Source organism: uncultured Turicimonas sp., assembly GCF_902477955.1.
Taxonomy (GTDB): domain Bacteria; phylum Pseudomonadota; class Gammaproteobacteria; order Burkholderiales; family Burkholderiaceae_F; genus Turicimonas.
The window spans coordinates 1-47,579 of sequence record NZ_CABSJB010000022.1 but is presented as its reverse complement, the minus strand read 5'-3'; the positions used below and the strand labels follow the sequence as shown (position 1 = coordinate 47,579).

Sequence of the window (47,579 nt, the reverse complement as noted above, 5' to 3'; positions counted from 1 at the left end):
CATAGGAATTAAAGAACCTCCTAGATTTATCACCTAGGAGGTCCGGAATTCAGGCTAAAACAAAAACGCGGCCGAGGCCGCGTTTTGTGCAGAAGCTAATCAGATACTAGTCATGCTTGTGTTCGTTGCGAAGACGAATGTGAAGTTCTCTGAGCTGCTTCTCATCAACCGGAGAAGGAGCCTGTGTGAGCAAGCACTGTGCACGCTGTGTCTTCGGGAAGGCGATGACGTCGCGGATGGAGTCTGCACCGGTCATCATGGTAACGATACGGTCGAGACCGAAAGCGATACCGCCGTGCGGAGGAGCACCGAACTGGAGAGCGTCAAGCAGGAAGCCGAACTTCTGTCTGGCTTCTTCCGGACCAATCTTCAATGCATTAAAGACTTTGCTCTGGACGTCTGCTTTGTGGATACGGATAGAACCGCCGCCAATTTCCCAGCCGTTAAGAACCATATCGTATGCTTTGGCTAAGCAATGTTCAGGATCGGTAACCAATTCGTCTTCATGGCCGTCTTTCGGGCTTGTGAACGGATGGTGGCAAGCAACCCAACGATCTTCTTCTTCATCGAATTCGAACATCGGGAAGTCGATGACCCAAAGAGGTTTCCAGCCTTCTTCGAACAAACCGTGAGATTTACCGAAGTCGCTGTGACCGATCTTGAGGCGCAGTGCACCGAGAGAGTCAAAAACGATCTTCTTACGGTCAGCACCGAAGAAAATAACGTCGCCGTCTTCAGCACCGGTTCTGTTGAGAATCTCAGTAAGAACTTCATCGCTCAAGTTCTTAACGATCGGGCTCTGGAGACCGTCTCTGCCCTTGGCTTTTTCGTTGACCTTAATGTAGGCCAAGCCTTTGGCTCCGTAAATCTTGACAAAGTCTGTGTAGGAGTCGATTTCGCTGCGCGGCATCTGAGCACCTTGCGGAACTCTCAAAGCCATGACGCGGCCGTCAGACAATTCTGTAGCGGACTTGAATACCTTGAAGTCGACATTTGTCATCAAGTCTGTGAGCTCTGTGAGCTGAAGCTTGACTCTCAAGTCAGGTTTGTCGGAACCGTACTTGTTCATGGCGTCTGCATAAACCATGATTGGGAACGGATCAACTAAGTCAACATTAATGGTTTCTTTGAATACGTGACGAACCAAATTTTCCATAATGTCGCGGATTTCCTGCTCGTTAAGGAAGCTGGTTTCGATATCAACCTGTGTGAATTCAGGCTGTCTGTCGGCACGTAAGTCTTCGTCGCGGAAGCATTTGACGATTTGATAGTATCTGTCAAAGCCTGCGCACATCAGCATCTGCTTGAAGAGCTGAGGAGACTGCGGCAAAGCATAGAAGTGGCCGTCGTGAACACGAGACGGGACCAAGTAGTCGCGGGCACCTTCCGGGGTGCTCTTTGTCAGCATCGGAGTTTCGATGTCGATGAATCCGAGTTCGTCCAAATGACGGCGGAAAGCCATGGCTGCTTTGTAGCGCAGCTTCATGTTGCGCTGCATCGGAAGACGTCTCAAGTCCAAAACACGGTATGTTAAACGAGTTGTTTCGGAGAGGTTTTCGTCGTCTAAAAGGAACGGAGGTGTGGCTGAAGGATTCAAAATCTTCATTTCTTGAGCAAGCACTTCAACGCCGCCGGAAATCAGATTGTCATTACGAGTGCCTTCAGGACGCGGTCTGACAAGACCTTTCACTTCAATAACATATTCATTACGGACTTTGTCAGCCGTTTCAAACACGTCGGGACGGTCCGGATCACAAACCACCTGAACAAGACCTTCTCTGTCGCGAAGGTCGATAAAGATAACACCGCCGTGGTCGCGGCGACGATGGGCCCAACCGTACAGGGTTACGGTTTTACCGATGAACTTGTCATCAATAAGGCCTGCATATTCTGTGCGCATGAAGTACTCCGCAAAAATTAGACCCCTACTAAGGAGTCTTTATAGTGTCAATCCGATATATTCTAAATTAACTGATAGTTAAGTTCCAAATTCGGCTCAGGTTATTTTGCGAGAGCACTTCTTTGGACTAACTACTTGCTTTCAGAGGATTTGTTTTCGTTTGCGTGTGAAGCGGGAAGAGCGGCTGAAGAGCCTCCCTTGAAATCAGTCGCATACCAACCTTTGCCCTTCAGTTCGAATCCGGGAGCAGAGAGCTGCTTGACCAATGTTTCTTTCCCGCAATGCGGACAATGAGTCAGCGGAGCGTCAGACATTTTTTGCAGTGCGTCTTTTGTATATCCGCAGTTAGAACACTTGTAAGCGTAAATTGGCATTTCAAAAAAAATGATTAAGTCTCAAAGGTGAAACATTATAGTTTTTTGAAAGTACTCCTATTGAAAACCTCAGAATGTTTTGAGCAAAAAGAAAAGCCGCATCGTCTGCGGCTCTTCTTCAAAATGACAGTTAACTAATCAAAGATTAGTCGTCTTCATCCTTACGTTGGAAGTTTGCAGCCAGTTCCATCTGTTTCTGGACAGGAACCGGAGCGTATCCGGAAAGTTCCATGGAGTAGCTGCCTGCGCCTTGAGTGATGGCATTCAGACGTGCTGCATAGCCGTCGAGCTCAGCCAAAGGAACAACGCCGGAAATAATCATCATGCCGCCTGCCATATTGGCTGTGCCTGTAACCTGACCGCGTCTGCTTGCCAAGTCACCGGTGATGTCGCCGATGGCGCTGTCGGGAGCAACGATTTCAATATCGACGATTGGTTCAAGAAGAGTCGGTTTAGCTTTTGCAATGGCATCAAGCATAGCTTTGCGGCCTGCAGAAACGAAAGCAACTTCCTTGGAGTCAACCGGGTGGCTCTTACCGTCATAGACGACAACGCGGACATCGTGAACCGGGTAGCCGGCGACATAGCCGGAAGTTAAAGCTTCACGAACACCCTTTTCAACGGCTGGAATGAAGTTATAAGGAATAGCGCCGCCTTTGACTTCATCAACGAACTCAAAGCCTGTTCCTCTTTCTTTCGGTTCGATGCGCAGATAAACTTCACCGAACTGACCTGCACCGCCGGTTTGTTTCTTATGACGAGCGTGGCCTTCCGCACCTTGTGCAATAGTTTCACGGTATGGAATGCGAGGTGTGCGTGTGTTGACTTCGAGTTTGAACTGAGCGGCCATTCTTTCGAGAACGCTCTTCAAGTGCTGTGCGCTAATGCCGCGAAGAACGGTTTCATTCAAAGTAGTATCGTGCTCGAGTTCCAATGTTGGGTCTTCGGAAAGCATCTTGTTGAGAATGTCAGACAATCTGCCTTCGTCGCCGCGGCGTGCCGGGGCAATGGCCAAGCCATACATCGGTTTCGGGAAGTTTAGCGGTTTCATGCGGATGTTGTCATGATCATGGGAGGCATGAATGACGCTGTCGAAAACCAATTCATCGATCTTAGAAATAACGCCGATGTCGCCCGGAACCAGTTCACGGACTTCTGTAGTTTCTTTACCCTGAAGAATCATCGGGTGAGAAACTTTGATAGCTTTCTTGTTGTCGCCTACGAAGAGCAAATCATCGCGGCGCATTGTGCCCTGATGGATTCTGAATACGCCGACTTTGCCGATGTACGGGTCGTTAACGACTTTGAATACATGAGCAACCAACGGAAGTTCCGGATCAGGAATTAATTTGATGTCGTTGCCTTCAGCATCAGTGAACAACGGATCGTTACTTTCAGCCGGGTTCGGGAGATGGCGGACCATAACGTTAATCAGATCGTCAACGCCGGCGCCTGTCTTGCCGGAAACGAAGCAGATTGGAATGATGTGGCCTTCACGAAGTGCTTGAGTCAATGGGCCGTGAAGAGTAGAAGGATCTGCATTGCCTTCTTCCAAATATTTTTCCATGGCCTCGTCATCTACTTCAACAACCTGTTCGATGAATTGACGGTGTACTTCTTCAACACTGAGGAAATCCGCTTCGCCGTGGTCTTTAGCAAAGCAGTCGATAACGCGTGCTCCGTTGTTAGCCGGAAGGTTAATCGGCATAACTTCATTACCGAAGGCTTCCTTCAATTCTTCGATGAGTTTCGGAAGATCGACGTGTTCTGCATCAATTTTGTTGACGATAAGGATTCTGTTGAGATTGCGTTCTTTTGCCCAGTCCATCATTCTGCGTGTCATGAGCTGGATGCCGGCTGTGGCGTCAACAACAATGGCTGCTGTTTTGACGGCATCGAGAGAGCCGAGAGCCTGGCCGACGAAATCAGGGTATCCCGGGGTATCAATCATATGAACGCGGACTTCAGTCCCATCTTCTTTATCGGCTTCGAAGTGTGTGCAGGCTGCTCTCAAGGAGTGCTGAACGGCTTTTTCAAGTGGGTCAGAATCGCATACTGTCGTTCCTCTTTCGACAGAGCCGCATGTAATGATCATTCCGCTCTTGGCAAGAATGCCTTCTGCCAACGTGGTTTTGCCTGAGCCGCCATGACCAAGTAATGCAACTGTTCGAAGATTTTCGGTTGAGAAGATGGGCATAATTACTCCCTAATATTTATGAAAATGCTAAAAATTATCTTTGGATTGTGTACCATGACTCAACGTTTGTCGAGAGGTATTTTTAAAATTTTTTAAATCTCTCTCAATAGGAGTCGAGTGCAATGCAAAAAAAGACCTACTGCGGAGATTGTTCTCCCGAAGAATTCCAGAAATTTGAACCATCTTTCAGACAGCTTATTAGCCTTGCTAATAAAGAAATTCTGCCGAGATTTTTATGCGGCATCGCGGTGTTAGAGAAGAGCGACCACACACCGGTTACTGCCGCAGACCGCGGAGCAGAGAAGGTGATGAGAGAGTGGCTCGAACAGGAGTATCCGCATCATGGAATTTACGGGGAAGAATTCGGAATTAAAGAACCAGTTGGTGATTATCCTCATTACCGCTGGATTCTGGACCCTATTGACGGAACTAAGAACTTCATCACAAATGCTTTTCAGTTCGGAACTTTGATTGCACTGGAAAAAGACAACGGAGATGGTTTTAAACCTTTGATCGGCGTTATTTCTCATCCGCAAGTCGGAGCTTGGCTTATCGGAGACGGGAAAAAAACGGTTCTGCATTTGTCCGATAATCAAGAAATTCCCTGCGAAGTGAGAAACACCACGGACCTTAGCCAGGCCACATTGCTCACTAGTTCCCACTGGACCACTCCCGAGCAGCACGGAACCAAAGTGATTCAAGACCTTATTGACCAAGTAAAACTTTATCGGACCTGGGGCGATTGCTTCGGTTATTTCGCCGTAGCTACCGGCGGTGCCGATATCATGCTGGACAATGAATTGAATTATTGGGATGTATCAGCGGTTGTCCCTGTTATCGAAGGAGCTAAGGGCGTAATTTGCAGTACAAGCGGAGGAAATCCTCTTAAAGAGCTCTCTGCCGTGGCATCTAATCCGGGTTTGATTGACAAGGTCTTAGACGTTCTAAACAATAAGAACGGCTAGCCAGTTGGAGTTGACGTCAAAATTGCTCTCTGCTTCTTTTCTCAACCTGGGATAAGAAGCATTTTTTCTTTGATTTTCAATAGTAAAAATGCGTTGCATAGGAAACAACTATTTTCAATGTGAAAAACTTGGTTTCTTACTGATTCGGATTTAGTTGAGAAAATCATTTCAGGAATTAGATTAGAAGAAACCTATGATGCCCAGGATTTATCTACTTTCAGCCGCATGCTTAGCCGCTTTGTTGACAGGATGTGTGACTACTCCTGATTTCGAAATGAGCCCTGAGCAAAAATCTGTCATTCCTTCCCAATGGAATGCTCCTGCATTAAATCCGCATCTTTCTCAAGATACGGCCGATTGGTGGAGTTCTTGGGAAGAAGCAGAGCTTTCGGATTTGATTTCCCGTGCGATGTCGGCCAATACCTCCGTCAAAGAGGCTCAAGCTAATCTGAGATATGCCATGGCTGGCTTGACGGTAAGCGGATCAAATTTAGTTCCTAAAGTTAACGGGACCGGATCGGGCGGACGCAGTCACTCCAAACGTACAGGCGCTAACAGCTTTTCAATCGGAGTAAACGGAAGCTGGACTATCGATGCAGGCGGAAACTACGCAGATTATTTGGCGAGTAAAGCCGATCTAATGTCTGCGGATGCTTCTTTAGGAGATGTTCAAACAGCAATTGCCGCTCAAGTTGCCGCAGCCTATGTCAATCTTCGTCTAGCCCAAAGGCAAGTCTCCGTGGCCGAGCAGAATCTAAAAACTCAGAAAGAGGCTTTGGATATTGCCGATTGGAGATACCGCTCAGGTCTAGTAGATTCTACGGACGTTGATCAGGCTCGTACCTCTTTAGAGCAGACTCGCGCCAGTATTCCTTCTCATAAAGCCAATGTCGTAAGAAACCGAAATCTTTTGGCAAAACTGACTAGTCAAAAACCGGAAAGCATCGGAATTCTTCCCGTAAAGCAGATTCCGGTGCCGCCTAATAATCTCAGTCTAAGCATTCCGGCGGATACTTTGAGACATCGCCCGGATGTTAGAGCGGCGGAGGCAGATGTTATGGCCGCAATGGCTCGCCATACATCGGCAAGGTCCGCTTTATTCCCAAGCTTAACCATTAACGGAAGTTTGGGTTTGGCCGGCGTGACGGTTGGAATGTTGGGAGACCCCGGCACTCATAATTCTTCGATCTTGGGTTCTATCAATTTACCGATTTTTAATGCCGGCGCACTCCGGGCACAAGTTGAGCAGCGAGATGCTCAGGTCCAAGCGGCTAACGCTAGGTATGAAGCAGCTTTGCTCACGGGTATTCAGGAAATAGAAGATGCATTAAATGACATCTGGGCGGTCCAGCAGCGGATCAAGTCTCTGCAGGTAGCGGTGGAATCCGCTAAACGTGCAGCAACGAATGCAAGACAGAATTACCAGGCCGGGCTGCAGGATTTTACGGTTGTTCTTACTACACAAAGGACACTGTTGACTGTCGAGGAGCAATTGGCTCAGACGGAGGCTAACCTCTCCTTGTCTTTTATCGACCTGTATAACGCACTCGGCGGCGGATGGAAAAGTTCTTTGAACCAGAAGGAAGAAAACGATGTCAGAAAATAAAAATGATAAGACAGATATAACATCTCTTCTCGGAGATTCAGTTAAAAAACCGGTCTTTAAAAGACTGTCTACTTGGCTTATTTTGGCTGTCCTTGCGGGAGGAGCCTACGGGGGCTGGACATGGTACCAAGATTCCAAATCCTCGAAAGTCTCTTACGTAACTGCGAAAGCAGAAAAAGGGAATCTTTCGGTTGAGGTTTCGGCCAACGGGACTATTCAGCCGGTAAGAACCGTCAGTATCGGCAGTGAACTGTCAGGTATTGTTAGAAATGTAGCCGTAGACGTTAATGATCAGGTTAAGGCAGGCGATGTTTTGATTGAACTGGATGACACTAAGCTCAAAGCGTCCGTAGAACGCGCCAAAGCAAACCTGGAGTTGTCAAAAGCCGCTTTAGCCGAGGCTAAAGCGACTCTGAAAGAGGCACAGGCAAAACTTGCCCGTTTAAATGAGGTCAGAAGACTTTCCGGCGGAAAGAGCCCGAGTAAGACCGAAATTGACAGCCAGGTTGCGATAGTGGCGAGAGCTGAAGCCTCCGTTCAGAGTGCTGAGGCAAAAATTATTGACAGTGAAGAGGCCTTAAAGTCAGCACAGTCGGATCTCTCCAAAACACAGATTAAATCTCCTATCGACGGAATAGTTCTCACAAGAAAGGTTGAGAACGGTTATGCCGTTGCGGCTAGTTTGCAGGCAGTAGAACTTCTGACAATCGCAACCGACATGAAAGACTTGGAACTGCAAGTAAACGTCGATGAAGCAGACGTGGGAGTTGTTAAACCGGGGCAGAGGGCCTATTTCACGGTCAGTGCCTATCCGGACAAAAAGTTCCCGGCAGATATTACCAAGGTTGCCTTCGGATCAACTAAGACGGATAACGTTGTCACCTACGTGACCTATCTGTCCGTCAAAAATCCGGATTTGATGCTGAGACCGGGTATGACTGCAACTGCAAATATTCAAACGGTTGCTATTAAAGACGGACTGCTGGTGCCGAATACCGCCCTTAGGTTTAAACCGGTCACAAAGACAGAAAACAAAGCCCCGACAATGAGCATGTTCGGGCCTCCTATGCACAACAGAAAACAGAAAACGGCCGGAACGGTTTCCAGTTCCTCCGTCACCAGCAAGCCGGCGACAGTCTATGTGATTAAAAATGGAGAACCTACTGAACTTCCTCTTACCATCGGCGTGAGTGACGGAAAGGTCACGCAAGTTTTAGAGGGAGATTTGAAACCCGGACAGGAAATAATTATTGATCAACGCAGAGGTGCATGATGCCTCGAAACGAAACGCCTTTAGTCGAGCTTAGAGGTATAGGGAAACGCTACGGTTCGGGAGAAACTGCGTTCAATGCCCTCCAAGACGTAAATTTAAAAATATACGACGGTGAGTTCGTAGCTATCATGGGACCGAGCGGTTCGGGAAAATCAACTTGCATGAACCTCATTGGGGCTTTAGATACTCCGACTTGCGGTCAGTATCTATTCAACGGTTATCACGTAGAGCATTTCTCGCGTGACCAACGCGCCCTTTTAAGAAGAAAATACTTGGGATTTGTGTTCCAAGGATTCAATTTGCTCGCCCGCACAAGTGCCGTGGAAAATGTAGAACTTCCTCTTCTCTACCGCGGAGAACCGGCAAAAGTGCGTCATGAGCGAGCTATGGAAGCTCTCGAAAAAGTAGGATTGACGCCGTGGAAAGATCATACGCCCGCTGAATTATCCGGAGGTCAGCAGCAGCGTGTTGCAATCGCACGAGCCATTGTGACAAGGCCAAAACTACTTTTGGCCGACGAACCGACGGGAAGCTTGGATTCTCATCGAAGTGTAGAAATTATGGAACTTCTTCAGCAACTCAATGAAGAAGAGAAAATTACCGTTGCGTTGGTTACTCACGAGCCTGACATGGCCGAGTACGCTAAACGAAAAGTTCACTTTCGTGACGGACGCTTGGCTTCCGATTCTGCGGAGGAGTTCACATGATTGGCAACGCTTTATTACTAGCTTTGAGACAAATTTTCCGCAATCCTCTTCGCTCAATGCTGACGGTGTTGGGTATTGTGATTGGCGTGGCGGCCGTTATTACGATGGTCACGGTCGGTAATGGAGCAACTCAGCAGGTTCGCGATCAAATCGCATCTCTCGGCTCGGATACTTTGATGATCCGTCCGGGACAAAGAATGGGCCCGGGACAATCTATCGGAGCTCCGTCTTTTAAAGAAGCAGATGCAGAAGCTATTTCACAGCAAATTGCCGGTATTCGTGCGGTCGCTCCTTCCAGAAGTAATTCAACCGTTGTCGTTGCCAATGGGAAAAACTGGCTGACCACCGTCGTAGGGTCTACCAATTCGTACTTTGATGTGAACAATCTGACTTTGAAAGAGGGCAGATTTTTTGAACCCGCTGAGGTGCGAGCCGGAAGCGCTGTGTGCGTAATTGGTCAGACATTGCAAAAAGAACTCTTTGACAACCAATCCGTTCTTGGAAAGCTTGTTCGCATTAAAGGGTTCTCTTGCCAGGTAGTCGGGCTGTTGGATGCTAAAGGACAAAGCGGATTCGGACAGGATAAAGACGATATTGTCATCATTCCCTTAAATACTTTCCAAAGACGTTTGAGCGGAAATATCCGTGTCCCGTTGATAACAGTGGCAATTGAGCCTCAGAGCGACATCGAACGCGTGAAAGAGGGCGTAAGACTGCTTCTAAGAGAAAGACGTTCTTTGTCCGCGGGCGATGCAGACAACTTTAACGTGTTAGACACCTCTGAGCTCATTGAAACCATTTCCAAGACTAGTCAGGTAATGACGATGCTGCTTGGTGCCGTGGCTGCCGTCAGTCTTTTGGTAGGCGGCATCGGGATTATGAATATTATGCTCGTCAGCGTAACGGAGCGTACTCGCGAGATAGGTGTGCGATTAGCTATCGGCGCCATGGAAAGAGAAGTGCTTCTGCAATTCTTGATTGAATCCATTATGTTGGCTTGCTTAGGCGGACTAATAGGGGCTGTGCTTGCGTTGGTCGCTTCGATCGCATTGACTTCCTATATGCAAGTACCCTTCGTATTCAGTCCGGCGATTAATTTACTGGCATTTGGTTTTGCCGCATTCATTGGGGTTCTTTTCGGTTATTTTCCAGCCAGAAGGGCAGCAAAGCTTGACCCGATTGAAGCGGTAAGACACGAATAAGCAGTCTAGATTTCAGGAAGGAGATCAGCGAATTGAATAAGTTCGCTGATGTCCTTAATTCCAAGCTTATGAAAAATTCTGCCGCGGTGAGTTTCTACGGTACGAATGCTGATCCCCGTTATTTCAGCTACTTCTCGGTTCAGCAAACCTTTGGCAATTAGGTCGGCGATTTCAATTTCTCTTGGTGTAAGAGTTCTGAGTTTTTCTTTAATTTCCGTTGGTTCCAGAGAAGCCCCGTTTTTTAATTTGTCAATTTTGATAGCGCGGCCGATTGACTTCAAAAGTTTTTCTTCACTAACAGGCTTTTCTAAAAAATCCACAGCACCGGCATGCAGCGTATTTACTGCTGTGTCAATGCTGCCATGGGCGGAGAGAAAAATAATCGGAAGACGATACTCTCTTTCGTTCATCTCTCTTTGAAGTTCGAGGCCGGTCATATCGGGCATCCGAATATCCAAAATTAAACAGCCGGGAACGGATGGGGCGTCTTGCACGAGAAAATCTTTTGCAGAAGAATAGGCCGCTACTTTCCAACCTTGAGCCTTAAGCAGAAAAGATAGCGCATTACGAAGATCATCGTCATCGTCAACAATTCTTATCAGTGGTTGTACCAGCTTCTTCATTCTTTTCTTCCTCTCCAAGGCATGGGATTTGGATTTCTACAATCAGTCCCTTTGGGATATTTGGTTTGAAGGTTATTTTACCCCCATGGGCCTCAATAATACTTTTTACTATCGGAAGTCCTAATCCTAAGCCTTTTGCTTTAGAAGAATTTAGCGGTTTTTCCATTTTCCAAATTTCTTCTTGGCTCATGGTCTTTGCTTGGTCGGAGATCGTGATTAAAGCTAGACCTTTTTCAGTGGAAATTGATATATCTATTGGGAGTATCGAGTCTGTCTTTTGGGCCTCAAGAGAGTTTCTAAGAAGGTTAACCAAAACAAGTTCCAGTTCAAGCTTATCTCCGGAAACTAGGATGGAAGATGGTCCTTTTAACCGAATGTCAACTTGGTTCTTTCGGCTGGTTCTGAAGTTCAGAATGGATTCTTGGACCACCGTTTTTAAATTAAGAACTTGGTTTCGGCTACTCTTAGATTTCGAGTAACTTCTAACTTTTTCGACAATAGCGTTTATTTTGCTGCACTGTTGATCAATAAGATAGACCGCATTTTGAATATCTTCTGCATTGGCCTTAATCGCACCAACTCCTCCGTCGATAATCCGCTGAATTCCTCTTCCGTACAATTGAATAGAAGCTATTGGTTGGCGTATTTCATGAGCGAGCATCCCGGACATCAGGCCTATTGCCCCCATCTTTTGCAAACTTTCAAGACGAGAGTTGGCCTCCTCAGCTTGGTGAAGAACCTCTGTATGTTTTTTATGGGCTTTGGACAATTGGGCTGTTCTGATTTTTATGAGTCTTTCACAGCGGATAACGTGGGCAATTAAGCCCGCTATGCAGACGAAAAGCAGCATAATCCAAGGCCAATACTCGTTAATGAATCGCTTTAACGTCCACTCACGCAGATATGCCCAGGGCCCGAGCTTAAGATCTTTTAAAAGTGTGTCGACAGAATGATAGTCAGAGGCAGGGCTCCAACGGACACCATTGCTGCTTGGAGGAATCGCTAGCAGCGTTTGAAGCAGCTCGCGTGCTTCTGCGGGGGAGATTTTGGGAGTGATAGAAATCGTCCACGAGGGATAGAGCGAAGTGGAATGGGAACAAGCCAAACGGTTTGACTTACGGTCTCCGATAATTTTGAAGTCTTCTTTCTTGTAGCCTGCTTTTTCAAGCATATCTTCGAAATAGCAGAGTCTGAGAAAACCTACGTCGGCTGTTCCGTTTTTCAACGCTTCGAGAACGTGTTTCATTCGATGTTCTTCCCCGACAAATATCTGCTTTGAGAAGAATTTTTCAGGATCGTAGCCTTGTTTGGAAATCTCGTGCATTCCGATGTGATATCCCGAAAACCCCGTCGGAGAGTTCGCTGCCAGAATTTTTCCTTTTAAGTCCTTGACCGTTTGAAGATCCGTTCTGTCCGCTCTTGTCACAAAAGCGGTTCCCTCGCTCTGGTTGGGATCCGGATATCTTGGGGAGGAGAGGGCTACAAGATCACGGACGCCTTCGGGAAGCAGGCGTCTGTACATACCTGCGCTTGACTGCATGAAGTCAACTTGGCCTGCTTTAACAGCTTCTTCAAGCCCTTTTAACGAGTAATAGGTGACTTTGACATTATCAGGACCAAACTTGTTCTTCAAAGTTTGAATAGTGGTTTGCAGAAATTCTTCGTTGGTATTAGGTACTCGTGAGGAAATGCCCATACGAAGAGGCTCCGCATGACAAACAAGCGGAACCAGGATCAAGAATACGGCGAGAACAGTTTTCTTCAAAGTCAATTTCTAAGAGGCTGGCATGCTGAATTTAAATTGATGACATTCGTCACATTCCAATTTTTGCTGTTTGTGAACTCCGTGACAAGCCTTACACTCGAGATCACCTAGATGGTTTGCATGGACGTTATTCGGTTGCATATTCTTTGTGCGTTCGGCAAGCTGTTCATAACTTCCATGACAGCTTTGGCATTTTGCCGTTTTTACTCTTTTAGCCGGAGGAACTTCCTGGTGGCATGCCGCGCACTGGATTCCCTTGGAAGTGTGGGCAGTTAGAAGAGCATCCTCTGCAGCATAGGCGCCCGTAAGACCAAAAGCGAGAAATAATAGAAATAACAGTTTCTTCATAGTTTGCTAATGGGTTAGATAGCTCCTCCGTTTTGGAGGAGCTTGTAAAAGGACTAAGCCTTACCGTTTGCGCGTTTTGCGGCTTCTTCGCCGGCGATGCGTCCCCAGATTACGGCAGCTGTAAGCTGAGAACCAACAATATAGTCGGAGTAGAAAATACCGCCGATAGCATTGCCTGCTGCATACAAGCCGGGAATCGGTTTGTCTTCAGTGTTGAGGACTTCAGATTTAGCTGTAATCTTCGGACCACCGAATGTTGCTGTCATACCGCCTTGGAATGGGAATGCCATGAACGGACCTTTTTCGATCAAACGTGGTTTTTCCAAAGTATTCGGGGGTGTCAAAGTAGCAGCTTTACCGGCTTTAACTGCATCGTTGTATTCTTTAACGACATTGACGACAGTGTCGACCGGAAGGCCGGCTTTTTCTGCCATTTCGGCCACTGTAGCACCTTCATAGATAGGAGCTTTGGCACGTTTGTATCTGTCAATACGGGTCTTAACGGTTGGAATGTCAACGACTTGGCTGTCGATAATAATGAAGGCCCAGTTTTCAGGAATGATCTTCGGCATCTTCTGAGCAACGGAAACATAGGTTTCAACTTCGTCCAAGAAGCGAGTGCCGTCATTTTTGACCAAGATTCCATAGTTAACCATTGTGGAAGGATTTGCTCTTGTTGGTCCATGGATCGGGCCGGCGTGGAACTGGTTCATGTTGACATACTTCGGGAACAGATGCTGAGTCAGAGTGATGTTCTCGCCTTGTAAAACGTTTGAACCGCGGATCGGCATCCATGCAACATCGCCGCCCATATATCTGCAGACCATTTCTTTGTTGGCGTGGAAACCTCCGGTACAGAGAATAACGCCGCCTTTGGCTGCGTAATCGGTTACTTCTCCGTCTTCATCGACAACTCTTACGCCTGTTACGCGCAAGGCAGGATCGTTCAGAAGAGAAATGACTTTGCTGTCGAAAAATACCGGGATTTTCTTGGCTTTAACGGTGTCAAGCATCTGCTTGGAAAGCTGTGCTCCGCCCGGTTTCAATTTGCCGTCAACAACGTGGCCTCTGTTTCTGCCCGGGAAGACTTCTTCGACGATTGGTTTCCATTTGATGCCGCAAGTGTCAGTCAGCCATTGAATAGCACTTCCGGACATTTCGCAGTACTGACGTGTTAAAGCTTGGTCGCCGCGCTGCTGAGAAACGATCATCATATCTTTGTAGAAGTCGTCCAAGGTGTCCTTCATATTTTGCTGTTTTTGGACGTACGTATTAGTTGCATTGAAGTGACCGCCGGCAAAGATTGTGTTTCCGGCAGGACGAGACATCTTTTCGAAAATAGCGACTTTGGCGCCTTTGTCAGCGGCTTCAATAGCAGCTGCCATTCCTGCACAACCGCAGCCAACTACGATTACATCGTAGTCTGTATTCGGTTTCGTCTCAGCTGCTTGTGCATGGGCAGCCATTGGCAGTAAAGAGGCAGCAGTGGCAGCTGTGCCGGCAAGACCGCATTTAAGGAAAGAGCGTCTTTTGACTTGTGTCATCTTTTTCTCCTTGGTTTGAGGTTATCTTTTGTTGACAAGGAGAAGTTTCCGCATTTTCATACGTACGTAGTTTGAGATAGATCAAGAAGTCTTCAAATAGTTCATAAAAAGTCTGAAATTTGACCTTATTCTCGGTGTTTCTTCTAATGCTCATGTGTGTACAAGACTCCTGGTAATCCAGCTCAACGAAGGAGAAACCTCCCAAAGATGGGATTTTTTGTACGAGAATCTCGAGTATGGAAAAGACAACGACGGCTGCAGTTGCAGCACAAGATATAAATAACACTCTTGCACCTCAAAAGTCACGAGGTGCTTTTTTCGGTATCGCATTGGCCTCCTTAGCTTCCGTATTTTGGGGAGGAATGGGCGTGTCCGTTCAATATCTCTTCGAAAATTCTTCTATCCAGCCCTTGGAACTGGTTGGACTACGGCTTTTGACTGCCGGATTCTTGCTGGTGGCTATTAACTTTGCAGTCGCAAGAAAAGTGCTAATGGCACCTTTTTCCTCCCGAGCAGCATTATTTGGAATCGCGTTGAGCGGGCTGGAAATATTAGGCGGCCACCTTACGTTTTTCTTGGCTATTTACTATTCCAACGCAGGTACCGGAGCAATTTTCTTAGCTTTAGTGCCTTTGGCGGCAGGTTTTTACTTGGTTTTGCGTGGCAAAAAAAGTTTTACTCGAAAAGAACTGTTTTGCTGCACATTGGCCTTTTTCGGAGTGCTTTTACTAGTTTCCAAGGGCAACTTCCTTAGTTTCGACTTGAACTGGCAGGCGGTATTCTGGGGTTTGGTCTGTGTTGGACTTTCTACGGTTTACTCCATCCAGCCGAAGGCCCTTATTGATAAGTGGGGAGTTATTCCTGTAGTCAGTTGGGGTTTGTTGTTTGGAGGCATCGTTGGATTTTCCATTACGATGCCGTGGGACGTCCTTTTTACGTTTAACCTTGCCGGACTTGCTGCTTTTCTGTTTATTGTTGTTTTCGGAACCGTCGCTGCCTTTTGGCTTTATCTGGAAAGTTTGAAATATTTGTCGCCGGTTATCGTTGGTTTGGTGGTGTGCTTAGAGCCTTTATCCGCTTTCATATTCGGTGTTGCCTTTATGGGCTTAAAACTTGGTTTGGCGGAATGTTTGGGTATTGCCATGGTCCTTGCCAATGTTGTTATTCTTTCGATGGGGACCGGACCTAAAAAGCTAGGCAAAAGAAAAGCCGCCCAAAAAGACGGCTAATGAGACCTTTTCTTTTGAATTAGAACGGAATGTCCTCGTCATCTCCTCCGAAAGGATCTGCATTCGGAGCAGGTTGCGGAGCAGCCGGTGCCTGTTGAGCCGGGCGGTTGTAGTTGGCCTGCGGATAAGCCGGAGCTGGCGAAACCGGTTTTTCAAAACTTTGAGCCGGTGCTTGGCGAGCGCCGTACGGCTGAGAATTAAAAGCGGGTTCGGAGCTGTAAGAGTCCGCCGGGTAAGAAGAAGCACCGGAGTCAGATCTGCGATCTAAGAATTGGAAATTCTCACCCATGATTTCCGTGGCATAGTGAGTGACGCCGTCTTTTTCCCATTTGCGTGTTCTCAATCTTCCTTCAACGTAAACGGCAGAGCCCTTTCTAAGATATTTTTGAATGGTTTCTGCCTGCTTTCCGAAGAAAACGATGCGGTGCCATTCCGTCTCTTCTACCAGTTGGCCTGATGCCTGGCTGCGGTAAGAGCGGGAAGTGGCAACGTTAATCGTCGTAATTTGCAAGCCCCCTTCCGTTGCGAAGCGGGTCTCAGGATCACGGCCTAAATTGCCGATGATAAGTACTTTATTAAGAGACGCCATTGGCTTTCCTTGAAAATTTCTACAGATCAGAACATTTTAACAGAGTCGAAAAAATTAACTCTGAGAACAGCGAGTTTAATCGCCTCTTACGCCTATTAATGTCTTTTTGAGCTTATCGAGAGGGGCGATGAAAATGAAAAATTTTCATAAAAAATGTATAGTTGCAAATCGCAGAAAAAAATCATGAAAGAGATTGTTATACAAGGGGCACGAACCCACAATCTGAAAAATGTGGACCTGTCCTTGCCAAGAGGCAAACTGGTAGTCATTACAGGACTTTCCGGATCCGGTAAGAGTTCTTTGGCATTTGATACGTTATATGCCGAAGGACAGAGAAGGTATGTGGAAAGTTTGTCTACGTATGCCCGTCAATTCTTGGAACAAATGGAAAAGCCCGATGTAGATCACATTGAAGGGCTTTCTCCGGCAATTTCTATCGAGCAAAAAAGTACAAATAGAAGTCCGCGTTCAACGGTCGGCACTATTACAGAAATCTACGATTACTTGAGACTGCTGTTTGCAAGAGTGGGGGTGCCGCACTGCCCGACTCACGGAACGGCGCTGCATGCTTCAAGCGTAAGCGAAATCGTAGACAGAATTATTGAGTTTAAGGAGGACGGCTCCAAACTCATGATAGTCGCCCCGGTTTGTCGTTCCTCCTCAAAAGTTATCCGTCATAAAACGGAAGACCTCCAAAGCAGAGGCTTTACTCGTTTTCAGATAGACGGGAATGTCTGCACGGTTCCGGATTTGCCTGCACTCGACGATGATGAAAATCATCAGCTCAATGTCGTTGTAGACCGTCTTAAAATGCGCCCCGATATTCGTCAGAGGTTGGCCGAGTCCATTGAAACGTCCCTGCTTATCGGTGACGGCATGGTTCTTATCGAGGACTTGGAATCGGGGCAGACCGAACGTTTTTCAAACAAGTTCGCTTGCCCGGATTGCGGCTTTACGATGGATCGGTTAGAACCCAACATGTTCTCTTTCAATAGTCCGGCCGGAGCTTGTGAAGTTTGCGGAGGACTCGGCGAAGCGGAAGAATTTGATGCGGAAAAATTTATTTCTCTTCCGGATTTGTCGCTGAAAGACGGAGCAATCGACGGCTGGGGGATGCTTAACCCATATAACTATCAGTTGCTGGAAGCAGTGGCCGTTAAATTTAATATTCCTCTGACAGAGCCATGGAACCGCCTCTCTAAACAGCAACAAGATATTATTTTGTACGGTTCCGGTAAAGAAGAAATTCCGGTCGTATTCAAAGACGGAGAGGGAAGAGAAATCCAAAGAAACCAGCTCTTTGAAGGTGTTATTCCAATAACGAAGAGAAGGTTTGACGGGGCCTCAAATGAAGCATTAAAAAAGGAGCTAGGAAAATACCGAACTCTTAGACCATGTTCTGCTTGCTCCGGTTCTCGGCTTAATGTAGCTTCTTCGAATGTTCGAATCGGAGACGGTCAACAGCAGAGAACAATTTCTCAAATAACAAGCTTATCTTTAAAAGAAGCTCTTGAATACTTTAAAAAACTCTCTTTGTCAGGGGCAAGAGCAGAAATCGGCGGAAAGCTGATACAAGAAATAATAAGCAGGCTTGGGTTTTTAAATAACGTCGGGCTCGAATATTTAACCTTGAGTCGTCCTGCCGCAACACTTTCCGGCGGAGAGTCTCAGCGTATTCGTTTAGCCAGCCAAGTCGGTTCCCAGCTTTCCGGTGTGATGTATGTTTTAGATGAGCCTTCGATTGGCCTTCATCAATGCGATAACGACAGACTAATTGCTACTCTGAAAGGACTCAGAGATTTGGGTAATTCCGTTATTGTGGTTGAGCATGATGAGGATACCATTCGTGAAGCAGATTACATCGTTGACATGGGCCCCGGAGCCGGAAGACTAGGCGGTGAAGTAATCGCACGAGGAACTCCGAAAGAGGTGGAAAAGAATCCAAATTCGCTTACAGGGAAATATTTGACGGGCGAATTAAAGATTCGTACCTTGAGGAAGACCAAGCCGGGAAAAGATTTCATCAAAATTTACGGAGCTTCGGGCAACAATCTTAAAAACGTTGATGTCAGCATTCCGGTCGGCTTGATGACGGTGGTGACCGGTGTGTCCGGGTCTGGTAAATCTACGTTAGTCAATGAGACGCTTTATGCGTATGCAGCAAATGTCTTAAACCGTGCTAAAAAGACACCGCAGCCTTTTGACAAAATCGAAGGACTGGAAAATTTCGACAAAGTCATTCACGTCGATCAAGATCCTATTGGAAAGACACCTAGATCTAATCCGGCGACATACTGTGGTATTTTTAGTCCGATCAGAGATTTGTTTGCGGAAACACCGATAGCCAGAGAAAGAGGGTATGGTTCGGCACGCTTTTCTTTTAACGTGAAGGGAGGCCGATGCGAAGCATGTGAAGGAGAAGGACTGGTTAAAGTCGAAATGAACTTCCTTCCGGATATGTACGTGCCTTGCGACCACTGCCACGGAACGCGATATAACCGCGAAACATTAGAGGTTCTGTACAAAGGGCTTAATATTGCCCAAGTATTAGATTTAACAGTTGATCAGGCGGCTGAGTTTTTTGCTGCCGTTCCTGTTATTTATAAAAAACTTCAAACCCTTCAGGAGGTCGGTCTCGGTTATATCAAACTAGGCCAGAGCGCTACGACACTGTCGGGTGGAGAAGCCCAACGAATTAAGCTAGCATTAGAACTAGCCAAGAGATCAACCGGCAAAACTCTTTATATTTTGGATGAACCGACAACAGGTTTGCACTTCAAAGATGTGGACATGTTATTAGCGGTACTTGAAAAATTAAAGAAAGCAGGTAATACTTTACTAATTATTGAGCATAACTTGGAAGTGGTTAGAGAAGCTGACTGGGTTATTGACATAGGCCCGGGCGGTGGAGCGGAAGGCGGTCAAGTGGTCGCCGTCGGCGCCCCGGAAACAATAAGCGAAAACCCCTCTAGCCGAACAGGTAAATATCTAGGAAACTTGACAAAAAGAAGAGGTTCCCTTGAATAAGAGCAAAGATAAATTTGAGCAGCTGTTAATGGATTCATTTTATGCTGCGATTGATGCGGCAGACCCACATAAGGTCGTACCACCGCACGTCCCCGTTGGTTTTGAAGGGGACGTGGTAGTTGTCGGCGCAGGAAAAGCAGCTGCCAGTATGGCGGCTGCCGTTGAGGAAACATGGCCTGAAAAAGATTTAAGCGGGGTTGTTATTACGCGCTACGGCCACGGTGAAAAGACCAAGAAGATTAAGGTATTGGAGGCAGCTCACCCCATTCCTGATCAGTCCAACCTGAAAGCGACTCAAGAGATGATGCAGCAGGTTGATAAATTGAAAGAAGGCGATTTACTTCTCGCCTTGATTTCGGGTGGCGGCTCTTCTCTCCTCTCTCTTCCGGTGGAAGGCGTCACAATCGAAGATATCCGTAAAGTGACTGAAGATCTTCTTCGCGCCGGAACATCAATTGACCATATTAATGCGGTTCGCAAGCACGTCTCTCAGGTTAAAGGCGGAAGACTGGCTCTTGCTGCCCGGGCTCGCGGCGCGGAAGTTCTCTCTCTCATTATCTCAGACGTGGTTGGCGATAATCCTTCCGATATCGCTTCCGGCCCCTGTTCTGAAGACTTCTCTACTTATGCGGATGCGTTGTGGTATCTGAGCCAAGCCAGAGTAGACACACCTAAGGCGATTCTCGAACATTTGCGCAACGGCGCTCGAGGTGCAATTGAAGAAACACCGAAGATCGGTGATGTGAGAATGCGCAGTGTGAAGAACAAGATCGTTGCTAATTCCTTCAAAGGTCTTCAAGCTGCCGCTGCCTTCTTTAAAGAAAACGGGATGCGTCCGGTTATTATCGGCGACGATATTACGGGCGAAGCCAGATCCGTGGCTCTTCAGGTTTCTCGTAAGGTCCGTCTCGAATACTCTAAGCCCCGCAGAAAACCGGTTGTCCTTCTTTCAGGCGGTGAATGCACCGTTACCTTGGACAAGGGAAGAATCGGTAAAGGCGGACCCTGCTCTGAGTTCCTTTTAGCATTAGCCCAAGAGCTTCAAGTAGATTCTATTTACGCGATAGCTGCTGATACGGACGGTGTGGACGGCAACGGTGAATCTGCGGGCGCAATGCTCAGGCCCGACACTATGAAGAGAGCTAAAGAGATGAACCTGGATCCGGAAGTATTTTTGAAAGAACATAATGCACACGAATTCTTCCGATTGCTGGGAGATTCTCTGGATACCGGCCCGACTCGAACAAATATCAATGATTACCGTGCGATCCTGATCCCTTAAGAATTATCATCAACCTTCCGCAAGGAAGGTTGAGTTGTCTTTGTAAGCTGGTTTGACAACTTATAATGTCGAAACTTGGTTAGTTACTACCTTCAAAACATACTATTTTTGATCCAAAGGAGGCCGCCGCAGACTTACAGGCTGAGACGGCGGAAGAAATGACTGCTTCATCAACTATGTTCCGTTTAGACGCTTCTCGAGCTTTATCAGACTTCCGTACTGAAAGGCTCTTAAAGAAAATTCGTCAATTTGTTCCGGGAGTGGCAACACTCAATAGCCGGTACATTCACTTTGTCCATACTGCAGACGAACTTTCTGTCCTTGACATGACACGTCTGAAAGACATCCTCAATTACGGTGAAGAGTGCTTGGTTACTCATACCCCCAATAAATTCTTGGTTGTTCCACGTTTAGGAACCGTTTCTCCTTGGGCCTCGAAAGCAACCGACATTATTCACAATTGCGGCTTGAATCAGGTTCTGAGAGTAGAAAGAGGCACTTTATACGAGCTGACTTTTAAAGAACCTCGTCTTTTAACGGACAAGGAAAAAGAGCAAATTGCTTCCGTCATTCATGACAAGATGACGGAAAGCGTTGTTGATCCGGATGTCTCTGCTGAAGTCGTTTTCGGTGAAGCGCAGGGCGAACCGATGCGTACGGTCGACATTCTGAAAGAAGGCAGAGAAGCTCTCGTCAAAGCAAACGGCGAGTTCGGTTTGGCTCTGAATGAAGACGAAATAGACTACTTAGTCGACGCTTTTACAAAGTTGGAGCGTAATCCGACAGATGTCGAATTGATGATGTTTGCACAAGCAAACTCTGAACACTGCCGTCATAAGATTTTTAATGCTAAATGGACAATTGACGGCCAGGACAAAGATAAAACTTTGTTCGGCATGATTCGCGAAACTCATAATGCTCATCCGGAAGGTACTATTGTTGCTTACTCCGATAATGCAGCCGTATTTGAAGGCAGTGAAGTGGATCGTTTGTACCCGAGAGGAAACGAATCTGCCTTAGGCGGCCGAGAATATTCTTATGAGACCGAGCCCACGCACACCGTCTTTAAGGTCGAAACTCATAACCATCCGACTGCTATTTCTCCGTTCCCGGGAGCCTCTACCGGTTCCGGCGGCGAGATTCGTGACGAAGGAGCTACCGGCCGTGGTGCACGTCCGAAAGCAGGTTTGACCGGTTTTACCGTTTCCGCATTGAATCTTCCGGGCTACGGACAGAAGTGGGAAACCGATAAAGACGTTGCCGTTGATGGACCGGAAACGGAAGAACTCTACGGTTCTCCAAGCCGTATTGCTTCTTCCTTGGAAATTATGACGGACGGTCCTTTAGGAGGCGCCGCTTTCAATAATGAATTCGGACGTCCGAATGTTCTCGGTTATTTCCGTGCATTCCAGGCAAACGTCGGCGGAAGACGCTACGGGTACCATAAGCCGATTATGTTGGCTGGCGGTATCGGCAATATCAAGGAAGGCCAGACACATAAATTAGATTTACCAACAGGAACTTATTTAGTTGTTCTCGGCGGACCCGGAATGCGGATTGGTATTGGCGGAGGCGCTGCTTCCTCGATGGCGTCCGGTTCTAACTCCGAAGCGTTGGATTTTGCCAGCGTTCAGCGCGGCAATCCGGAAATGGAAAGAAGAGCCCAAGAAGTTATCGATAGATGCTGGGAAGCCGGTGAAGAAAATCCGATTTTGGCTATTCACGATATCGGCGCAGGCGGTCTTTCTAACGCCATGCCGGAATTGGCAGACCTTTCAGGCAAAGGTGCACATCTCGATCTGAAGAAAGTTCCTGTTGAAGAATCAGGAATGAGCCCGTTGGAGATTTGGTGCAACGAATCTCAGGAAAGATATGCTTTGGCCATCGATCCGGACAAACTGGAACAATTCGAAGATTACTGCAAACGCGAAAGATGTCCGTATGCGATTCTCGGACAGATCAGTGCCGACGATAACTTAGTGGTCGACTCTATCAAAGAGGGAGAAGAAGCCGTTGACATGCCAATGAGTGTTCTCCTCGGCAAGACTCCGAGAATGCACAGAAACGTCGAGTCCGAAGCGCCTTTGAAGATGAAGAGCAACTTGGATGTTGATCTTAAAGAGGTCATCCACGATATTCTTCGTCATCCGACAGTTGCCAGCAAGAAATTCTTAATTACTATCGGTGATAGAGCCGTCGGCGGATTGACTTGCAGAGACCAGATGGTCGGCCCATGGCAGGTTCCGGTAGCAGATGCAGCCGTTACGGCTCTCGGCTTCCACACTTACAAGGGTGAAGCAATGGCAATGGGAGAAAAGACTCCGTTAGCCATTTCCAATGCTGCTGCGGCCAGCCGTATGGCAATTGGCGAAGCATTAACAAACTTAGTTAGTGCAGATATTGATTTAGAAAGAATTATTTTATCGGCCAACTGGATGGGCGCTTGCGGACAACCGGGCCAGGATGCTTCCTTGTTTGCCGGTGTAGAAGCTGCCAGCACATTCTCCCAAGAGTTAGGAGTCAGCATCCCTGTGGGCAAAGACTCCCTTTCTATGAAGACGTCTTGGAAAGATGCCGAAGGACAGGACAAGAGCGTCACTTCTCCGGTTTCATTGATTGTATCTGCGGCCGCCCCGGTTAAAGACATCCGTAATACCATGACTCCGCAGTTTGCCGATAAGGTTCTTGACAGTTCATTGCTTTTAATTGATCTTGGTCAAGGTAAAGACCGTATGGGCGGCTCCATTTACTCCCAGGTTACTCAACAGTTTGACTCTGAGACTCCTGATGTCGATAACGCGGCCGACTTGAGCAAGTTCTTGAAAGTGATTAGAGAGCTTGCATCTAAAGGCGTTATTTTGGCCTACCACGACAGAAGCGACGGTGGCTTAGCTGCCACTCTCTGTGAAATGATGTTCGCCAGCCGTATGGGTGTAGAACTTGTAGCTGACGGGTTGATTGCTAACGGCAGGAACTTAAATGAAGCCCTCTTCAATGAAGAACTCGGTGCCGTCATTCAAGTTTCCAGAGGCCGTGCTCATGAAGTTAAGAGCGCCTTTGACAATGCAGGACTTGGCCACTGCCTGGTTTATCTCGGCAATATTCTTCGTGAAGAAGAATTCTCCATCTATTTGAGAGGCGACTGCGTATTCTCAGAAGGACGCAGCTCCTTAGAAAAACTGTGGAGTGAAGTCTCTTGGCAAATCGCTCGCCAAAGAGACAATCCTGCTTGTGCAGACAGCGAATACGCATTGATTGACTCTAAGAAATGCGGACTTGTTTTGGCTACAGGCTTCGACCCTGAAGAAAACATTGCCGCTCCGTTTATCAATTCCGGAGAAAGACCGAGGGTTGCAATTTTGAGAGAGCAGGGCGTCAACAGTCAGAATGAAATGGCCAGCGCCTTTATGCAAGCCGGCTTTGACGCCGTTGACGTTCACATGACAGACCTCTTGGAAGGCAGAACTGATTTGCTGTCATTTAATGGTTTGGCAGCTTGTGGCGGATTCTCCTACGGTGACGTTTTAGGCGCCGGCGGCGGTTGGGCTAAGACAATTCTGTTCAACGAACGTCTTAAAGAGCAGTTTGTGAAGTTCTTTGAAAACGGCAATACCTTTACCTTGGGCGTCTGCAACGGCTGCCAGATGATTTCTCAATTGAAATCTTTGATTCCGGGTGCACAACACTGGCCGTCTTTCGAGAGAAACCTTTCTGAACAGTTTGAAGCTCGTTTAGTCAACGTCAAGATTTTGCCGTCCCCGTCTATTCTCTTTACCGGAATGGCCGGAGCTGTTCTCCCTGTAGTTAATGCGCACGGAGAAGGGCGAGCATTCTGGGCGAACCCTGCTGATGAAGATCTCGCAATTCCGGTTGCCTGCTATGTGGACGAAACACAAAATCCGACCGAGATTTATCCGCTGAATCCAAACGGTTCAAGACTTGGAAGAACTTCTTTCACAACTACGGACGGACGCGCGACAATCATCATGCCTCATCCGGAAAGAAGCTGGCGATCTGTTCAGCTGTCCTGGAGATCTCCGCTTCTGCGTGATGTCTCTCCATGGGCACGCATCTTCCAAAACGCAAGGGTTTGGTTAGGCTAGGCTAGGCCTAAATGGATTTCCAAACTTGGCTGAGTTTTGCCGGAGCAAGTTTCATATTAAGTCTTGCTCCGGGGCCGGACAATATTTTTGTCTTGATGCAGTCTGTCATTTACGGCAGATCCGCAGGACTGAAGATTGTTTCGGGATTATGTACCGGACTCCTGGTTCATACTTTGTTAGTTGCTGTCGGAGTCTCGGCACTTATTCGTGCTTCTGAGACCGCTTTCTTCTGTTTAAAGGCGGCAGGTGCTCTTTATTTGGTTTATTTGGCAGTTATGGCTTGGAAAGCTCCGTCGACACCAATGGCCGAAGAAAAAGGCGAAGTTAAAGATGCGATGTCTTTCAGTAAATGGTGGGCCCGCGGTTTCATCATGAACCTGACTAATCCCAAGGTCATCATCTTTTTCTTGGCCTTCTTTCCCCAATTTTTGTTTCCCGGAGAGAACACCGAGGTTCAGATTTTGATGATGGGATTAACTTTTATCGCTGCCACGGTAATTGTGTTCGGTGCAATTGCGTGTTTTGCAGAATTCGTCAGAGAAAAGATTTCGTCTGCGCGTGTACAACAGGTTATTAATCGTACAGGTGCAGTGATTTTCATGGGATTGGCCGTCAGTCTGGTATTTTCCGTTTGATTCCGCTCAGGTAAAAAACGAGCTGTCTCTGGAAAACCGCAGATAAAAAAGAAGGAGGAGTTCCCCTCCTTCCAAATATCACTTAACGCTGTTTGCTTATCACAGCAATCAAACTTTTTCTTTATTCATTTTCAAAAGAATCAATCCTATCAAGACTCCTAAACAAGTTAGGGCACAACCGCATAGGTAGGCATAGGAGTAAGAACCGTCAATGGCAAGCACTTTTATCAGCCAAGGGCCAATAATGCCGGCAAGTGAAAAGCCGCAGAACATTAAGCCGTAGTTGGTGCTGTTGTGTTTTGTTCCGAAAACCGCGGCGGTAAATCCTGGATATATTCCCATGAGAGAACCGAACGCAAAGCCAATGCAGGCGAAGGCAGCGTAGAAGAATAATAGATGGTCTGCATCTGCAAAGACTAACAATGACAGACCGGCAGCTGCCCCGATGGCAGCCCCAATTAAGGTTGGAAGCTGACCGAATTTATCGGAAAGTACGCCTGTGACAAGTCGAGCAAATGTATTGACCAAAGCGATGAAAGCGACGGCACCGGCGGCTGCAGCTGCAGAATAGCCGATTTGAGTACGGGCGATAACTGCTGCATGAGAAAGAATCATCATTCCGCTGACGCCGCAACAAAGAAGGAATGCAAACATCAGCCAAAACCTAGGCCTTTTGAGCATGGAGAGAGTATCTACGTCTAAGGATACGAAGTTGTTGGTTGGTTTTGTCCAACCTTGCGGAACGAAGTCAGGCGGACATTTAACGCTCAGTAGTCCGCCAAAGACAATTACTGCTCCGAAGACAATTCCGAGAGATTCAAATGCAAACGAAATCCCGTTTGTTGCGATAAGGTACTGGCCGATAGGCGGCACAATCACGGAACACAGACCGTAGAAGCCGGTAGTTAAACCGCCTGCAAGCCCGCGATGGTCCGGAAAGAATTTAATGGTGTTGTTAACGGCTGCGCCATAGGTGAAGCCAAGACCTAAACCAAAAATTAGACCGTAAGAAATAAGGAAGGAGAGAAAAGTCTCGGAGGCCCCCGAAAAAAACATCCCGGCTCCAATGAAAAGACCTCCTACAACAATCACGGCTTTTGGTCCCAGACGATCCACAAAATAACCGCCCAATATCATCGGGATTGGAGCAAGACCGTTGCAAATGCTAAAGGCTATTGCCAGATCTCCAGCGGTTATGAGAGAGCCGGTCAACTCTGAAAGTTGTTGAGCTTTCGGACCTGCAAAGACACTCCAAGCATAAACAGAACCGGTGCAAAGATTAATCAAACAGGCGATGGCCAATAAAGTCCAACGTTTTTCAGATAGGTTCTTCATAGTTTGTGTTGTAAAAATTTTTCTATTAAAGGCTCAGTTTATTGTGTTAATGAGTCTTTTAGACATTATGTGGTTATCATGGCCTTGTTGTTTGGCACGCTGTCGAACTCAATCGCCTCTGACATGAAATTTTCAGGCTGTTATGTTTGCGAAGGCGCTGCTTTTGACGACTGCCTTGTAAATTCAGTTTAGGAAACAAAATGTCGGTTCAAGAAAGAAATTATGATGATCTTTTCGAGATAGCCATTATCAATAGCAAACCTTGTGCAGGAGAGCAGTTTAATTGGGCTGCTTTCAAAGCAAGCGAAGTTAAAGAAAAGAAAGATCTTCCTTCCTATTTGATTTTTGGGCCTCTTGATGAGGGCACCTTAGTCATCAATGAAGACGGTTGGTTCGCCCAATGGAAGGATGCCGAGCAAAAAGCCAAGGTTACGGTGAACTGGAGAAAGGATACCAAAATGTATTCCGTTTCTCAGGTTTGGATGGGCATTGAGGGAAGCGCCGTTGGAGCTTCTGATGAACAACCTTTCCCGCAGGTTCTCGCAAGCCTTTATGAGGACGGTTTTCCAAAAGACTGGGAACAAAAAGCTAAAGAGTATTTCGAAAGTAAATACCGTATCTCCTGGTTAAACAGCCCTAATGATCTTCCTTGTACTTTCGGACTTCCAAACGGGACTTTCCGCGTTTTGGAATTTCCAATTCTCATTAAAAATATTAGAAATGCACAGCGTATTTTGATGCATCTGAGCGAAGAGAATCCGCCCTACGGATTCTTCGCCGTAGCACAGCTGACGGCTCAGAAAGTCTTCTATGAAGTAGGCAAGGCACCGGACTGGACTAATGATATCGGTTTGGTGTTGACGCAGTCAATTGGAGAGACCGGCTTAATTCCAACGGATATTCCTCAGCGCGAAAAGATCGATGGAAAAGATTACAACGTGCTGAGCAGACAGGTCGTTATGCTTCAGATTTCTATTCCGTTCTCCGGCCTATCTTTCATGCTTAAGAAGCTTGCCGAGACGCCTATGCCGATTGTTACAACGCAAGAAATGCCGCTCAGAAGAGAGCTTACACCAGTCATTCTTCCGGTTAATCTCGATGAAGTTACCGACAGCTTTACCGTCACCGACCAAGATCAAGGCATTAAGGTTGTGACCGGATTGATGAAGACTCAGCGTCCTTTCGCAGAACTTCTCCTGAAAGACAGCCAAAAACAGATTGAAGAATTGGAAAAATTCTCCGACGAAATGCTCGACAAACTCTCAGGCGATATTGAGGAGGAATCCAAGAAATAAGAATACAGAAAACAACGGGATAACCAAAAGTTATCCCGTCCTCCCGGAAGACGCTGCTGTAACAGCGCCGTTCTACTAATTTTTTAATTGTTTTGATTTTCTTGGTTCTTTGTATAAGCTCTGACTTCAAAGCCCATCATCAAAGCTGCCCAACCGTCGAAGATCAATTCGATAGCGACAAAGATACCGAAGATCCAAGGAGCGCTTTGCGGCCAGCCCCACCAGAGGCAGATGCCTAACAGGAAGGAAACGACAGCAGAGAAGAGCATCAAGCCCCAGCCTTTTGTATCGGTGTTGCTCAATGCAATCCAGCACTTCACAAGGCCGACGGCGACAAAGTAAGAAGCCAAGAATAATGTCAATGTTTCTGCACCGAAAATCGGGTAGAACATCAAGATTAAACCGGTAACGGCGGTCAATAATGCAAGAATGATTGCAGCCGTTCTGGCTCCCCATCCCTGAGCTTTCCAAAAAAGTGCAAGACCGGTTGCACCGCTGACGAGAAGCATGGCACCGACGAAAATCGTGACGCCTACGGAGAACGCAATCGGTGCAAATAAACCGATGGTACCAAGGACGATGGAGAAGATGCCCCAACCAATCATAGAGCCGGAGCTGTTGCGAAGCGGCAGGAGCAATTCACGGACGATACGAGCATTGACGGGATCGCCGGGCATAGGATTTTGTTTGTTGTCTGACATGATTTTTTCCTCTTATTCGGATACCTCAATGATGAATTCATTGGAGGCAAGTAAGAGGAAAAACAAACCACTCTGAGTAAACGAAGCCTACCTGATCGCCCAAATTATGATCGGATGCGCTTCTCGATACTTAAGCCAAGCGCCTTCAGAGATAGGTGCACTTCCATGACAAAAAAGATGGTCGAAGTGACAATGAAAATGACCGCGGTCAAAAGAATAGTGGACTTCCAGACCTCAAGTTTGAGGTTCAAAATATTTTCCAGAATGGAGACTAGAACCAGAATTCCGCTGAAAGCTGCAGAAATTGTTACCGCAAGAATGGCATTCTTCAAAAGATGGCTGCGTTCGTAGATTAGGTTAATTGCTCTTTCTAAGTCGCTGTCTTTCCTAGGAAGAATTTTCTTTCTTTCCTTTAAAAGCTGTCTTACTCTGTCTGTTGTGTGGTTGTATCTCGCTGACATCGCTAACAGCAAAAGGCCTACACCCGAAATTAGAGTAATAGGAGTCAAGGCATTCGATAAGGTTGCTGCGTAAGTTACCATGATTCACTCCTTATTGCGGTCTGTCGTGATGATGAACGGATACGCCGAGAGCTCGTACGGAAATCTGTACTTCACTTACGTAAATACAACTCGACAGTACGATGAAAATCACGGAAGCTAACAGCATGGCCGATTTCCAGACGGAAAGGTCTAGATTAAACAGATGCTCAATCGTAATGAAAAGAACCTGCAGGCTACTGAAAGCTGCAGAAAGCGCAACAGTCAGTACGCCGTTTTTTAAAAGTTTTGCACGGCGGTAAATCAGACGAATGGAATTTTCTAATTCCTCATCTACTTCATCAGGAGAATCTGAACGTTCAGCCATCAATTGACGAATGCGGGTGGTGGCATGTCCGTAACGTGCAGACATAGAAACAAGCAGAAGTCCCACGCCGGAAATCAGGGTAATGGGAGCTAAAGCATCAGCTAAAGTTGTTGAAAATTCGACCATCGGGAGAAGAAGTTTTGTTCTGGAAAACTTTTATTTTAATTCGCAGGACCTAAGATTTAGGAAGTTTTGAGTTCAGAGAAAAAGGAAGCAGGCTTACATTGCAGATGTCACCTATCTCAAATTAATTATTAACAGCCGTTTTTGTGAGTCTAATCGACGATTTCTCCGTACTCTGATGCTTTATCTAAACCAGAAAAATTGAATCTCCTGGGACTAGGTTAGACTTGCTGAGAATGCAGCAAGCTACCTAGGAAATTCAATCAAGAATCTGATTTGATGTCTTGTCAGTGCGGTTCTATTAACTCAACTGCGGCGTGAGTAAGTAAGACGTTAGCCTTAATTCATTCGTGTTTTTGGATTTTGCTCTCCATCAGCAACAGCCAAAGTCCCCTCTATTGGGAGCGGTATTTGGGTTAGAACTTAATTGGGCTGAAGGTTCTTTGAAATACACTCAGTCTTCATAGACGCAAGTCTTTTGCAGATGTTGAGCTCCTTTTTTAGAGGTATCCATTCAAAGAGAAGTTTTTCAAAAGGACACCATAAGGCGACCCAACCCAGCACAAGCAGACCTTCTCTGATGGAATTAAAGATTGAGTCATCAGGATATCCGCTGAAAAATCCGCGAATAAGCATACAGGCAAGCATAAAGACGAATCCATATACAAACAATCCTGCAGTCTGACGGAAATTTTCATGCAGTCTCTTTTTCGCTTTGTTTGCTTTGAATACAAAGTATTGGTGGATTCTTGCTTTAAATAACTCCTTGTCGGTGTCGGAATAATTCTTATCCGTAGGAAAGCACAAATTAAGAGTGTAACTTGTGGCCTTAATTTCCTTCACAGCATCCTCGATATAATCAATAAATTCTTCGTTGAGTGGGACATAGAAATAAGGAATTGCTAATAACTTCTTCACTTCTCTTTCCGGCTCAGAGATATATACGTTTATTGAGCAGTTCTCTTCTTGGACATTCACATATCTCGAATCAAACATTCCGTCTCCTTGAATAACTGACTCCGTTTTCGTAACTATTCACCGACTCCTGCGCTCGAATTTCGCCTACGTCTGTTTCCAGTCAGTTCTGATTGATTTACTTCTTTAAATAGCTACATGCTGACATATTTTTTACTTGGCCTCATGACAGAAGCATTGTGACTTTGTAATTTAACTAAACTCTGGATTTCTCATTAGCTGTAATGAACTATTGTTCAATATCGGCAGCCGAGAACTTTAAATGGCCGAAAGCTCTTTTTTGCCCAATACCGCGAGTCATAGAATGAACCTTGTCATAGACGTCTATCGTCAAAAAGTTTAAGCGAAAAAATGAATAATTTCTCTGGACTAGAAAAAGTAGAAAAGGTTTTGATTACTTCTCATTTTGAGAGGCAGAGTCGGAGAAAGATAGCATGTAAACTGATAATTTAGAGTCGAGTGTTGGCCTTATGATTCTTTTTTAAGGTGGCTGCCTTATATCCAAGAAAGAACTCATCCGATACAATGTATTTGGCTTGTTTCTAGAGGGAGTTGATAAAGTGGATTTGACTGGGCAATTTTTAATTGCAGCACCGTCTATGCAGGATCCTAGATTCCAGGAAACTTTGATCTATATGATCGAACACGGCAAAGACGGAGCAACCGGTATAGTGGTTAATCGACCAATCGGAATGACTTTACAAAGTCTTTTTACTCAGTACTCTTTTCCTCGTAAAGTTGAGGAAATGCCCGTATTTTGGGGCGGTCCTGTAGCTCCTCACCAGGGGATTTTTCTTCATCCTGACGAAAAATTGTGGATGAGATCCATGAGATCAGGACCCGGAGTAGTAACAACCGTGTCAGTTGATATTTTTGACGATATCCTCAAAGGCACCGGGCCTTCAAATTTTTTGTGCGCCGTCGGTTACGCAGGATGGGCCGTAGGTCAGTTGGAAGATGAATTGGGCCGAGAAGATTGGTTAGTTGCACCTTTCAATAAAGAGATACTCTTTGAGATGCCTTATCAGATGAAATACGACGCCGCATTGGCAGAATTGGGAATTGATGTGAATCAATTCAAATCAATGGAAGGTATTGTCGGTCATGCTTAAAGAGAATTCCCCTCTTCCTCAGAAAGTCATCGAAAAACTATCGGAAGACAGCATTATTTTGGCTTTCGACTATGGATTAGCCAGAATAGGAGTCGCAATCGGCAACACGGTTGTCAAGGACAGCCGCCCTCTAACCATTATTCATTGGAAGAAAAACCAAGAAAAGTGGAAGCAAATTACGCAGATCATGGAAGATTGGAAGCCGGCGTTGGTGGTTGTTGGTGTTCCTCGTCATAAGGACGGCGCTCCTAACTCAATGACCTCTGTCTGTGAAAACTTTGCTAATCAAATCAACGGCCGGTTCAATGTATATGTGGCAAGAGTGGATGAACGCTTTTCCTCAGTTGATGTAGAGGAGGGCGCAGATGATTACATTGACGATCTAGCCGCTCAGGTCATTCTGGAACAGTGGTTCAGAGAAAATTTTATCGATAACGTAAATTAAAAAATCATGAGAATTTTGGTTGGTGTTTCCCGTATGGTTTCGCTTCTTACCTATTCTCTTTGGGTTTTGTTTGTTGCTTATACAAAATTCCAGAGGGTTGATAAGAAAGAACAAGGGCGGATGATTAAAGAATACAACCGCCGCATTTTGGCGATGGCAGGCGTAAAAACGGCTTATACCGGCAGTCTTCCGAAAAGTATGCTGGAGTACGGCTTAACCGAGGAAGCCCCGGGAGAAATTATCGTTTCTAACCATATTTCCTGGGTAGATATCTTCTCGTTGGATTCTGCCGTTGCAAGCCGTTTTGTGGCCAAAGCTGAAATTGCCAACTGGCCGATTTTCGGAAAGATTGCTCAGGCGATCGGCACACTCTTTATTAATCGTTCTTCCAAGAGAGCTATTCTTCAGATCAATACGGACATTCAAGAAGCTTTGCAAAGAAAAGAGGTCGTTGCTCTTTTTGCTGAGGGAACGACCACATTCGGAAACTCTTTGCTTCCCCTGAAATCCAATTTCTTGGCCCCTGCGGTCAAAGCTGGTGCAGTTGTACAGCCAATGGTCCTGGTTTATACAAGTGAAGGTATCCCGACAACTAAAGTAGCCTTCTGCGGAGATGTGACCCTTATGGGCTCTCTTTGGAACGTTGTGACGACAAAAGATGTTGTTGCAACAGCCCATTTTTTAGAGCCGATTGACACTAAAGGCCTTGATCGTCACCAGGTCGGCAAAATTTGCGAGGAAAGAATGCGTGAAGAACTTAGACGTGTTTGGGGCGAGCGTTTCTTAGAACATGACCCCAACGAGGCGAATGCTCTTTCCAAAGCAATAAGCCACTCCTAGAAAACTTCTAACCTATGACCTAAGGCCTAAAAAGTTTAAAATCTGACAAACCTTTGTTAACCCAAAATTAAAGACAATGAAACCTGTAAGAAAAGCGATTTTCCCCGTTGCTGGTCTCGGTACTAGATTTCTTCCTGCAACCAAGGCTATGCCGAAAGAAATGCTTCCCGTAGTGGATAAGCCTCTTATTCAATATGCTGTTGAAGAAGCTGCTAAGGCAGGCATCACCGATATGATCTTTATTACCGGCCGTCATAAACGTGCTATTGAAGATCACTTCGACAGCGCTCCTGAATTAGAAAGAGATTTGGAAGTTAAAGGCAAGACGGCTCTTCTCAAGACCCTAAGAGATATTGTTCCCTCCGGAATTAATTTCATCTTTATCCGTCAGCCGGAACCTCTAGGTCTCGGCCATGCTGTGCTTTGCGGTGAACCGGTAATCGGCAACGAACCGTTTGCTGTCATTCTCGCCGATGACTTGATTGATTCTAAGAAGCCGGTTATTGAGCAGTTAATGAAGACTCGTGAAGATAAAGGCGGTGGCAGCGTTTTAGCCGTTCAAGTAGTTCCTCGCGAAAAAACCAAGGATTACGGTATCGTGAAGGTTGCTGAAAAGGGAGACGTGACTAAGGTTGAGTCCATCATCGAAAAGCCGGATCCTGATAAAGCCCCGTCCACCTTGGCTGTTATCGGCAGATATATTCTTGAGCCGGAAATCTTTGATAGCCTCAAGAAAATTCCTAAGGGAGCAGGCGGTGAAATACAATTAACTGACGCAATTGCCAGAGAATTGGAAAAGAAGAATACCTATGTTTGCTCTTACGAAGGTGAAAGATTTGACTGCGGCTCCAAGCAAGGATTTTTGAATGCCACAGTTCATTTCGCAAGAAAAGACGGCTATAAGATCGCGTAAGAAATCTTGAGAAAAAAGAAAGCGGCACGCTCGATTATGCTCGGCAAGCCGCTTTTTCTTTGGTCTCGGCCAATGGATCTTGAGATATATAAGCTCGTCTATTTTGCTTCCGCGGAAGTCTGACGAACTTTCTTTAATAACTTTGTGGTACTTCTGTCATGTTCAAAGGCGACCGTTACAACCTCTCCACCGTAAGAATGGACAATTTCAGCTTCGGGAAGATCTTCAATCTTATAGTCGCCGCCTTTTACATAAATGTCTGGTTTTGCCCGACGAACAGCTTCCAACGGAACTTTATCCGGAAATATCACCACTAAATCAACACTCTCCAAGGCGGCAAGAACAGCAGCTCGATCTGCCTCCGTATTGATGGGTCTGTCGTCTCCTTTGCCAAGCATTTTGACGGATTTATCGCTGTTGACAGCAACCACAAGACTTTTTCCTAATGATTTGGCTTGGGCAAGATAAGTGACATGGCCTCGGTGCAGAATATCGAAAACGCCGTTGGTAAGAACGACGGGTTTAGGAAGCTTGCCTACCGCTTCAGCCAAGTTTTCCATCGTTGTAATTTTTTGTTCAAAGCTTGGGGGAGGAAGATGAGTGGTCATAATCGTTCAGCAGCCTCTAAAAGATTTTTAGCGGTTTGGGTGCAGCAATCCTGCTTGTCAAAGGGTTTATATCCGTCGCTTTGCACCAAGATGCGGGTCGGTATGCCGGCGCGCATCGCAGCGGTCATGTCGCTGTTTTTGTCACCGATAAAGATGCTCTGCGTCATGTCGATGTTGAGATCTTCCTGAGCAGCCAGAAGCATACCGGGTTCCGGCTTTCGGCAGCTGCACTCTTGCAGATAAGGAGCAAAAGCCTTTTCCGGATGGTGAGGACAAAAATAAACGGCCAGTAAGGGTGTGTTTTGATTAGCCAATACTCCTTCAAGCCAGCAGCATAATTTTTTGAATTCAAAAACGGTATATTTCCCTCGTCCGATACCGCTTTGATTGGTGATGAGCACGGGTGCATATCCTTTTTCGACTAACACCCGAATGCCCTCTAATGCGCCTTCAACAAAATCAAAATGCTCTTTCTTGCTGACATAGGCGTAATCGATGTTGATTACGCCGTCCCGATCAAGAAATGCGGCTTTGATCGGGGTTGGCGCTTTTCTGGAAAATAGAAATTTATAAACCATCGGCCGTTTATGGATACTTCTTAAGAAGCTCAAGCATGTAGGCTTTTGTGCCTTCTTGAACGGTCTTAAAGGGCTTATCGTAGCCTGCGGCTCTCAAATGAGTTAAATCGGCTTGAGTAAAGGCCTGATATTTCCCGACAAGAGCTTGAGGGAACGGAATGTATTCGATGAAGTCATGGGCGACGGCATCTTCCAAGGTTAAGGCCTCTTTGCCTTCTTGTTCTCTCAAAGTGTTGACGACGGTCAATGCAACGTCATTGAAAGGTTGAGCATGTCCCGTTCCGCAGTTGTAAATGCCGGTGATGGATTTGTCTAAGCAGAACATATTGACGTCTATTACGTCGTCAATATAGACGAAGTCGCGTTTCTGGTCGCCGTTGGCATAGCCGAGACAGCCTTCGAACAGTTTGACTTTACCGTCCTTTCTGAATTGATGGTATTGATGGAAAGCAACGGAAGCCATACGGCCTTTGTGCTGTTCCATACGGCCGTATACATTGAAGTAACGAAGACCTGCAACCGGGGCTGTTAGGCCTTTCTGCATTTCTCTGCGAAGAACTTGGTCGAAGAGGTACTTGGAGTAGCCGTAAACGTTTAACGGTTTTTCATAGGCTACATCTTCTACGAACACGGACGATGCACCGTAAGTTGCAGCCGAAGAAGCATAGAAGAACGGGATTTTCTTAGCCTGACACCAGTTAAACAATTCCAAGGTGTAGCGGTAATTATTTTCCATCATGTAATGGCCGTCTAACTCCATGGTATCGGAGCAGGCGCCTTGGTGGAAAATGGCTTCAGGAGCGGCGATTTCGCCTTTTTTGACCAAGTCAATAAAGACTCTCTTGTCCAAGTAGTCGGCGATTACGGTATCGGCTAAGTTAGTGAATTTGTCGGACTTAGTCAGGTTGTCCACGGCAAGAATATCGGTAATGCCGCGCTGGTTGAGTCCTCGGACAATATTGGCGCCGATAAAACCGGCTGCCCCTGTAACAATAAAACTCATGATTAATTCCTTTAGTTGATTATTGTTTGCCAAATAATTCTTCGAAGGTGACGGTAGCAGTTCCTAATTTTCCAACAACAATACTGCCGGCTCTGTTAGAAACGGTGACTGCAGTGCGCCAGTCGTACCCGGCGGCAAGCATCACGCCGAGTACTGAAATAACGGTATCTCCTGCACCTGACACATCAAAAACTTCCCTAGCCTGGGCCGGAACGCTCCAGCTGCCGTCTTCGTCAAAGAGCGTCATTCCTTCTTCACTTCTAGTCAGCAGAAGTTTTTCGAGTTTGAGCTCTTCTCTCAGGTTTTGAGCTCGGTTGTGCAAGTCTTCTTCATCACGCCATTGACCGACAACTTGGGCAAGCTCACTTCTGTTAGGAGTGATGCAGGTTGCATATTTGTAGCGCGAGTAATCATCACCTTTCGGATCAATGAGAATTGGTTTTCCGAAAGTCCTTCCTTGCTCAATGATTTTCGCGATTCTGTCCAGGCCGCCTTTGCCGTAGTCAGACAAGATGACGGCGTCATGATCCGGAAGCAGAGAGGCGAAACGGGACTCGTGCATGTCGAGAGCTAATCCCTGAACCTGTGACTCGAAATCCGTACGGAGCATCTGTTGATTTCGGGCGAGGATTCTGAGCTTGACTGTGGTTGTGCTGTTGGGATCTTTATAGAGACACGGACGGACGTTGCTTTTTTCCAAAAGTTCCATCAATACATTGCCCGCTTCATCATCTCCAATGACGGCTAATAAGGAAGTAAGCGAACCGAGGCTGGCTGAGTTTCTTGCTACGTTAGCCGCACCGCCGAGACGATCTTCTCTTCTTGTTACTTTAACTACGGGAACGGGGGCTTCAGGAGAGATGCGGGATGCATCTCCGAACCAATAACGGTCCAGCATTGCATCTCCAACCACAAGGATGGATGCCGCTTCGATTGTCTTCTTATTAATATTTTCTAATTCCATATTTTCGGACCTTCTAAGTTGGATTGATTTTACGCTTACACGCTCCAACACAAAAATAAGATAGTTTTTATGCCCGAGAAAAATGTCACAGAATTTTGTGATTTTTAACATATTTTCTGCAAACCTCCTCCTTCTATGGGCTCTTCTCGAGCTAAATGTTTCTAAATTGTCTCTAAATCATTAAAATGACGCGAAGTAACTATTAGGAGGACGGATTGATGACAGCGATCTCACAATCCATATTTAAGGCCTACGATATTCGAGGCATTGTTGATAAAACTTTAACTGAAGATGTTTGTTTTTTAGTTGGCCAAGCCCTCGGAACAAAAGCAAGAGAAAAGGGGGTCAGCCACATTTGCGTAGGAAGAGACGGACGCTTGAGCGGGCCTAGACTTCAATGTGCTTTGGTGCGCGGCATTCGAGAAGCGGGCATTGGTGTCTATGATATCGGCGCAGTTCCTACACCCGTCCTTTATTTCAGTACGGTCTATTTAAAAACAGGAAGCGGCGTTGCTGTTACCGGCAGCCACAATCCTCCTGACTATAACGGACTGAAGATGATGCTAGCCGGCGAAACTTTGTACGGAGAAACTATTCAGGATCTCTACAAGGCTATTGTGGCAGACAAACTCTATACAGCAGAAGAAAAAGGAAGCTACGAAAAAGTCGACGTGCTCCCGGCCTACATGAAGTCCATCACCGATGATGTGAAGTTTTCCCGTCCTATTAAAATAGCCATTGACGCAGGCAACGGCATTGCCGGCCCGACTGCGGCAGCTTTATTCAAAACACTAGGTGCGGAAGTTGAAGAGCTCTACACCAATGTTGACGGCAATTTCCCTAACCACCATCCGGATCCTTCCAAACCGGCTAATTTGCAAGATTTGATCAAGGCTCTTAAAGAAGGCGACTCCGAAGTCGGTTTGGCTTTTGACGGCGACGGCGATCGTCTGGGCGTGGTAACTAAAGACGGTGAAATTATTTATCCGGATCGCCAGGCAATGCTTTTTGCAGGCGATATTCTTTCCAAGCGTCCGGGCGCCACTATTGTTTACGACGTCAAGTGCACCAGAAACATAAAGCCGTTCGTTGAGTCCAGAGGCGGTAAAGCCGTGATGTCCCGCACCGGACACTCCTTGATTAAAGCAAAGATGAAAGAGGTCAATGCGGATTTCGCCGGTGAAATGAGCGGACATATTTTCTTCCATGATCGCTGGCCCGGATTTGATGACGGGGTCTATGCCGGTACCCGCATGATTGAAATTCTGACTCGCTTTGCCGATGCAAATGAGCCGCTGAAGAATCTTCCTAATGCTGTAAGTACACCGGAATTACAGATTCCGACAGCTGAAGGAGAAAATTTCGAATTGGTCGAAAAAATTAAGCAAAATGCTAAGTTTGAGGATGCCAAAGATATCATCACCATCGACGGCATCAGAGTTGAATGGGATGATGGATTCGCATTAGCCCGTCCTTCCAATACCACTCCCGTCGTTGTTTTGCGCTTTGAAGCAGACAGCGAAGACGCCCTTAAGAGAATCCAGCAGAGATTTAAAGACGAGATTTTGAGAGTAGAACCGAATGCCAGAATTCCTTTCTAAGACCCAGGCCGGATTGGCCGAAATTTCAGCTTACAGTGACGAATACGAGAAAAATCCTCCGAAGCTTCTCGGCGGCGACCATACTTTGGAAGCCTGCGGAGTAAAGGTCGATATTTCCCGCCAGCGCTTAAATGAAGAAGAATTAAAGCATTTATACCGTATTGCGGAAGACGTTCATCTGGTTGAGCGTCATCGCAATATGATGCAAGGTAAGCAAGTTAATTCTTCAGAAAAACGTGCCGCACTGCATACTCTTTTAAGAGATCCGGAGTCTTCCCTGCCGCAGGCTGAAGCTGTCCGCAAGAATCTTGATGAAATGCGTAAATTTGCTTATGAAATCCGTCAAGGTTTATGGAGAGGCACTACAGGGCAAAGAATTACCGATGTTATTAATGTCGGTATCGGCGGTTCTTTCGCAGGTCCTCACTTTGTCTACGATGCCTGCCAGGACATGAACACTTCCTCAATTGCCGTTCACTGGGTGAGTAACGTTGACGGCTGGGTGTTGGTCAATCTTCTCTCTAAGCTGTCCGCCAGCACTACGTTGGTTATTGTTTCCAGTAAGAGTTTCGGTACGGCTGAAACTTTGCTGAACGCAGAAACCATCCGCAACTGGTTTATTCAGCAGGGCATTGAAGGGGAAGAACTTTGCAAGCACTTTGTGGTTGTCTCTTCCAATGAAAAAGCCGGAGAAAAAATCGGGGTGCCTTGCGCAAGACGTTTCCCTATCTGGGACTGGGTCGGCGGACGCTTCTCTGTTTGGAGCGCAACAGGCCTGCCGCTGATGATTGCTTTAGGTCCGACACACTTTGATGAATTTCTTCGCGGTGCGCATCAAATGGATATGCATTCCATTGAAAGTGAACCTGAAAAGAATCTGCCTTTGACTTTGGCTTTACTCAGTATCTGGAACTCTATTGCGTTAAATGCCGGGACTTTATGCTTCCTTCCTTATGAGCACCGTCTGCGCCACATGATTCAATGGCTTCAGCAGCTCCAGATGGAAAGTTTGGGCAAGAGCCGTCTAACGAACGGAGAACTGACCTTTTTCCCTACAGGCCGTATTGTTTGGGGCGGTTTAGGCAATGATGCCCAGCACACATTCTTCCAATGTCTGAGACAGGGCGTTGCCAGAACGGCTATCGACATTCTTTGGGCGGACAGACCTGCTCACAGTCTTACCGTTCATCATGACTTCCTTTTGGCTAATGCCAAGGCTCAGGCCAATGTTTTAGTGACCGAAGACGATGATTCTTTGGCCATGAACACGGTCAACGTCATTCGAGTTAGAGACATCAGCCCATACTCCTTAGGAGCTTTAATGGCTATGTACGAACACAAGACTACGATGCTCGGCAACTTGTTCGGCATCAACCCGTTCGATCAGCCCGGAGTCGAGTTGGGTAAACGGCTTGCCCGCGATATCATGAACGAAGAGCAGTAAGCGTAATATTGATGCATTCTCGTTGAAAAAGGCGGGAGTGCATTTTTTTTCACAAAAGGCGTCCCTTGAATATATTGATCGTAAAGACCTCCTCAATGGGAGACGTAGTCCATGCTCTTCCCGTATTGGCGGATATCCGAAAAAATATCCGAGGAGTGAGGATTGATTGGCTTGTAGAAGAGCCGTTTGCAGATATTGTCCGTCATACGCCCCTTGTCGATGAGACCATTATTTGCAACGTGAGGAAATGGAGAAAGTCTATTTTCTCCAAACAAACTCGAGAAGAAATCCAAGCCTTAAAAAAGAGACTTCAGGAAAAAAAATATGATCTTGTCATTGATCTGCAAGGCTTAATCAAAAGTGCGGTAGTTGGAAAACTCGCGAAGTCGCCGATGGCCGGGTACGATAGAGCCTCGATTAAGGAGGCGGCAGCTTCCTGGATGTACGACAAGACTTACCCGGTTTCCAAGAAGCTCTCGGCCGTTGAAAGATGCCGGCAGCTAACTGCTCAAGCTCTTGATTATGTCATGCCGGATACGGCACCGGTTTTCGATTTCTTATTCTCATCGGAGAAGGTTGAAAACAAGCAGGCGATTTTCTTTGTGAATACGAGCCGCAAAACGAAGCTCTGGCCCGAAAACTACTGGATTGAACTCGGAAGACTTCTGACCGATGAGGGATGGAAAGTCTTCTTCGCTTGGGCAAGTCCTGAAGAAAAAGAACGCGTAGAAAAAATAAAAAATGCAATCGGTCAGGAAGCATTCGTTCTTGCACGGATGAAAATCGGAGAGCTAATGAAATTTACGGCAACTTGCGAGCTTGTGGTCGGGGTAGATACCGGAATGACTCATCTGGGATCCGCAATGGGGCTTCCTACAGTTGGCATTTTCAGAGACTACCCGATCGAGTTAGTGCCTTTGATGGGCGAGGGTAAAAAATGTGCATTGGGCGGCGTGGACGCCTGTCCTGAAGTTAAAGAAGTCTATGACGCTGTTAAAGAGGTTCTCTCATGAATCCGATAAGGCCTATTTACAGCAGCCTTTTGTACGCTGCCTGTCCGTTGGCGATGTTATATCTTCTTAAGAGGGCCAGAAAACAGCCCGAATATAAGCTGCATTGGTCAGAAAGATTTGGATTGGCTTCTTATCCCAAACCAAAGAGTTCGCGTGTGAGAATTATGATCCACGCAGTATCGGTCGGAGAAACAAGAGCTACGGAAACTCTTGTCGAGGCGATTTTAAAGAAATGGCCGCAAGTCGATATTATCTATACGCACATGACGCCTACCGGCCGAGAAGTCGGAGAGAAGATCGCCCGTCGCTATGGAGACAGAATCACTCAAAGTTATTTGCCGTATGACACCCCGTTTGCGGTGAAAAGATTCCTTCAGCAAGTTAGGCCCTCCCTCATCATCATGATAGAGACCGAAGTCTGGCCTAATTTGACTTTTTATGCGAAGAAAAAAGGCATTCCTTTAATTTTGGCCAACGCACGGCTTTCGGAAAGGTCGCTGAAAAAGGGAAAGAAGGTTCGTGCCTTAATAAAGCCGGCTATGCAGCGCTTAGATATTACGTTGGCTCAGTCCGAAGCCGATGCTGAGCGTCTTAGAGAAGCCGGTTGCGATCCTGTCGTGGTTCTCGGCAATTTAAAGTTTGATTTCACGCCTAACCTTCCTCAGCTTCGTACTGCAATCGAACTGCGTAAGCTTTTGCAAAGGCCGCTGGTTTTATTTGCCAGTACCAGGGAAGGGGAAGAGGAAAGGTTTGTGAAGCTTATTGAGAAGCTGGAAAAAGAAGGAAAAGGGCCTAAACCGTTGTGGCTGATTGTTCCTCGTCATCCTCAGAGATTCGAACAGGTCAGAAAATTAATCGAAGATCATGGACTGACGGTTGCAAAGCGAAGTAACGTCCGTGATTGGAGGACGGTTTTCGGTGCAAATGGTCCGCAAGTAATTCTTGGCGACAGCATGGGTGAGATGAACTTCTACTATGCACTGGCCGATGTTGCCGTAATGGGAGGCAGTTTCGGACCATATGGGTCTCAAAGCGTTATCGAACCGTGCGGCATTGGGGTGCCTCTTATTGTGGGTCCGAGCATATTTAATTTCCAGACGGCCATTGAAGAAGGGAAAAACGAAGGTGCACTTCTTCAGGTCAAAGATGAAGAAGACGCCATGAGGGCTGTTGAAGAGTTATTAGAAGACAAGGCAAAACGAGAGGCTTTGTCTAAACAGGCCCTGTTATTCTCAGAAAAGAAAAGAGGCGCTACTAAGAAAACGATGGCTGTTATTGACGAAATTTTAGGCGGAGGTGAAGAAGATGAAGCATAAGTGCCCGAATGTAGTATCGATTGCAGGAGTTGATCCCTCGGGAGGTGCAGGAATTTTGGCTGATATTAAAACTATCAGTGCGCAGAATGCTTATGCCTGCGGAGTTGTCACGGCTCTGACAGCACAAAACACCGTTGGTGTAACGGCGGTATTTCCTATTCCGGTGGACATGGTTGCAAAACAGATTGATACTCTCTTTGAAGATGTTGCAATCGATTCCGTCAAAATTGGAATGCTTTTCGATTCTGAGCTTATTAAAACCGTAGCCGAAGGCTTAGAAAAATGGAATCCGCGTTACATTGTTCTAGATCCGGTGATGGTTGCTAAGAGCGGAGATCCTTTACTTCAGCAAGAAGCCATTGCGGCTTTGCGCGAATATCTCCTTCCGATTTCTACAGTCATCACTCCGAATCTTCCTGAAGCTCAGATTTTGTTGGGTTGGAAAGGAGAAATAGATTCCGATGAAAAGATGGAAGAAGCCTGCCGCTTATTGTGGAAACTGAAAGGCTCTCACGGCTATGTTTTCTTGAAAGGAGGGCACCGAGAAAACACCAAGACAGCTGAAGACTTCCTATTTGACGGTAAAAAGTTCACTAAGTTTTCTTCTAAACGGATTGCCACAAAGAATACTCATGGTACCGGTTGTGCTTTGTCATCGGCCATTGCGGCTCTTCTTCCTCAGACGAAGACGGTAAAAACCGCGATGAAAAAAGCGAAGAAATTTATGGATAAAGCCATTGAAGGTTCTGATGACCTAATAGTTGGCCACGGTCACGGTCCGATTAAACACTTTTATAAGTACTGGAAATAAGTAGGAAGTTACATAAATTTACACTTGTAGAATTGGAAGTATTAAAAAAGGCTTGCATAAATAAAAGTGTTCCTGTAATATTCACGTCTCTGGCGAATTAGCTCAGTTGGTTAGAGCAGAGGAATCATAATCCTTGTGTCCGGGGTTCAAGTCCCTGATTCGCCACCAAGATACCGCCCGCAGTTCAAAATATTGGATTGCGGGTTTTTCGTTTTTCAGACACTTATCTCAACCCTGATTTAATTAGCATACAAAATAATATTTTCAATATCGGGAATCAGAATTTTTTTGATTGCTGCAATTTTGAAAATGCAAAAGACCGCTAGGAAGTAGCGGTCTCGGTGCCAAGGAGAATTTATCGATTCACGAAAGTATTAGTAGTTGGTGAGAAGTTCAATTCCGTCAGCCAGATTGCCGGAGAAGATTCTGTCTTTTTCTACGAAAGGAACTTTACTTCTATAGGCGTCGTAAAGTTTCTGGGTGGCCGGAGCTAGCTTAACCTCTTGCTGTTCTTTGCGTAAATCAACAGCTTGTGCAGCGTGAAGAAGTTCCATTGAGTACAGAGCCAACATGTTTTCGGCCGAACGGTTAAGTCTTTCTGCAACTCTCGGAAGATTGGAGGCCGAATCTTCAATATTGCCTTCAACCGGAGCTCCGTCGAGAGATACTGGATTTGCTAAATCAACGTTTTCTGCATAGATCGAAACCATGGTGTCTTCGGTCGCACCGAAATTATGACCGTTCTGATTTGTCTTTGCCGTTAAGTAACGCGGAAGTCCCGAGAAACGATCTTCGTCAAGACGAATGGTTCTCTGCATGCAGTTATGAGCAAGATGTCCGAGAGCGATTGCGCTTTTTTGAGCTGCAATTGCAATTGGAAGCGGTTCAAAATTTGCAGAAGGAATAATTGCGCCTTTGAGACCATTTCCTTCCACGAAATATTGCGCGACTTGTGAGGATTCGGAATCCTCCGGAGAGGCGTTCAAAAGGACTCCTGGATTGTCATCTGACGAATTGATCTGAACATCAATCAGCTCATCGAGTTCTTTCAAGGATTTGAGCGCTTCTGAGTAGGTATAGACGGTAGTGCGGAAGCTGAGAGGATCCTGCAAATTGCGCTTGGCGTTTTTGTCCCAGAGGTAAGAACCTTTCAACGCGGCTCTGAAGTCTTGGGCCGCTTCTTGTAGTCCGGGCAACGGATGAGAGTTTACGGATTGAACAAGGAAAGGAGCAACATTGCCGTTCATTCCTTCCAAGGTCAGGCCGAAAACGGTTGGTGTAACTTTAACGACTTGGCGTAACGTCTTAACGGCATTCATAGTCAAAGCCATTCCGATGGAATTGTTGGAGAGAATGCCCAATCCGTCTTTGCCTTGCGGTACCAACGGTCGGATCTGAGCATTTTTTAATGCGTCGGCGGCTGGAAGTTCTTTTCCGTCGACAATAACTTTCCATTCTCCCATCATTGTTGCGCCGATGTGAGAGGCAAGCGTGATGTCAGCATCTCCAATGGAACCGCGCGCCGGAACTACCGGTGTAATGCCTTTGTTGAGAAAAGCGGCATAGAGTTCCGCAACATACGGCTGAACACCGGCTCTGCCGGTCAGCAATGTATTCAATCGAATAACCATCGAAAGTCTGACTAGTTTCGGATCTAAGGCAGGGCCGAAACCAACAGAGTGAGAACGAAGAATGTTTCTGTTGAATTCCGTGCTGGCATGCTTAGCTTCTTCTGTAAGTTCGCCTTTAGCGTCAAAAAGATGATGGTCTTTGTTAAGGCCTACTCCAACTGTTAAGCCGTAAATTTCGGCGCCTTGTCTCGCGGCTTCATTAACGAGATTGAAGGAGTCTGTCAGATGCTTCACTGCTTTTGGATCAATTTTGACCTCTTCCCCGTTTGCGACAGACCAAGCTTGATCCTGCGTAAGAGAAGAACCGGTCAAAGTAACGGCAGCGAGAGAAGCGGAGGACATAAAAACCAAACCAAGAGAAAGAGCCAATTTACGTAGTTGCATTGTACTGTTCCTTGAGTGAATGAGGATTGAGAAAATTTAATGTGAAAATCATAAAATAAAAACCAACTGGTCGGTTTGTTTTTAAGCAACATATCCCCGTTAGTAAAAGTACCAATTTATAAAATAAATTTTTAAAAAACAAAAGATAAAAAGTTTGTCTTGATGCAAAATAAGTGTTTTTACTTATTATGCTAAAAAATAAAATATACCGAACAGTCGGTTTTTGAATATAATTCGTTTTGTCACAATTCACTCACAAATTGAGAGCTTCGTATGAACTACAAATCCACCATTCTTGCAGCAGCTACTGCTTTAGTATTCGGTACAGTTTCTTTCCAAGCTTTTGCCGCCCCGGTCACAACTGAAGGAACAGGCGTAGGTAAACATGGAGACGTTACCGTTGCCGTCACCTTTGATAACGGCAAAATCCAAGACATTAAGGTTTTAAAAGAAAAAGAAAACCCGGTTCTTGCTCAGAAGGTTTACAAAGACCTCCGCTCTGACATCATCGCTTCTAACTCCACTGACTTAGATGACATTTCCGGAGCCACTTTCTCTTCTAAAGGCTTGAAGCAAGCTGTTGAAGATGCCGCTAAGAATGCTGGTATTAAGTTGTCTAAAGGCGATAAGAAAGCTATCAAGAAAGTAGAAAAGGCATTGCCTAAAGTTAATAACTACGACGTTGTGGTAGTCGGTGCAGGCGGTGCTGGTTTCTCTGCCGCTATTACCGCTAAGAACGCAGGTGCCAATGTAGTTCTTCTGGAAAAAATGCCGGCTATCGGTGGAAACTCTCTTATTTCCGGTGCTGAAATGAATGTGGCTAAGAACTGGGTCCAGCCAAAACTCGGCATCAATGACGACTCTCCTGAGCTTCATGCTCAAGATACCTTCAAAGGCGGCGATCAGAAGGGTGATATGAAGGTTATCAACGTCATGACACATAACGCTCTTGATGCCGCTAAGTGGTGTAAGGACTACATCGGCGTTAATTTCGAGCCTGATAATCTTTTCTTCTTCGGCGGCCACAGCCGCAAACGCGCATTGATTCCTGAAGGCCATACAGGAACGGAATTCATTTCTAAGTTCATGCACAAGGCAGAAGAACTCGGTATTCCTGTAATTACTAATATGAAGATGGTTGACCTCATCAAAAACGCAGAAGGCAGAGTTGTCGGCGTTAAGGCTGAGATGAACGGTCAGGAATACACATTTAATGCTAAGGGTGGTGTTGTCTTAGCTACCGGCGGCTTCGGTGCTAATGCCCAAATGGTTAAGAAGTACAATCCGAAGATTGATGAACGCTTCAAGACTACGGATGCTCCGGGATCTACAGGCGAAGCTCTTTATATGGCCGAAAAAGCCGGTGCACAGTTGGTCAATATGGGATATATCCAAACCTATCCTATTTGCGACCCGATTTCCGGTGTGATTGAATTGATCGCTGATGCACGCTTTGACGGTGCTTTGATGCTGAATCAGGACGCTAAGCGCTTCGTTGAAGAACTTGACCGCCGTGACGTTCTTTCTCATGCTATCCTGAAACAGCCGGGAGGCTATTGCTGGGTTCTCTGGAACGACAACATCGGCAAGATTTCCAATACTGTTAAGACTCACACTAACGAATATGAAGCCTTTACAAAACAAGGCATCATGAAGACTTGTGAAGATTTGAAGTGCATCGCTGACTTTACAAAGATGCCGTACGACCAGCTTGTTAAGACAATTGACAGAGTCAACACCATGACAGGTAAAGGCAATGATAAGGACTTCAATCACAGAAGCGGTCTGATGGATATGAGCCAAGGTAAGTACTATGTTATCAAGGCAGTTCCTTCTACTCACCACACCATGGGCGGAATCCGAATCAATGAAAAGGCCCAGGCTTTGACAGCTGACGGTAAAGTTATACCTGGTCTTTGGGCAGCCGGCGAAGTTACGGGTGTTACTCACGGTACTAACCGTTTAGGCGGTAATGCTTATACCGATATCATCGTTTTCGGACGAATTGCAGGTCAAGCAGCAGCCCAGGCAGCCAAGTAATAAATAAGTTCCAATAAGGATCTTTACTGAAAGGGAGGGCTTAACGCTCTCTCTTTTTTATCAGACCGACCCGTAAAACACCGTCCTTTAGGACGGTGATATAAGGGTCGAATATAATAATTTTTTCAGTAAGGCGTATTCTGTTGTTCAATGTACTGTTTGATAATAGAAATAGGTGCACCCCCACAACTTGCAGCAAAATAAGAAGGAG

39 protein-coding genes, 1 tRNA gene and 1 pseudogene are annotated in these 47,579 nt (G+C 46.2%); 22 read left to right on the top strand and 19 right to left on the bottom strand.

Annotation, left to right across the window (positions count from 1 at the left end; all coding sequences use genetic code 11):
* Positions 1–106: 106 nt before the first annotated feature.
* The 3 genes from aspS to fusA form a co-directional block, all read right to left on the bottom strand.
* Positions 107–1,900 carry an aspartate--tRNA ligase gene (gene aspS / locus RDK53_RS07730; protein WP_066594155.1) on the bottom strand — a complete coding sequence of 598 codons (1,794 nt, stop codon included), beginning with the start codon at positions 1,898–1,900 and terminating at the stop codon, positions 107–109.
* Positions 1,901–2,031: 131 nt separating this feature from the next.
* Positions 2,032–2,274, bottom strand: coding sequence for a zinc ribbon domain-containing protein (locus RDK53_RS07725; protein WP_282163485.1), 243 nt, complete (start codon positions 2,272–2,274; stop codon positions 2,032–2,034).
* Between the two features lie 145 nt (positions 2,275–2,419).
* Entirely contained in the window at positions 2,420–4,471 is a 2,052-nt protein-coding gene (fusA, locus tag RDK53_RS07720; RefSeq protein WP_308514040.1) for an elongation factor G, read from the bottom strand.
* A gap of 122 nt (positions 4,472–4,593) precedes the next feature.
* Between fusA and RDK53_RS07715 the strand changes: the two genes are divergently transcribed.
* The 5 genes from RDK53_RS07715 (at position 4,594) to RDK53_RS07695 (ending at position 10,224) form a co-directional block, all read left to right on the top strand.
* A complete protein-coding gene (locus RDK53_RS07715; protein WP_308514039.1) occupies positions 4,594–5,436 on the top strand; it encodes an inositol monophosphatase family protein in 843 nt (280 codons plus the stop codon).
* Positions 5,437–5,629: 193 nt separating this feature from the next.
* On the top strand, positions 5,630–7,042 hold the full coding sequence (locus tag RDK53_RS07710) for an efflux transporter outer membrane subunit (protein WP_236578564.1): 1,413 nt from the start codon (positions 5,630–5,632) through the stop codon (positions 7,040–7,042).
* Positions 7,029–8,315 carry an efflux RND transporter periplasmic adaptor subunit gene (locus RDK53_RS07705; protein WP_308514038.1) on the top strand — a complete coding sequence of 429 codons (1,287 nt, stop codon included), beginning with the start codon at positions 7,029–7,031 and terminating at the stop codon, positions 8,313–8,315. Before RDK53_RS07710 ends, RDK53_RS07705 begins: the two co-directional genes overlap by 14 nt.
* On the top strand, positions 8,315–9,022 hold the full coding sequence (locus RDK53_RS07700) for an ABC transporter ATP-binding protein (RefSeq protein ID WP_308514041.1): 708 nt from the start codon (positions 8,315–8,317) through the stop codon (positions 9,020–9,022). Before RDK53_RS07705 ends, RDK53_RS07700 begins: the two co-directional genes overlap by 1 nt.
* Positions 9,019–10,224: an ABC transporter permease gene (locus RDK53_RS07695; protein WP_308514037.1), complete on the top strand. Its 1,206-nt coding sequence runs from the start codon at positions 9,019–9,021 to the stop codon at positions 10,222–10,224. Before RDK53_RS07700 ends, RDK53_RS07695 begins: the two co-directional genes overlap by 4 nt.
* A 5-nt stretch (positions 10,225–10,229) precedes the next feature.
* Here the strand turns inward: RDK53_RS07695 and RDK53_RS07690 are convergent, their stop codons facing one another.
* From RDK53_RS07690 to RDK53_RS07675, 4 genes are read right to left on the bottom strand one after another with little or no spacing between them, the layout of a single operon-like run.
* Positions 10,230–10,847, bottom strand: coding sequence for a response regulator (locus tag RDK53_RS07690; protein ID WP_308514036.1), 618 nt, complete (start codon positions 10,845–10,847; stop codon positions 10,230–10,232).
* Positions 10,810–12,612 (bottom strand): PhnD/SsuA/transferrin family substrate-binding protein, encoded by a 1,803-nt coding sequence (locus RDK53_RS07685; protein ID WP_308514035.1) that lies wholly within the window; start codon positions 12,610–12,612, stop codon positions 10,810–10,812. Before RDK53_RS07685 ends, RDK53_RS07690 begins: the two co-directional genes overlap by 38 nt.
* A gap of 9 nt (positions 12,613–12,621) precedes the next feature.
* The gene (locus RDK53_RS07680; RefSeq protein WP_308514034.1) at positions 12,622–12,960 is read right to left on the bottom strand and encodes a cytochrome c3 family protein; all 339 of its coding nucleotides are present in this window, start codon (positions 12,958–12,960) and stop codon (positions 12,622–12,624) included.
* A gap of 53 nt (positions 12,961–13,013) precedes the next feature.
* The gene (locus tag RDK53_RS07675; protein ID WP_308514033.1) at positions 13,014–14,504 is read right to left on the bottom strand and encodes an FAD-dependent oxidoreductase; all 1,491 of its coding nucleotides are present in this window, start codon (positions 14,502–14,504) and stop codon (positions 13,014–13,016) included.
* 236 nt (positions 14,505–14,740) lie between these two features.
* Here RDK53_RS07675 and RDK53_RS07670 point away from each other — a divergent pair, with 236 nt between their 5' ends.
* Positions 14,741–15,733, top strand: a complete 993-nt coding sequence (locus tag RDK53_RS07670; RefSeq protein WP_308514032.1) for a DMT family transporter — start codon at positions 14,741–14,743, stop codon at positions 15,731–15,733.
* Positions 15,734–15,752: 19 nt separating this feature from the next.
* On the opposite strand, the gene RDK53_RS07665 is transcribed toward RDK53_RS07670, so the two are convergent.
* On the bottom strand, positions 15,753–16,322 hold the full coding sequence (locus RDK53_RS07665) for a single-stranded DNA-binding protein (protein WP_308514031.1): 570 nt from the start codon (positions 16,320–16,322) through the stop codon (positions 15,753–15,755).
* Positions 16,323–16,505: 183 nt separating this feature from the next.
* Between RDK53_RS07665 and uvrA the strand changes: the two genes are divergently transcribed.
* The 4 genes from uvrA to RDK53_RS07645 all read left to right on the top strand — a co-directional run bounded on the left by uvrA (position 16,506) and on the right by RDK53_RS07645 (position 25,369).
* Positions 16,506–19,349 (top strand): excinuclease ABC subunit UvrA, encoded by a 2,844-nt coding sequence (gene uvrA / locus RDK53_RS07660; RefSeq protein WP_308514030.1) that lies wholly within the window; start codon positions 16,506–16,508, stop codon positions 19,347–19,349.
* Between the two features lie 28 nt (positions 19,350–19,377).
* Positions 19,378–20,631 carry a glycerate kinase gene (locus tag RDK53_RS07655; protein WP_201415727.1) on the top strand — a complete coding sequence of 418 codons (1,254 nt, stop codon included), beginning with the start codon at positions 19,378–19,380 and terminating at the stop codon, positions 20,629–20,631.
* Between the two features lie 158 nt (positions 20,632–20,789).
* Positions 20,790–24,734 (top strand): phosphoribosylformylglycinamidine synthase, encoded by a 3,945-nt coding sequence (gene purL, locus RDK53_RS07650; protein ID WP_308514029.1) that lies wholly within the window; start codon positions 20,790–20,792, stop codon positions 24,732–24,734.
* A gap of 11 nt (positions 24,735–24,745) precedes the next feature.
* The gene (locus tag RDK53_RS07645) at positions 24,746–25,369 is read left to right on the top strand and encodes a LysE family translocator (protein WP_308514028.1); all 624 of its coding nucleotides are present in this window, start codon (positions 24,746–24,748) and stop codon (positions 25,367–25,369) included.
* A 108-nt stretch (positions 25,370–25,477) separates the two neighbouring features.
* On the opposite strand, the gene RDK53_RS07640 is transcribed toward RDK53_RS07645, so the two are convergent.
* Entirely contained in the window at positions 25,478–26,704 is a 1,227-nt protein-coding gene (locus tag RDK53_RS07640) for an OFA family MFS transporter (protein WP_308514027.1), read from the bottom strand.
* A gap of 200 nt (positions 26,705–26,904) precedes the next feature.
* On the opposite strand from RDK53_RS07640, the gene RDK53_RS07635 reads away from it, so the two are divergent.
* Entirely contained in the window at positions 26,905–27,999 is a 1,095-nt protein-coding gene (locus RDK53_RS07635) for a hypothetical protein (RefSeq protein WP_308514026.1), read from the top strand.
* An 83-nt stretch (positions 28,000–28,082) separates the two neighbouring features.
* Here the strand turns inward: RDK53_RS07635 and RDK53_RS07630 are convergent, their stop codons facing one another.
* The 4 genes from RDK53_RS07630 to RDK53_RS07615 form a co-directional block, all read right to left on the bottom strand.
* Positions 28,083–28,700 carry an HdeD family acid-resistance protein gene (locus tag RDK53_RS07630; protein ID WP_308514025.1) on the bottom strand — a complete coding sequence of 206 codons (618 nt, stop codon included), beginning with the start codon at positions 28,698–28,700 and terminating at the stop codon, positions 28,083–28,085.
* Between the two features lie 104 nt (positions 28,701–28,804).
* Positions 28,805–29,242: a DUF2721 domain-containing protein gene (locus RDK53_RS07625; protein ID WP_066594117.1), complete on the bottom strand. Its 438-nt coding sequence runs from the start codon at positions 29,240–29,242 to the stop codon at positions 28,805–28,807.
* A 10-nt stretch (positions 29,243–29,252) separates the two neighbouring features.
* Positions 29,253–29,693 (bottom strand): DUF2721 domain-containing protein, encoded by a 441-nt coding sequence (locus RDK53_RS07620; RefSeq protein ID WP_066594112.1) that lies wholly within the window; start codon positions 29,691–29,693, stop codon positions 29,253–29,255.
* A 420-nt stretch (positions 29,694–30,113) separates the two neighbouring features.
* A complete protein-coding gene (locus RDK53_RS07615) occupies positions 30,114–30,686 on the bottom strand; it encodes a hypothetical protein (protein ID WP_308514024.1) in 573 nt (190 codons plus the stop codon).
* Between the two features lie 545 nt (positions 30,687–31,231).
* Here RDK53_RS07615 and RDK53_RS07610 point away from each other — a divergent pair.
* The 4 genes from RDK53_RS07610 (at position 31,232) to galU (ending at position 33,975) form a co-directional block, all read left to right on the top strand.
* Entirely contained in the window at positions 31,232–31,777 is a 546-nt protein-coding gene (locus RDK53_RS07610) for a YqgE/AlgH family protein (protein ID WP_283590303.1), read from the top strand.
* Complete coding sequence (gene ruvX / locus RDK53_RS07605; RefSeq protein WP_308514023.1) at positions 31,770–32,222, top strand: Holliday junction resolvase RuvX; 453 nt, start codon at positions 31,770–31,772, stop codon at positions 32,220–32,222. Before RDK53_RS07610 ends, ruvX begins: the two co-directional genes overlap by 8 nt.
* Positions 32,223–32,255: 33 nt before the next feature.
* Entirely contained in the window at positions 32,256–33,062 is an 807-nt protein-coding gene (locus RDK53_RS07600; protein WP_308514022.1) for a lysophospholipid acyltransferase family protein, read from the top strand.
* A 76-nt stretch (positions 33,063–33,138) separates the two neighbouring features.
* On the top strand, positions 33,139–33,975 hold the full coding sequence (gene galU / locus RDK53_RS07595) for a UTP--glucose-1-phosphate uridylyltransferase GalU (RefSeq protein WP_066594108.1): 837 nt from the start codon (positions 33,139–33,141) through the stop codon (positions 33,973–33,975).
* Positions 33,976–34,073: 98 nt separating this feature from the next.
* Here galU and rfaE2 read toward each other — a convergent pair whose 3' ends face one another.
* Genes rfaE2 through rfaE1 form a run of 4 tightly spaced genes read right to left on the bottom strand, consistent with a single transcriptional unit; the run spans position 34,074 to position 37,128 of the window.
* Positions 34,074–34,583: a D-glycero-beta-D-manno-heptose 1-phosphate adenylyltransferase gene (gene rfaE2 / locus RDK53_RS07590; protein ID WP_308514021.1), complete on the bottom strand. Its 510-nt coding sequence runs from the start codon at positions 34,581–34,583 to the stop codon at positions 34,074–34,076.
* Positions 34,580–35,161: a D-glycero-beta-D-manno-heptose 1,7-bisphosphate 7-phosphatase gene (gene gmhB / locus RDK53_RS07585; RefSeq protein WP_308514020.1), complete on the bottom strand. Its 582-nt coding sequence runs from the start codon at positions 35,159–35,161 to the stop codon at positions 34,580–34,582. The genes rfaE2 and gmhB overlap by 4 nt, the downstream gene beginning before the upstream one ends.
* Before the next feature lie 7 nt (positions 35,162–35,168).
* A complete protein-coding gene (gene rfaD / locus RDK53_RS07580) occupies positions 35,169–36,164 on the bottom strand; it encodes an ADP-glyceromanno-heptose 6-epimerase (RefSeq protein WP_308514019.1) in 996 nt (331 codons plus the stop codon).
* 19 nt (positions 36,165–36,183) lie between these two features.
* Complete coding sequence (gene rfaE1 / locus RDK53_RS07575) at positions 36,184–37,128, bottom strand: D-glycero-beta-D-manno-heptose-7-phosphate kinase (RefSeq protein WP_308514018.1); 945 nt, start codon at positions 37,126–37,128, stop codon at positions 36,184–36,186.
* Positions 37,129–37,346: 218 nt separating this feature from the next.
* Between rfaE1 and RDK53_RS07570 the strand changes: the two genes are divergently transcribed.
* The 6 genes from RDK53_RS07570 (at position 37,347) to RDK53_RS07545 (ending at position 43,481) form a co-directional block, all read left to right on the top strand.
* The gene (locus RDK53_RS07570; protein ID WP_308514017.1) at positions 37,347–38,729 is read left to right on the top strand and encodes a phosphomannomutase/phosphoglucomutase; all 1,383 of its coding nucleotides are present in this window, start codon (positions 37,347–37,349) and stop codon (positions 38,727–38,729) included.
* Positions 38,710–40,173, top strand: a complete 1,464-nt coding sequence (gene pgi / locus RDK53_RS07565; protein WP_084081521.1) for a glucose-6-phosphate isomerase — start codon at positions 38,710–38,712, stop codon at positions 40,171–40,173. The genes RDK53_RS07570 and pgi overlap by 20 nt, the downstream gene beginning before the upstream one ends.
* A gap of 65 nt (positions 40,174–40,238) precedes the next feature.
* A complete protein-coding gene (waaC, locus tag RDK53_RS07560; RefSeq protein ID WP_308514016.1) occupies positions 40,239–41,186 on the top strand; it encodes a lipopolysaccharide heptosyltransferase I in 948 nt (315 codons plus the stop codon).
* Entirely contained in the window at positions 41,183–42,502 is a 1,320-nt protein-coding gene (locus RDK53_RS07555) for a 3-deoxy-D-manno-octulosonic acid transferase (protein WP_308514015.1), read from the top strand. Before waaC ends, RDK53_RS07555 begins: the two co-directional genes overlap by 4 nt.
* Positions 42,492–43,313, top strand: coding sequence for a bifunctional hydroxymethylpyrimidine kinase/phosphomethylpyrimidine kinase (gene thiD / locus RDK53_RS07550; RefSeq protein WP_308514014.1), 822 nt, complete (start codon positions 42,492–42,494; stop codon positions 43,311–43,313). The genes RDK53_RS07555 and thiD overlap by 11 nt, the downstream gene beginning before the upstream one ends.
* 91 nt (positions 43,314–43,404) lie before the next feature.
* Positions 43,405–43,481: transfer RNA gene (locus RDK53_RS07545), tRNA-Met, on the top strand.
* A 206-nt stretch (positions 43,482–43,687) separates the two neighbouring features.
* On the opposite strand, the gene RDK53_RS07540 is transcribed toward RDK53_RS07545, so the two are convergent.
* On the bottom strand, positions 43,688–45,328 hold the full coding sequence (locus RDK53_RS07540) for an aromatic amino acid ammonia-lyase (RefSeq protein ID WP_308514013.1): 1,641 nt from the start codon (positions 45,326–45,328) through the stop codon (positions 43,688–43,690).
* 273 nt (positions 45,329–45,601) lie between these two features.
* On the opposite strand from RDK53_RS07540, the gene RDK53_RS07535 reads away from it, so the two are divergent.
* Positions 45,602–47,368 (top strand): flavocytochrome c, encoded by a 1,767-nt coding sequence (locus RDK53_RS07535; protein WP_308514012.1) that lies wholly within the window; start codon positions 45,602–45,604, stop codon positions 47,366–47,368.
* 125 nt (positions 47,369–47,493) lie between these two features.
* Here the strand turns inward: RDK53_RS07535 and RDK53_RS07530 are convergent.
* A pseudogene (locus tag RDK53_RS07530) lies at positions 47,494–47,579 on the bottom strand (IS200/IS605 family transposase); the annotation flags it as partial.

Bases quoted from the DNA above. Each gene is read 5' to 3' on its own strand.
- aspS (WP_066594155.1), bottom strand. From the start codon at position 1,900: ATGCGCACAGAATATGCAGGCCTTATTGATGACAAGTTCATCGGTAAA.
- RDK53_RS07725 (WP_282163485.1), bottom strand. From the start codon at position 2,274: ATGCCAATTTACGCTTACAAGTGTTCTAACTGCGGATATACAAAAGAC.
- fusA (WP_308514040.1), bottom strand. From the start codon at position 4,471: ATGCCCATCTTCTCAACCGAAAATCTTCGAACAGTTGCATTACTTGGT.
- RDK53_RS07715 (WP_308514039.1), top strand. From the start codon at position 4,594: ATGCAAAAAAAGACCTACTGCGGAGATTGTTCTCCCGAAGAATTCCAG.
- RDK53_RS07710 (WP_236578564.1), top strand. From the start codon at position 5,630: ATGATGCCCAGGATTTATCTACTTTCAGCCGCATGCTTAGCCGCTTTG.
- RDK53_RS07705 (WP_308514038.1), top strand. From the start codon at position 7,029: ATGTCAGAAAATAAAAATGATAAGACAGATATAACATCTCTTCTCGGA.
- RDK53_RS07700 (WP_308514041.1), top strand. From the start codon at position 8,315: ATGCCTCGAAACGAAACGCCTTTAGTCGAGCTTAGAGGTATAGGGAAA.
- RDK53_RS07695 (WP_308514037.1), top strand. From the start codon at position 9,019: ATGATTGGCAACGCTTTATTACTAGCTTTGAGACAAATTTTCCGCAAT.
- RDK53_RS07690 (WP_308514036.1), bottom strand. From the start codon at position 10,847: ATGAAGAAGCTGGTACAACCACTGATAAGAATTGTTGACGATGACGAT.
- RDK53_RS07680 (WP_308514034.1), bottom strand. From the start codon at position 12,960: ATGAAGAAACTGTTATTTCTATTATTTCTCGCTTTTGGTCTTACGGGC.
- RDK53_RS07675 (WP_308514033.1), bottom strand. From the start codon at position 14,504: ATGACACAAGTCAAAAGACGCTCTTTCCTTAAATGCGGTCTTGCCGGC.
- RDK53_RS07670 (WP_308514032.1), top strand. From the start codon at position 14,741: ATGGAAAAGACAACGACGGCTGCAGTTGCAGCACAAGATATAAATAAC.
- RDK53_RS07665 (WP_308514031.1), bottom strand. From the start codon at position 16,322: ATGGCGTCTCTTAATAAAGTACTTATCATCGGCAATTTAGGCCGTGAT.
- uvrA (WP_308514030.1), top strand. From the start codon at position 16,506: ATGAAAGAGATTGTTATACAAGGGGCACGAACCCACAATCTGAAAAAT.
- RDK53_RS07655 (WP_201415727.1), top strand. From the start codon at position 19,378: ATGGATTCATTTTATGCTGCGATTGATGCGGCAGACCCACATAAGGTC.
- purL (WP_308514029.1), top strand. From the start codon at position 20,790: ATGACTGCTTCATCAACTATGTTCCGTTTAGACGCTTCTCGAGCTTTA.
- RDK53_RS07645 (WP_308514028.1), top strand. From the start codon at position 24,746: ATGGATTTCCAAACTTGGCTGAGTTTTGCCGGAGCAAGTTTCATATTA.
- RDK53_RS07640 (WP_308514027.1), bottom strand. From the start codon at position 26,704: ATGAAGAACCTATCTGAAAAACGTTGGACTTTATTGGCCATCGCCTGT.
- RDK53_RS07635 (WP_308514026.1), top strand. From the start codon at position 26,905: ATGTCGGTTCAAGAAAGAAATTATGATGATCTTTTCGAGATAGCCATT.
- RDK53_RS07630 (WP_308514025.1), bottom strand. From the start codon at position 28,700: ATGTCAGACAACAAACAAAATCCTATGCCCGGCGATCCCGTCAATGCT.
- RDK53_RS07625 (WP_066594117.1), bottom strand. From the start codon at position 29,242: ATGGTAACTTACGCAGCAACCTTATCGAATGCCTTGACTCCTATTACT.
- RDK53_RS07620 (WP_066594112.1), bottom strand. From the start codon at position 29,693: ATGGTCGAATTTTCAACAACTTTAGCTGATGCTTTAGCTCCCATTACC.
- RDK53_RS07615 (WP_308514024.1), bottom strand. From the start codon at position 30,686: ATGTTTGATTCGAGATATGTGAATGTCCAAGAAGAGAACTGCTCAATA.
- ruvX (WP_308514023.1), top strand. From the start codon at position 31,770: ATGCTTAAAGAGAATTCCCCTCTTCCTCAGAAAGTCATCGAAAAACTA.
- RDK53_RS07600 (WP_308514022.1), top strand. From the start codon at position 32,256: ATGGTTTCGCTTCTTACCTATTCTCTTTGGGTTTTGTTTGTTGCTTAT.
- galU (WP_066594108.1), top strand. From the start codon at position 33,139: ATGAAACCTGTAAGAAAAGCGATTTTCCCCGTTGCTGGTCTCGGTACT.
- rfaE2 (WP_308514021.1), bottom strand. From the start codon at position 34,583: ATGACCACTCATCTTCCTCCCCCAAGCTTTGAACAAAAAATTACAACG.
- gmhB (WP_308514020.1), bottom strand. From the start codon at position 35,161: ATGGTTTATAAATTTCTATTTTCCAGAAAAGCGCCAACCCCGATCAAA.
- rfaD (WP_308514019.1), bottom strand. From the start codon at position 36,164: ATGAGTTTTATTGTTACAGGGGCAGCCGGTTTTATCGGCGCCAATATT.
- rfaE1 (WP_308514018.1), bottom strand. From the start codon at position 37,128: ATGGAATTAGAAAATATTAATAAGAAGACAATCGAAGCGGCATCCATC.
- RDK53_RS07570 (WP_308514017.1), top strand. From the start codon at position 37,347: ATGACAGCGATCTCACAATCCATATTTAAGGCCTACGATATTCGAGGC.
- pgi (WP_084081521.1), top strand. From the start codon at position 38,710: ATGCCAGAATTCCTTTCTAAGACCCAGGCCGGATTGGCCGAAATTTCA.
- RDK53_RS07555 (WP_308514015.1), top strand. From the start codon at position 41,183: ATGAATCCGATAAGGCCTATTTACAGCAGCCTTTTGTACGCTGCCTGT.
- thiD (WP_308514014.1), top strand. From the start codon at position 42,492: ATGAAGCATAAGTGCCCGAATGTAGTATCGATTGCAGGAGTTGATCCC.
- RDK53_RS07540 (WP_308514013.1), bottom strand. From the start codon at position 45,328: ATGCAACTACGTAAATTGGCTCTTTCTCTTGGTTTGGTTTTTATGTCC.
- RDK53_RS07535 (WP_308514012.1), top strand. From the start codon at position 45,602: ATGAACTACAAATCCACCATTCTTGCAGCAGCTACTGCTTTAGTATTC.